The organism is Rhodococcus sp. DN22 (assembly GCF_036669995.1).
GTDB classification, from domain to species: domain Bacteria; phylum Actinomycetota; class Actinomycetes; order Mycobacteriales; family Mycobacteriaceae; genus Rhodococcus_F; species Rhodococcus_F erythropolis.
In genome coordinates this window covers 173,015-230,685 of sequence record NZ_CP133327.1, presented here as the reverse complement: position 1 = coordinate 230,685, position 57,671 = coordinate 173,015, and the positions used below count along the sequence as shown (strand labels likewise).

The window sequence follows — 57,671 nt, the reverse complement described above, 5'->3', positions numbered from 1 at the left end:
TGCATCAGCACCTGCGCGTCCGGATCACCGGACAGCCCCCACACGGACGCGGGGAGGGTGAGTTTGCCTCCAGTGTCCATGGGGTCGATCGTGTGGGAGAAGTGGAAGACCTCGGTGCCGTCGATCTGGGTCGTTTCGACGAAGTCGATCGGATACGTTTCGCGGGCCAACGTGTCGAAATATGGGTAGGACTGCTTCTGCAGGTGGAAGGGGAACTTGAAGTTGACGCCTTCCGCGACGACTTCCTCTCCCGGTTTGTCTGCGTATCTCTGGATGGTCGCCGGCGGATCCTGGACCGGCATTGCTGTTGCCCTGTCCACAGTGACGCGATAGACGTTTGCGCTGACAACAGCAGCGTCGCCTTCGCGGTCGTCACGAGTTACTTTCTGTGTCGACTGGATCGTCACGATGTCGGAATTCGAAGGTTCCTCGCCCGTGACGTATTGCTGGACTGTCACAGCCACGCCGGAGTTGATCACCACTTTCCCGGTGTCGATCGCGCCCATATCCAACAGGGTCGCGTTGTTGTCTGTGGCCACGGTGGGCGCATCGATCGACAGCGGCGTTTTCACGAGTTTCGGTGCAGCATAGGTCGGAATCAGCACGGCCACGGTAGTGAAACCAGCTCCCAATCCGATCAAACCAAGAGCAGCAGCACGCTTCGTTCTAACAGTTGCCATTTCACTTGCCTCCCCCAACGGATCTTGAGCGTCTCGATCGTCATGTGCAGATCCGCGCCGGGCAAGCCTATCGAGGCCACGATTCGCGAACATCTGCGACCTTCTCCCGCGCGGAACCTGCGATCGAATCCGCATTCCGATGCTGCGGCGGAGGACGATCACTCCGCCGCAGCATCGTGGCTAGCTGGCGAGCGGGAGAAGTTCCGTAACGCCCAATGGATTGCGATTCAGCTGGTGCACCGTTGTCGCATAGTCGAGAACCTCGTCGGTGTGCGAGATCAGGATTGGCGCTGCGAACAGATCGCTTATGGTTTCTACGATCGCCCGACGACCTTCGTCATCGAGATACTGGGTGATCTCGTCGCCGAATATCTGATCGGGCAACCCGCCGTCTGTGACCTGCATCGAGATTCCCAATCGGAAGGCAAGCCCGGCCCGCGCTTTTTCGCCTCCGGAGAGCAGTTTCGTCTTGCGGAGTCGGCCATCGGCAAGTTCCACGCAGGGAACAAAATCTGTACCGAGGTGGAAGGCGACGTGTTCTCCACCGAAACGTTGCAGCAGTTCTGTCGCGGCTTCCGAAATCTGTTGGGTGCATTCGGCGAGCAAGTCTGACCGCAGAGCGGTGAGAGCATCCGCAACTCCGCGTGCGACTTCGGCGACCCGTAGCGCTTCGCACTTGCGTGCCCACTGATCGCGGGCGATATCTGCTTCGTTCGCCACCTGCGCAAGTCCGGTGCGCGCGCTCGAGAGCACTGCCCATGCCTCGCTCACGGTCCTCTCTGCTTCGTCGAGCCGGGTCCGTGCATCGCTGGCTGCCGTTTCGGCCGCGTGAACGATCTGTGGATCCGGGGCGTCGACAATTGCGGATTCTGCGTTGTCGACTGCGCCGTTCGCTGCCTGAAGATCGTGGGCTGCTTTGTGCTCGTCGATGAGCAGCCGGTGTTCTGCCCGTAGCTCTGTCGATCGGCTGTCTACGGTGCCGTGGACGACCCGTGCGGCCTGTAGGCAGGATTGGACGTTCGTGCGGTCCGTCAGTTCCGGGGCTATGTCGTTGTCCAGGCTGGCAAGCAGTTCTACCAGTGCATCGAGCTTCTCGGTTTCGTTCTGGAAAGCTGCTTCGCCGCGTTCTCGAACCTGTTCGGCATGGTGTTCGGCTTGTTCAGCGCCGGTGAGTTCTTGTCGTGCTGAGGCAACCTGAGCGTCGATCTCCCTTCGCTTTCCGGCTAGTGCAGCAGCCTGTTCCACCGCTTTCGCTTCGGCCGACTGCGCGGCGGTTAGTTTCGCCTCCAAGTCGGTGATGAGCGCATCGAGATCGTTGATCGATTGACGGCACGTCGGGCAATGGGCTTGGCCAATCGACTGGCGCAACGTGTGCAGCGACTTCGTGAGCGTTACCGCATCCTTGCGGGCGGCGGCCTCGTCTCCATTTGCAGTGCGTATCGAATCGACAACTGCAGCTAGTTCAGTATCTGCCCGTTCCAGTCGTGATTGGGCGGCGACGACATCGAAACTGTCAGCTGCCTTCTGTGCCCGTGCAGTGTCAGTGATGGCTACAGCAACTGCCTCTGCTGCGCCAGCAAGACTCGCGCCTGCTTCCGTGATCCTGCGCAACGAAGTCTGTAGCCCGGTGATCCTGTGCTGCAGCTGATCCGGATCTACGCCAGTGAGGTTTCGATCCGTGACAGTTACGTGTAGTCGTTCCCATCGATCTCGAGCGTTGTCCGCGAGTGCTTTGGCTGCGACTACGGCGTCACGAGACTGTTGTGCGCTTCGCTCCGCGGTTCGCAACTCGTGTGCCCTTGCGTTGCATTCTTCCCAGTCTCTGCGCGCCCGCTTTGCCTTCGCGTCCGCTGCACCATGAGCAGCTTCGGCCTCACCGAACACCTTGCCGGCCTCCATCTCAAGCTCCTCGGCAGTGGTCACTGCCTCCGGCGATCCCACCGTGCCGTCGGCGACCGCCTGTTTGTCGTTCGCGGACTTGCGTGCCTGTTCACGGAGTTTGGTTACCTGCGATACACCGGTGTGTTCTTCGACGAGTGCGGTTACTTCGGTGGGCGTGGCCGTGGCCAGGGCGTCGACCTCGCCTTGCGCGATCATGTTCGCGCCGCGAAATGCACGGCCTGACATACCCAGAATCTTGGTGACCTCACTCGTCATCAATGTCGGACTCATGCCTTCGATCTCGACACCGTTGCGCCACATGCGGGCACTGGTCTTCTCCACTGGCTTGCCGCCACGATTACCTCTGCGCATCTCTCGCACGGTTCGGTAGGTGTCCTGTCCGTGGCGCCAGGTCACGTCTGCTCCGGCCAATTCCTTGTCGTCGGCTTTGTCATGCCGGAGGTCGATCAGGTCGATACCCGGACCGGGGTCTCCGTACAGTGCGAATCCGAGGGCTCCGAGGAAGGACGACTTTCCGGAGCCAGGAGGGCCAATCAGTGCGTGAATTCCGTTGGTATCGAAGTCGATCTGCAAGTCTTTAATCGATCGGTAGTTATAGATATGTCCGCTGGTGATCTGCATGGTCTACGTCCTCGTCTTGTCCGCGTGCGGGTGGAGCGAATTTGATAGACCGAACCTAAAAGTGGGCGGTCAGGCGTGCGGCACGCCTCGTGATCGGGGTTGGTTGACTCTTGTCAGGCTGATTCTTCGGCAGGGGCCAGCTCGGCCAGTGCACGATGCGCATGGGCGATGACGGGGGTTCGGATGTCTTCGGCCATTGCCCTGAGCATCGCGCCGAGCCTGCCTTCGTCGGTGCGGTCGGTAAAGGCTTGGGCTAGATCAACTGTTCGGCGCCGGTGGTCGCTGCCAGTTCGGGTTTCTGGTTCGGTTGCCAGGCGTAGACCACCGTCACCGGGTAGCGGGTGTTCCCACGCGAACGCCCAGTAGGCGGCGCGGCCGGCGGCTGCCGCCCACTCCCCTGCCAGTGCACGCAGGCCATGTCGCTGCCCGCAGGTTGTGTACGAAATCTTCTGCCGGAGAATGTATCCTCCGTCGCCACTGATCTCGGCGGATTCATCATCCCACCAGTCGCTTTCGGCGAGGCGTTCTCGAATGATCGTGTTGATCTGTTCGATCGTCTTTCCACGTGCGTCTATCGTGTCGAAATCGATCTGGGGACGACGCCACACGTACTGAGGGGTGACGGTGACCCTGCCGTCGGTGGTCAGTTCGAGCAACAGCCAACCTCGCGCGCATATCTCGTCAGAGAATCCTCGTCCGATGAGCGAACCCGTCATCCAGACTTGCCCGCGTTCGCGTCCGTCATCCGGTCCGAAACCGGGGATCGGACCCGGGGTGTGGTAGTCCGACAGGATGCTCTGATCCCAGCCTCGGTTGACCCATTCCTCCGGGATCACTCGCTCGGCGCCGTGGCGGTCATCTGCACCGAACAATCGCCCATCCGCAGAGAAAATACCGTGCGACACAAGGATGTTTACCCCACCTTCGATCGGTTGTGGGTCGACGATGATGCCGCGTTCTGGTAGTCGCGGATCCAGTCCGTTGTGTGAGACAACATGCAAGTAGAACGGCACATCGGGGATCGGTTGGTGCACTTCGTAGTAGCCGGGCTGCGGGCCGATCAGGTCGTCTACTGCTCGTCCCGGATCGGGAAAAACCGCCAAACGACCCAGGTCGGGTTGGTGCAGCAACGCGGCTGCCGAGACCGAAGTCCCGGCGCCGGCGTCATGGTTGCCGGTGTTGACGACAGCGGGGATACCTGCAGCGATTCGCAGGGCGTCGACGCGGCGTTCCTCGTTCACTGCCCGCACCGATGGGTGGTGCACATGGAATCCGTCGCCCCCGTTGATCTGGCAGTCCACCCCTTTGCTGATCATGTCGCGCTGTACCAGTTCGTAGGTGACGTATCCGTCAACTTCGCGGATGTTCGGGCCGGCGGGATGTTTTCGGGCCATTCCACGCATCCCGTATCCGGCATGTGCGCACCCGAAGAATCCAGCTTTCAGAATCACGTCGTTGGTCATGCGCACAGTCTCGCGGTGGGGTTGTATGTGTGCGGCACGCTCGTCGAGGGAGCAACCCGGCGGTGGCTCACGGTCCGTCTGCGCAGTTCGGGGCAGGATTTCGCTGGTCATCGTTGTCGCCGGACAGCGTTGTCACCCATTGGTGCGTCTCGGTGGGGCCGGGTAGTTACGCCCAGACTGGTTCTATCTACCGGTGACGTTCGCGTCTCGATTTATGAATCGGTTGGGGCAGAGGGCCCGATCGTCTGCCCCGTCGTGCTCGACCAGTTCGGGGCGCGTATTTCTGGCATTCTGCGGCTGCTGTTGATGGGATTGGGCTATCGGGGATCAGTTCTGGCCGCTGGTATGCCTGTTTCGTAGCCCACATCTCGTGGTGAAATCTCGGGCTTGATACCGCAACACACCCGCCGGACGTGCTATTTTTTCCTTATCGGAGATGTTGTACACGCTTGAACTCGTTTCGGGCACCATTTGGAGGGACCATGTCATCCACAGTTTTGCCTACCTCTACGCCAGGCCAGATCCGGCCGGCCGGCGTCAACGCGGGATCTTCCGCCCCTTCCTCTCAGCGGAACGTCGCCAGCGAGCTTGAGCGTCTGCGTGCTCGGCACGCATTGCAGGTCGCTCATCGCCGTCGCACTGGTCGACCCATCGCTTCTCCTGCTACCAACAGGGCTACGCAGGACGCGTGGAGACAGGCAGCGACTCGTGTGTCGAAAACTCTCCTGTGCCAAGATGATCCGGATTCCTTCATGCTTCCAGATCCCCCGAGTCTCGCTGCAAGCACCGAGGAACGGGTCCCCGCCGCCACCTTCGCGGAATTGGCTGCAGAACGTCGGTTTGTCAAAGCCCGTATCCGAGTGGCGAAGTCAGCGATCGCGGCCTGCCACGAATGCCCGCTTCTGCAGCAGTGCCGACGCGAGGTCCTTGAGGAGGTGAAGTTGGGTAGGCAACCGACGAACACCGTGGTCGCTGCCACCGCATGGAACTCGCGAGGCTTGCCCGACATGCACATCCATGATCCAGGAAGCAACGCTGAACTCGAACACCACACCCTCGATGTCCTCGCTGGAACCAAGCTGTACCGAAATATTCCCGACATCAGTTGGATTCCAGCGGATCTCGATCCGGTACCTACCATCGACGAACATCTCGTCAGTGATGTACTGCATCGCTACAAGTCCGAGGCAGCACTCAAAGAGCTTCCTAAGCGGTTCGTCACGCAGTCCCTTCTCGACCGGAAGCCAAAGGTTTCGGCTGACGGCCGAGCTGTGATCACTTACGGTGAGGAGCGCGAGATCGTTCGTCGCGCGGTCAAACAGCAGATGGTTCCGAATACGTTGGCTACGATCCTCGGTTGCGGATGGGATCGGGCTGCAGATCTGTTGTGCGCGTACGGCGGTGAAGTGCAGGACTACACCCCTGGCCCGCAGGCCGCTCGCCATCGCGATCTTTTCGCAGCCCGCGAGCGCGACACAGCGGCACGCAAGCAGCGGATCAGGGATGCGCAGGCCGCAATGAACTCTACTGGCAGTCACCGCATGTCTGCCTGATTTAGAACCGAAAAGCGGTCCACGCCATTGGCGTGGACCGCTTTTCGTCGATCAAAGGTCAAGACGGGAGAATTCCGCGCGCCTCGTCGATGATCGCCTGAGCGCTATCGAGCTGCTCGTCCGCCTCCTTGCGGGCCTCGCTCTGAGGGAGACTCGTCAGCAGCCCCTTCAATTCGGTGACCGCGGCGTCAGCAGCCTTGAGATCATCCTCGTTCGGTGATCCCTTGCTCATCGCGGCTAGCGACTTCGCGTGCTCTTTCAGCGACTCCTGGAGCGGTTTGACTGCGTTCTGCAGCAGTTTGCCCGTACTCGCATCCTTGAACACCTCCTTCTCGCTGTCGTCGAGCACCAGCAGTGTCTGCGTCCTTATTTGCGCCACAGCGCATCTCCTTAATGTGAGGCGGAACAACGTGTGCGGTCAGTGTAGAAAGCCCGGTTCCGGTGATCGTGGTGCCCGAGACAATCAGAACGGCGGGGGGTCGTCATCTAGGCGGTTCGTCCATGTACTTGTGGTGTTGTGGGCAAGAGAATTCCGGTCACGGCGTTGAGGCCGTCCTGCGAGCGCATCTGCCACTGAGGCGACACCGGTTGCGCTGGCGCGACCATCCACAACTGCTCGGCGCCGAGCGTGCACCTCCATCGCTGGATCGTCGTACCCTGGTCTCGACGGCAAGTGGGTGAGTCTGCCGCCCGTATCCCCAGCGGGGAGATGCTGGGAGAACTCGCGCCGAATCCTGGTTATCCACGCGTCATTCCAGTTCAGCCACGCCATCGGGTCGGTGACACTTTCCAAGAACACTGGGTTCGCGCCGAACGACAGACCTGTCACTGCGCCACCCACGCACATCCAGGTGTAGCGACCTGTCGCCTCTGGCGGTGGTGCGGCCCGGTACAGCGCCAGGTGGGAGTCGGAGACCCTGCCGGCCATGCGTTTGATGTCGGATTGGTCGTGAAGTCCGTATCCAACTAAGAGCACCGCGAGTTGGCGCCAAATGTCGTCGCGTAGGCCTGTCGCGGATTGCAGGATGAATGCGAATCCGATGCCGAACTTTCGCACATCACGGCAGTCGCCTGCGAACTGGTTCGAGAGCGACACCAATGCGTCTGGTTGCGTGCTATCGGCAGGTCCCGCGTATTGCCATGCTTCGTCGACGACGACCTGCACGTTCAAGCTTCCGCCAGCCGTGAACTGCTGTTGGCCTGCCAGTTTGAGCGTGTTGAGCAATTGCGACATGATGCGGGCTTTCACCTCCGCGGAGTCCAACAGCCGAGTCGCCGCCATTACGTCGCCCGTTGTATCGGCATCGTTGCCGTCGAGGTTCAGTTGTGACAGGTCGGCGGAAAGGTCAAGCACCAGCCAGGGCGCAGGTTGTCCTGCTTTCGGGGCCATGACCTGCCTCATCAATCCCCAGGCGTCACGCCGACGATCCGTGGCCCCGAGCGATTCTGGATCCGCGCCGGCCGCGATCTTCATGGCACCGGTGGGGGAGTACGGCGACCACAGAGAGTGCAGGGCGGAAAATACAGCCAGCAGTTGCTGAAACTTTTGATGCCCAGAGGGGTCGAGCGCTCCGGGCGGAAGTCGATCGAGGATGTGTTCGGCGATCGGTTCGCCCTCGGAGTCGGAAGTGGGTCGATAGATGGTGCGCGCCACGCGATTCTGTTGCTCGGTTCCCGCGTAGATTGTGCCGGCGGGAAGAATCCCGTGGAGGCTGTCGAGGAGGTATGTCATTACCGCCTCTGGTGCCGATTCGGTCCAATCATCAGTCCCGCAAGCTGCTTTGAGCGCTTTCTTGTCCTGCAGTGCCGCGTGCAGCATGTCGCGGGCTTGAGCGACGTTCTCGTCTGCACCTGCACCGAAGGCAAGGTTCCGAAACCATTTCGATTCCTCGAGGAGCCGTAAGAAGAGTGGCGCGTCCTTTCGGAGTCGCAACGATTGAGACAATCGGGCCACGAAAACGGAGCGGCCGCAGGCTGTTGCGAGGCCTTGCAGCGAAAACGGCAGTCCGTGTTCTGTTGCCCACTGCCCCTGCGGGTCCAGGATGATCTGTCCCATCCCTGGCCAGCGAAGTTGTGATGCGAGCACGTATTCGAAGCAGACGGACTTTCCGGATCCTGTTGCACCGAGAACGGCCAGATGCCGAGATCCGCGGGGACCGGAGAAGTCCGGCAATGTGAACGGGATTCGGACGGAAGAGCCGCGCAGAGTCCCGATGTATGCCGGCTGATCGGTATCTGCCATCAGTTCGTCTGCGGTCTGTTGGTCCAAGAGCGCGACTGGAGTGCCTGTCGCCGGCGAATTTGACAACACCGCAGCGTGTTTCCGCCACTTTCCATCCCAGTTCCGGAAGACCGCTTCGACCTTGATGGTGACAGCGCGGGTGTCTCCGCTGTCACCTGACTGGTGTTCGATGGCGCCGTTCGTCGCTACGTGCATAGCTTCTCGTGCGTTGGCGGTGTGCACAGGATTGATCGTTTCGACTTTCGTGACCGTCCCAAGCGCCAACTCCTCGGAGCCGTTGTCGAAGACGATCGTGAAGGCAAGCATCGATCCGAGTAGCGCGAGGTGGTAGGAGCGACTGCTCAGATTGAGGACCGCCGAATCGCATGTTGAGGGTGAGCCGATAACGGCAAGGCCACCAATGTCCACAGTTCCTCATTTCGGTTCGTTGGTGCGGTGAGAGCGACGGTATCTGCGGCGATTGCCCTGTGCGGCACCTGTCTTCTGTGTAGGCGGGGCCGCCGAAAGCCACTGGCGCTGTTGCCGGAAAGTGAGAAAACAACAGGTTATTGAGGTGTGGAGTGGTGTTTGACCCTGCACTCAGCAGGTGTGTCCGCGTCAAGGGGAGGAGCACCGGAACCGCCCAGTTTACGATTTCCATCGTCGGAGAAACTCACACATCCCGTAGGGGCTCAGGCCCATGCGTGAACGTAGTTGGACTGCACCAATGTCCTGCTACGCAGCAGAAAGGAGCAGGGCGCTACTGCGCCCGACGAAGCGAATGGGCAAATCAAAGGGAAACCACCGGCGGGTCACTAACCGCCAACGCACGATCGCCACGGCCGCGACAGTGAGCGTGCTTGCTCTCGCAGCTCTCCCCACCGGGGTGGCTTACGCGGCCCCCCAGGGTGGCGTGACCACTCCCGGTGCCGGCGGCGAGCAGGGAACCCAGACGCAGAACAACGGTGGTGGACAGGCCGGTGTTTCGACGCCGAAACCAAATCCGGCACCGACACCACCGGAAGAGCGCACCTATTGGGTTCCGCCGTCACAGCAGGCACAGCAGGCACCGTCACGCCCGATCCCGACGACCAGTCCTGATGCGGACTACTCACCCCCGTTGCAGCAGCAAACGTTCCGGCCGCCGACCGCAGTTCCCACAGTCGCACCAATCGAAGCCCCTGTCGACGAAAAGGGTGAGCAACTGCTCCGCGCCGGTGACCGCATTGCGAAGAAACCGAATTGGATGACCGATCAGGTCCTCGACACGACGAACTACACACTCGCGGGTTGGGAATCGGATGCGTCCGGGTTCTGGCGTTCCGTTGGTGTCGACGACAACCGCTCTGATCGAGTTGCCGCGTCGATGGTCTCCGGAGCAGCGGTCGGCGCCGTCGTCACTGCAGTGCCGTTCGCAATCGCAGGAGGCGCTCTCGGCGGCCCGGTGGGTGTTCCCTTCGGCGCCGCTGTTACACAGGCAATTCTGCCATTCGCCCCCGGTATCGCGGCCGTTCCGGGTGCCACAGTGGGCTACACAGCGGGCGCTGCAGGTGGTGCTGCATTGGGCGGTGCAATCGGCCTCGTAGTCGGCGGCGTCGGTGGGGCGATCACTGGCGGGCTCATCGGTGGTGGCGAGGCCACCGATGACGAACTCGTCCTTACCGAGCTTCCTCAGCTGCCGGATCCGGACCCTGTCCAGATCACGAAGGACGTGTCGAACTCGGCTCAAGGCCTTGCGAGCACCCCGGCCGGTGCGGGCGTCGTTCAGGCAATTGCCGATGCTCCGGCGAATTTCGAGCACGCCAACGAGCAGTTCCGGCAGACAGTCGTCAACGTCGCGGGACAGCCTGCGCTGGACGTGATCGACCAGGCGGCTACGGCGCATGCCGAGGCTGTTGCGCCGATCAACGCAATGCTGACGCCATTCACTGACCGCATCAATACTGCGGTCGGCGCTGCTCAGCAGGGCATTGATCAGGTCATCGCTCCGTAGTCGAACCACGATTTCATCACATCCTGCCGGGGAGGGCGCTGAGGCCCAGCACCCTCCCCGGCCCGATCGGTATCGGTAGGTAATCTGCATGAACGACTGGGACACTCGGGGATCAACAGACGACGACTATCTCGATCCGCAGCTCGGCAGCGACGTCGACGACAGTACGTCCGGTCCGCTCCCCTCTCCGCACACGGAGCCAGTGACATTCACCGCACCCACTCACGCTGAGCTTTTCGACTCCAACACCGCCGAGTCCGAATCATCAGGGCCATATGTTCCCCCGCCGAACAAATCCTTGTACCAGCGAGCTCCACGCAAGCCCCGTGTCGATCCGCCGGTATCCGCCGGTATCCGCCAGGGCACGCTGCCGTCCAAGCTCCGCGACCGCAAGACTGCAGTAATTGTGGGATCTCTGGTTGTTGCCGCGCTCGCTGTTGTGGGCGCTGGAACTTTCGCTCTCACAAATGCTTTTCCGCAAGACAGCACTCCCTTGGCGGAGGCCTTCCCCGAGACGAGCAGCGAGGTTGCCACCATCCCTCCAGCACCGTCCACGACGCCCCCACCCACCGCTGTCACACCGCCCTTCTGCACCGATCCGAGCCCGGGGGACATCGTTGCGGTGACTAATAGCGTCGGCGACAGAGCAACCGGACCAGGCACGATCGCCGCATTCGAATACCACTATTACGTGGATCGCGATGGGACGAAGGTGGCATCTACTTACGACCCTTCCTTGCAGATGGATCCGGCAGGCATTCAGCCCTACATCGACAAGATTGCCTCTGATACCTTGCACTGCACCACAATTGAGCCTACTGATTCACCGGACAAATATCGGGTGTCCGTCGCGTTGAAGCCTTCGAACTCGATGCGAATTGAGCAGGTCGACCCGATGCTGATTTCTGTGGCCCCCGGTCCGGGCGGATGGATGATCACCCAGATCGTGCCGGCCTGACAGGAGAATTGTCAGGTCCGGTAGTGCCGGATCCCGGCAGGATGCGTCTCACTGAATGTTCTCGATGCTGCGCCCATCAATTGTGTAATCAATGATGTCACTTCTCGTTTGGCGAAGGTGTCGGCCTGGTGTTGAGGGAACGGCTCGATCACTCGGGTTCCGATGATCGTCTCACTGACTTTGGCGCACAAGTCGGCCGCCACGGAGTCCGCGACATCGTCAATGTCGGCATCGTCGACGTCGGCCGAGAGCGTGTACTCGATCTTTACGGCTCGCAATGGCATTCCTCGGGGAAGAACGTAAGTAACGAAGACGGGTAGCTCTTCACGCCAGTGACCTAGTAATTCATCGATTACGTGTGCCCACTCTCGCACCGGTTTCGGGGCATCGGCCGTCGCCTTCGCTGTCACTCGCAGTGCTTCATCGGCTCGGCGAGGTCGTAGGTACTCCCCCGATTGCAATACTGAGGTGGCCGCGATGCGGTCGCGCTGCATGTTCAACCAAGCCCCACTGCCCTCACCGAGTTGCGCCGCCCACAACTTGCAATAGCCAGATGCTGTGTCTTGCTTAGGAAGCGCTCGCAGACGTCCTTGCAGTCCGTAGTGGACGTAGTCACCTATCAGGGTGTCGGTGTTGCAGTCGGCCAATGTTGCACAGACCAACTCCGCAGTCGTCGGATCGGAGGTCAAGAGCCCTGTGGCGATCGAAATCAGTGGGGTGGCCAGCGACCCGTCCATCCAAACGACGTGACTTCGATCGGCGGTGTCAAGGGCTGCGGCGAGCTCACACAATGCCATCAACATCGACCGCGCCCGATCGGTTTCCGACGAAACTGGCATGACCATCGTCGCGGGGACACTCGAACGGAGATCACTGCTGACTCCAACGGCGGCGATCCACGTCAGGGCATCAGTTTGCTCGTGCGCTACACCTCCGTCTACGCACACAAGATCGGGTTCGTTCGCAGGTCCACGCGTGGGTGCAATGCGAATGGCCTGCGTTCGTTGTAGGTGCGATAGCAAATCACTGTGCTGCTGTTGTGGGTCGATCGCTGCCAGTAGTTGGCTGGCTGTATCGAGCACCGTGTCGAATTGCATAGGCCTCCTCACTCAAGATGATCGTGCACAGCCAGCGTATGAGGCTCAACTACGCAGAGCGGCAGCATCGGACGCCATCCCGAAATGAACTCTGACGTGCGCTGATGCGCTGCGGAGGAACCACGAAGACCAGTGACCGCTCTGTTACCCTGCATGTATCGGAGAAGCAGCATGGGACAGCTATCGAATAATCAACTCCTGATTCAAGTCGGCTGGCCCGCCACAACAAGGGGAACTGATGAAGCGAAGCAGACGAATACTGGGCCTGGTCTCGGCCGGCACCGCCTTGTCGCTGGTGACAATCGGTGTCACGGCAACGGCGTCCGCTTCGGCGGATCCAACCACCACGACGGTCGCCGCTATAACTTCGGCGATTCCTGACCTGGGAGACCTAGCTGGAACCGTCGACTGGACGGCAGCGGCCACCGCTGCAGCCAACACCGCAGCCGCAGCGAGCGGGAACGGACAGGCTACCGCGTCGACGCCAAACGTGACGGGAGATGCGATCACGGACAAAGCCGTCACAGCGCCCGTCAGGGAGGGTGTGAATCTGATCGCCGGAGCACTACCGCCGGGCGCAATCATCCCTGGTTCCAAGGGAACTGACGGAATGCTGACCGGTTCCACCGCACCGCGGTGTGCAGCTACCGTGATCACAGCTGTGCCTGGCACATTCGAGACGGGTCCTACCGCTGATCCGAATGCTCCTGTCGGCCTTCTCGCTCAGGTGGTGGAACCTTTGACAGCTGCTCTGGGAAACCAGGTGTCAGCGACATTCATCCCGTACGCCTCTGATGCCTCGGTCAACGGCACCAGTTACCTCCGGAGCGTCTCGACTGGCGTTCAAGCGACGTTGGCAACGATGGAGGATGTGGCGAATCGCTGCCCAGAGGCACAGCAGATCTTGCTGGGATTCTCACAGGGTGCCGAAATCGGTGGCGACGTGGCCACGGCAATTGGACAGCGGCGCACGAGCATCAACCCGGACAGTGTGGTCGCTGTCGGATTGTTCTCAGATCCGAAGCGTCCAGAAACCTCGAATGTTTTGGCGGACACGACTCAGACCCAACCGGCGTTGCCCACGAGTCTTCAGGAGAAGATCAAAGAGATCGTCGAATCTCCGTCCTTCGCGCAGATGCAGTTGCAGCTCACCGACGGATTCCGGTCGCTGGTAAACCAAGTCGCGACACAGGTCAGCGACACTGGACGTGCTGTTGCTGATGCAACTGCACCCACGTCGTCGACGCAGAAGTCAACGACAACCACGACTACCCACGCTGCCGTCCCCGACTCGGATAGTCAGGCTGTCGCAACGACGACCGCCCCGGAGGAAACCGCCTCTGTTGCAGGTAGCAGCACCAACTCGGCAGAGACGACGACCAAGCGTCCAGCTGCCGGTCAGTCCGGATCCACGACCACCTCTCACAGCCCGACCACGACGTCGAGCAGTAAGAGTTCATCCGCTGAGTCCCCCGGCGCTGCTTCAACTCGCGCCCCGTCGGTCACCGATGATCCGCTGATGCAGCCCCTCGACGACGGAACTAATCGCGACGGAATCAACAATGCGCCGGCGGCGAAGCCGTCGACATCGCCAAAGGCACCCACGACGTCCAAAGCTGCACCTTCCTCGAGTAAGACTGCGGCGGCCGGTAGCGAGACGAACAACACGGCAGATGGTGGGCTCGCAAGCAACTTCGCCAAGTCGTTGGCGGGGGACGGAGTAAAGCCAGAAGCCCGAATTGCGGTCAACGTCAACGAGAACCGTAAAGTTGATGTCGCACCAGTGACCATGGGAGCGGTATCGGGTGGCGGCTTGTCAGGGCAACGCGATTCAGACTTCGGTGCTTTGTCCGGGGTCGTCGCAGAAATCTGCGTTCCCGGAGACGTTGTGTGCTCACTCCCTGAAAACTCAGAGCTGGCACGTCAGCTTGTCCAGGTGGGGAAGAACGTTTCCGGCAATCTAGGTGAGCTCGCGACTGTCGATGGCGCGAATCGTATGGTGGGCTTGCTCTCGCTGCAGGCGGTCAACACCGTTGCCGACATCACGGGTATGCCACGGTCGAAGTTGTCCGCGGAGACGCTGCAGTCGATGGTTGAAATGATTGCGGGTTCAGCCATGACAAGTATGGGCAATCCCGCTGGCGCGGCGTTGTTGGCGAAGGGTGTATCGGCTCTGCCGAACGCGCTACCTGAGGTTTTCGCTCAAATCGCGGATATTCCAGCGATTCTCGCTCAGCTCCCTAATGCAGGGGACACCGCGATGAAGAACCTCGGGTTGGACAAGGTCGTGGACAGGATCTCGCAGGCCTTCGCGGAAGCCGGTATGACCAGTCCCCTTCAATTCGACAAGTTGCCGATAGCGATCCCCCGGGTTCTCGAGGCGTTGGCTCAGGACAACCAAGGTTTGCTGCAGTTGGCAACCAATCCGGCCGTGCACTCGGGCAACAGCCTTCACGTAGCTTTCGACACCATTCAGATTGCCGGCAATCAGGATCCGTACCAGTGGGTAGATGATTGGTTCAAGCGAATCTCTGTCACTGCGTAGCTTTTACGACGACTGTGGCCCACTCTCTGGCAAAGAGGGTGGGCCACAGTCGTTTCGTTGAGCGTGCCTAACCGTCTGCAAGTGCCTTCTGCTCGATCATGGCCATGAGGGTTCTGACGGTCTTGGTCTTGAGTTCGCTATCGGCGACGGGTCGCAGTCCTCTCACGATTTCGAGGAGATCGACGTCGTCGAGGTCGGTCGTCTTGTCGAGGTCGAGGATGTGGACTTCGTCAGATGTGGCGGCCGTGTCTTCGGAGATCACCACCAATGGGATCGCGTTTGGAGGGGCTACGTCTTTGCGCGGTCGATTGTTGGTTCGCGTAGTTCTTTTGGTTCCTGACTTCACCTGCTGTGAGTCCTCTGGCGTGGGTGCGGGATCTCGCTTCCCCGGTTCAGGTGTACCCGGCTCTGACGTGGGACTCGGCTCAGGTGTGGAGACTGGCGATGGAAGGGGATCGTGCTTCACCGCCCCACAACCCCCCGACTCCGGCGTAGTGCCGGGCTCAGGCGTGGCTGCGTCCACCGAGGGATCCACTTTCGCCTCAGAGTCCACAGAGGCTGACGTTTCCGGCTCAGCCGAGGTCTCGGAGTCCGACGTCTCTTCAACCGCGCGAGATGCGTCCTGAGGCGGTATGTCCGTATCGTCCTTCGTATCTGTCGGTACCGTGGCCGCTCGGGGCTGAGCGACTGGCACCGGGCCTGAGCGGGGTCGCCCGAACTTACTGGCTGGCCGGGCAAATGCGTTGTTGGTCATGGTTGTGGGCCTCCCTCGCCTACTCACGTCGCAGGCCGGTATCTAGGTGTGTGGGTCCGATAGAAGAGGTTTAACAACCACTGCCGCGTTGCGCGGCACGGATCCAGCACCCAAAGTCGAGTCAGACGCGACGACGCAAGAGCTGGTTCACTCGCATCAGTTCCTGCAGGATCTCAGCCTCATCGTCACCGCCGGCCGTCAATCGCTGCTGCAGCTGAGTCTGTGCGTGCAGCAAGGTCCGTCTCTGCACCCGCGATGCAGTGTCGACAGCGCTGGCAGCGTCCATCACCTCGGTGAATGCGATCAGCCACAGCAGCCTGTGGTGTTTATGCTCGACCGCCTCGGTCATGACCTGCGACCACAACTCGGCGGCGTCTCCGGATACTGGCCTGCCGGCGGGGTACATCACCGTGGACATCTCGACAATCTCTGCGACTGGGCGTGAGAACAGCTGATAGAGATCGGTCTTGAGTTGCGCTAATACAGTTTCGGCTGTCTGCGGATAGGCGATGAAGTACGCCGCCAAACTGCAGTCTGCATCAGTTAACGGCTGATCTAGCGGCGCTGCGTCTGTCGCCGGGGACTGACTTGCACCTGACTGTGTCGGAGACACGTCACCGGTATCGACGCCGATCTCAGTTGCCGCCCACTGTTGGTACTCCCTGCGGAGCACAGCGGACTGCACAGCTGAAAGCCTGCGCCGCACTTGTTCGGTGGCGTTCACCTTTCCTTCCGGAGTGGTGAGATCGAAGTTGCCTATGTCGCCGGTTAGCAAGGCGCGCAGTGCGGGACGCCGTTTGTCGGTCGCTGCCACCAGTGCATCAGCGCCTCCGACGGTTCTCACGTCGCACGGATCTGATTTGTCGCCATAGGCAGTGAAATCGAGCACGGTGATGTTGGTCGTGAAGCCCTGGCATGCTTGGAACAGTGCCCAAGCGGCTTTTCGTCCAGCTGTGTCGTTGTCGAATCCCACGATGATTTCACCGCCGTCGCCGACGCGGGACGCCAGCAGCTCGGCTTGGGTTCTGCTGAAGGCGCTTCCGGATGCTGCGACGGTGTTGTCCAATCCGGAGGCGACCATTGCCATCACGTCCGTCTGACCTTCTACGACGAATACCTGACGACGTTGGAGCATTGAACGACGAGCCTTGTCGTAGCCGAACAGCAGATCACCTTTATGGAACAGGTCGGTGCCGCTGGTGTTGAGGTACTTCGCTGGCGCCGTTCCGGTGAGGTCGCGTCCGGTGAATCCGACTATGCGCCCTTGCGGGTCGTGGATCGGCCACATCAATCGGCCGCGGAACGCGTCGTAGTGCCCACGTTCCCCTTCCTTGGTGATCCCGGCATCTCGTTGGATCTCGAGCGGGTGTCCGGCAGCGGTGAGCGCAGCGCTGAGAGCATTGCCGCCGACAGGGTTGTACCCGAGACCCCATTCCTGCGCGTGCTCGCTGGTGAAGCCTCTCGCTCGAAGGAAGTCGCGGGCTGCTCGGCCTTCGGGGAGTGTGAGAAGCCATTCGCTGGTGAGCTGTTGCGCTTTTTCAAGGACGCTGCGAAGTTCATTTCGGGCGCGAAGATCGTTGTCTGCGAGGGAATCTGAACCTTGAGGCACTGCCAACCCGGCACGATTGGCCAGCTCTGAAACCGACTCTACGAAGCGGAGTCCGTCGACTTGCATCAGAAAGTCGATGGCGTCGCCGCTCGCGCCGCATCCGAAGCAGTGGAATCGGCCCCAGTCGATGTTGATCGTGAACGACGGTGTCCGCTCGGAATGGACGGGGCACAGCGCTTTCACACGGCCTACGCCTGCAGGTTTGAGGTCCAGATAGTCCGCGGCCACCAGTTCAAGGCTTGTGCGGGAACGCAGTTCATTCAAGAACTCCGTGGAGAATCGGGGCGTACGCGGATTCTGCAGGTCCACTCCACGCTCCTACCCTTGTCAGATTCGGTGTTGCCACCTCAGCGTAGAAGAGCTGGTTCAGGGCGTGGCACTGGCCAAATCAGTTCTATCGGTTCCGATCGCGTAGCGCTTGTTGATGCCGTTTGAACCAGGCCTTCTGCTTCGCTTGCCAGGCGTCTTCGGATTGCTGCCAGGCGCCGCGCGATGACGAGAGTCGTTCGTCGAGAGTTGCCATGTCGATCGGCCCGGCTTTGAGTACCTCGACAACGGCGTCTTTCGTGCCGCCGACTGATCGAACTTTCTTCAGGAATTCTTTCGGATGCCATGCCGGACAGCCATGCGCCCTTAACATGTTGCTGGCGGTCTGGCTGTCGTCGAACCAGGCGATGATGGGTTGCGCGGGTCCGTGCTCGTCCTGCCACGCCCACCATTGCCGGACTTTCACCTCGTCCTGAGGCCGCGACCCGTCTTTGATGAAGTGCCGAAACATGATCGGGCCCGGGGGGAACTTGTGGCTGAGCAACCAGTTCCAAGTAGCTCGGGCGAACTGTTCGGGGCGGGTCGTCGAGTATGCGATCTGTAGGCCTGCGGACTGCAACATCTCGACCAGTTTTCGCCCAGCCCGGATCACCTTTGCGCGGCTGTAGGACCGGTGGAAAGTATGCCAGTCCCGATCTTGCGATCGCTCCGTGTTCAGTAACGGCTCGAACTCCGCCATCGACGCGAGTACCCCGTCAATGTCGATCACTGCGAACGCGCCGGGAGTGGCCGGCTTGTTCTTCCAGGGTGTCGGCCGGAATCGTGATTCGGGCTGTCGCGGGGTCGGTGACATAGCATCTGACAGTATCCCGGACAGGAAGGATCGCCTGCTAGTTGGGGTGTGTGCGGCGTTTCTCGATTGGTTGCCTGAACGTCGCTGTGGCGCCCAGTCGGTTCGTCGTGGGCGCCACAGCCGGATCAGTTGAATAGCTATGCGACCAACTCGGTGCGCAACCGTGCGAGCTGAACACGTCCGAGTCCCTTTACTCGCTTCGCCTCGGAGATGTCGAGTCTGCCCATCAGGCTGATCGCGCCTTGGCGGCCGCGGCCGGGGAGTGATTCGATCAGGTGAAGGACTCTCATTTTGCCAACGACGGCGTCACTGTCTGCGCGCTCGAGTACTTCCTCGACCTTCACAGTGCCAGCTTTCAGTTTGGCTTTGAGATCTGCTCGTGCCTTGCGCATTTCTGCGGCTTTCTTCAAGCTCTCGGCACGCTGTTCAGGGGTGAGTACGGGTAGCGACATGGGCTTCTCCCTTTGCTGGGTTGGGCAGTCGATTCACTGCCGTGATCCTGGTTGGCTTTTCGTATAGCCGAGTAGTTCTGTTGTAGCAGTGACAGTTACGGCGTAGCGGCACTGTCGATCGCTGCTCAGAGTGGCTGCGGGATCCTACTGATCGTGACCGCTGTGACGTTCTTTCCCCTGAGGAACAGTTTCCCCATCGTCTCGTAAGGGGAATATCCGCGCAGCGTGACGGTTCCGCCGCCTGCGTTCATCGCGCTGGTGACGATCTGCCTCATCTGTGGCAGTGCGACGTCGACCTCGACGTCGTCCACGCTGGTGGTGTTGACGATGGGGATGCTCTGTCCGCGCAACAAATCCCCAGCCACGGCAAGGTTGCTGCCCGATCGGGCGACCAACTCGATCGGATGTTTCGCGCCGTGGGATTGTCCGGTGTTTCGGATCTGGATGAATGCTCCGTCTGCACTGAATACTCGGGGCAGTACCGAGAGGAATCGGTCGAAATCGGATAGGTCTGCGATATCGAGATCCCAGCACCGCAAGCCGTCTGGCTCAGCGAGTGCATCGTCGAAATCGGGCATACCCGCTGTTTGAGCGTTGTGGATGACCGTCGTCGTGCCGTCAGAAATCTCAGTCTGGCAGGTGGAGTCGGTGACCGCTGCCGTCAAGGTCCATTGGTCTGCGCTCGATTTCAGCAGTTTCGCTGACGCGGCCAGTACTCCGATCCCCGTATACCCGATCGCCGCTCGCCGGCTTGTGCCGCCAATTGCGTTTAGCGTGACGGTCCCTGCGGAGTAGTCGCCGGCGACTGCGACAGAGATGGAGCCGTCGGCCGCAGTGCCAATACGGACATTCACAGCAGGTTTGGATCCTGTGGTCGCTGCGTGTGGCGCGAGAACGGCCAAAGCTTGTTTTAGTTCCGTCGGAGAAACTGCTGCTGTTGGTTGAGTATTGAGCAACTTCTCGTCTGACGAGTCGTGTTTGTTGGCACGCACTTTGAATTGACTGCCGAACCTAAGGAACCCATCGCTGTAGGTCAGCGCACTTCGGTCCGAACGTGAGCTTGAAGTCTCTACGATGGTCCGAATTTGGTTGTCCACGACCCACACGGGGGCAATGCGTTCGCGAGGACTCTTGGTCTCGTCTTGAGGTAACGCGGTCAGGACGGTCACCGAAGATCCCCAGGCATCTCGACCGGCGATTGTCAGGGTGTCTCCGTCGACGGCGATGGTGACGCCTTCGACTCTCTCAGGCAGCGCGTGGATCACCTTGATGGCGCCGACGACGGCCTTCGTGGAAATGGTGTTGGCTATGGACACGAAAGTCCCCTCGTGTTTGTAGTGCATTCTCCGATGGACTCAGGATCGCATAATGGCTTCCGGTCATGCGGCATACCGGCCCGTGTTCTCTGCGACCTAGATGCGTACGTTTGTGAAGCTCGGGTGCTGACTGCTACCGGCGGCGTTCAGATGGTGGCTTTCCACCATCCGCCGAAGTGCTCGGATTCCTTCGATGGCGCCAGGTCAGGTGCAATCACAACGAATCGTTCTATCGTTGGATACGTGGGTCCTCGTTGGCGTAGGTAGACCCTAGTGATGTTGTCGTCGACGACGGTTTCAGCGCTGGTTACGTTGGTGTCCAGCTGAGCCTCCCTGATCAGAGCTCGTGGATTCGACGATCTGCGGGAAGTGTTTCAAGGAAAGCCTTTTCGTTGGACAGCAACGCTGATTTCTACGTGCAGTCCATTCGAGTGCGCCAGGCTCGAATGGACTGCGCTCAATGGCACCGACTTGATCGGCCGGCGCAGGCCTGCGATATAGCCGATGCTTTGGCCGTGGGTCAGAGAGTCGTGATCCAGCACTCGACTGCGAGGCGGGCTGCTTCCTCCAAGTCTGAGAGCGGGACGATGACCTGGGCGTCAAGGTGTTCGGTGCGGTCGAAGCCGCCATCGGTCCGGCGAACACTCACTGCGGATCGGATTTCGGCAGTTGCCGAATCACCGCCGTCGGAGCTCAACTGCAGGTAAGGGCAGAATCCGGGATGGTCGTTCGATAGGTACAGCTCACGTCGATCTTCGGAGACGCTGAGGTCCAGGTCATCTGCGTCGCCATTGCTGTCGTTGGCGTACGCGATGAATGCCTTGGCGAAGGCCTCCGGGATTTCGGTCACTGTCATGGTCACTCCTGGTGTCATCGTGGGGTTAGGTGAGTGCCTGCGCACCGCATTCGGCGATGCGGGCAAGGCGATGTTGCTGGTCTCCGATACCTCGAGTTCCAGCCAAAGGGGTGCGGGCATTCGGCCAAACGGATTGCGCGATACGGGTGTAGCTGCGGCCACCGAGGACGACGACGTTGCGATGATCGAAGAGCCCTTGATCGATTGCCTGAGCTCTGCGGTGATCGATCCGGGGCTACCCATCCGCAAGTCGTACGGCTCCACCATCCTGTCGAGGGCGAGAAGACCGTGGAGCGCTGAGAGGATTCTGATCGACTCTGGGCTGGTCAGCGCCCGTGCAGCTTTGAGCCCGAGCCGGTGGTATCCGCTTCGATACATTTCGCCTGCAGGTGATGCGACGGCGGACTTTACGGCGCCGCAGGGAACCACCACCAGTGGTGATCCGTCGGCGACGACTGGGGTGATGTCGGCTGAACCGGCTCGTTCCGTTGTCTCGACTTCGAGGTCGTGCGCGATATGTTCCGCGATGGTCCAGTTCAGCCAGTGCCAGCCTTCGCGCTTGGCCAGTGCACCCTGATATCCGGCACGAAACGCTGCCGTCTCGAATGGTGCGGTCCACAAAAGCAATTGGGTGTTCGGCAGAGTCATTTCGATACGGTCATGGGGCCGGAAGATTCTGGTGTGAACAGGTCCAATTGCCAATGGGATCCCTGCATGTCGGCCTCCGGTCTTCGGACCGATACCGGGCACTGACACGACGAGTCCGACGTCGTTGATCAGCGCTGCTCCTGGTGTTGGCGCTGTGAGTGTGGGGTCGTCGTATCTATATTTCGCAGTAAAGAGTGCCATCGGTGCGTCCGCCCGTGATATTGGTTCGTGCAATGTGCTTGCACCTGTCCTCAACACGCTATGAACGGAGTGGAAGTGTTGCGGCACGGATGGATTCGCTCGCGCGGCATTGAATCTGAGGAGCAGGTTCGGGTTCAGTCGAGCTGATGTCTTTACGTGCCGCACCTCCCACCCAGCCCGGTCAGTCTGGGGTCACTCGATCGACTCGGATCGAGTCAGGACCTCGACGACCGAGGCGCCCCCTCTGAAGAATTGGATGATTGCGATGCCTAACGCCTCCCACACGCCGACAGCAGGGCACTTCGCTTGGCTACCTGAGCAGGTCCAGTCAAGTCGATCCGACCCCTTCTCTGCGGCTCAGGCATTTCACGAAGAGATTGACGGGCTACCTGAACCTCGCGACTGGTCGGATCGACGGTTCTGGGGCGGTGGGCTCGCCCTCGTGGTTGTTGGAGTGCTCGGCCGCCTGGACATGATCCGTTGGGAGTGGCCAGCATTGCACTAGCGCAGGGTGCCTGCCCGGTGTGGGTTACTGGGCTGCACGCCGGATTCCTGCTGCATGCCGCCAGACTCTGGGCGAATCCCGCAGGCCCAGTGTTCATGGCCGGTTTCGAGGGCAGACATCGCCTGAGAATGCCCAGCGGTTGAGGTCTACCTGCGACTCGTACTGCTTGCGCGGTGTATCCCTTGTCTCGTGCTCACGGCGTGTGTGATGACGCTACTGGGGCGATGTCGGAAGTCCTCGAGTTTCGCGAATCAGGCATGATGTTGGGAAGGTCTTTGGGGCAGGAAAGGCCTTGTTCGCACCACCGGACAGCGTCGCGGTAGGCGCGGATGGATCTGGTCCTTCAGAGGAAACCGACGCAGGGGGTCGTGATGGGTAAGGCGAAGAGTAAGAGGAAAGTTGTTGTGCGGGAGGCACCTCCGAAGCACACTCCGGGAGCTCAGCTGCGACATGGACTCGCGGTTCGGCAGCGAGCAGAAATGGCGTTGTCGACGGGGCAGCTGAAGCCAGCGCAGATGCCGTTGTTGTTGGATGCGTTCGACGAGGCAGCTACGCCGGTCATGAAGCATCTGGAACCATTTGCTTTCTCGGTGTGGGAGTTGCGTAGTTTCCGCGCGTCGGGAGTTGTCGGCCCGACGTTGAATGGGTTGAGCAAATTCTATGGACAGCCAGTGGAGGTGCTCTCTGCGAACCCTGAGCGATATCTCGGGTTCAAGGGCGCTCTGGCCTTGTCTGACGAAGCAGTGGACGAGCAGGAGATAATCGTCATCTATTGCGGGTATCGGTGCACAAGCGGAGCAACATTGGACCGGCACGCTTACTTTGCCTCCGAGGAAATGACGGCGCTGATCCTGGCGGGAAGTGAGGGCTCAGCGGAAGTCGGTGTCACGATCGCTGATCTGCCCTCACCTTCTGGTGTCGCCTATCTGACGCAATCGGAGGGCGATCTGGTGTTGCTGTGGAACACCGTCGATGATCTGCTTTCGGTTCAGTTGGTGCCGACTACCGGGGCTCAGGACTTCATTGTGAATCAAGGTGAGATTCGGGAGGGCTGGGGATACAGGTTCGGCGATTACAAGTATCTGCCTATCCCAACTGCCGAGGCGGAATTGAGTTCTCCTGAAAGTGATTCCCCGCCGTCGCTTCAGAATATCGGCGGGTACACCCCAGGGATGCCCGATGACGCTCCGGATTGGTCCCGAAAGGGCATCTATCAGGGCTGGAGTTCTGAGCAGATATTGGCCGTATTTCTCTCGTTCACGCACATGCTTCGACAGGGAGCGTTGGTGGACTCGTCCACGATTCGCACCGCGAAGTCGTCATTGAGTGGGCGGCGTCGTCAGCCGGGGTTGGTGACGTATTTGTCGTATCGATCTCGCAGTGGCGCCCGCGCAACCGGTGACGATGGAGCACCGTCGCGGGTGTATTCGCACCGGTGGACAGTTCGGGGCCATTGGAAGCGGCAGTGGTACCCGAGTGAGCAGCGGCATCACCCGATCTGGATCTCGACGTACATCGCGGGACCGGAAGGTGCGCCGATCAAAACGTCCGACAAGGTGACTCTCCTTTGACGGGCGGTGCTGCCTACATAGCCGTGCTCATCGTGGTTGAACGGGCCAAGGAGTCGGAGGAGAACTATGCGTCTCAAGGATGAGCATCCGAAGTTGTTTCGTCAGCTGCATCCCACTCGCAATGCAGGGATTGATCTTGGTTCAGTAACGAACTCGTCGAACGACATGGTGTGGTGGATCTGCCCGGCCGGCCACGAATGGCGAGAGACCCCGTTGCAACGTCGTTCGGACATGGTGTGGAAGCAGGGCGACATTTACGCGTGCTTGTACTGCGTAGCCCCTGGTTGCACAGTGAACAGTTGCGGGCATCGCCGGTTTCAATCCGGCAAGGACTCCATCTTTCGGGTACTCGGGCATCCCTGTGACAAGTGTGAGATCACCGAGCATGCCCGCCGGATCCTTGACGCTCACGCTGACGATGTGCCGACTGCGATCGGTGTTCTCGAGAACAGCGCGTTGTACGCGTTGTTCTGTAGCCGGGGCTCCGAGGTCGTTGAATGGTGGGAGCACATTTTCCCGCTGGTAGAAGGGTATTTCGTTCGGATGCTCTGTTTGTACGTCGCGATCGACAAGGTGCAGTTCCGACAGCAGCGAAAGTGGACGGAATCAGCGGTGCTCGGTGCGTGCATGCTCCGAATCATCAAGGTACTACCGCAGAGTTGTCAGAAGGCGATGTATTCGGCCGTACCGGCGGATACTGGACACTTCCGTCAGAACTATATGCCTGACGTCTATCCGCACGAGATCGAGTGGGCGTTGAAGAAGGCAGGGTTCGATATCCTGGACACGCCATTGGGTAGCGATATCAAGGATAGGGTGCAATTCCTTGAGCAACAGCGCTTTTCCGCGAACGGTGAGATGCCGCCTGTGTATCTCAAGGACAGGCACTACCCCACGTTCGACCACGTTTCCTTCGACCGAGAAAAGGGCGCGTCCGCGACGCTGCAACATTTCCGGCCGATGGAGTTTTCGCCGCGAATTACGGCGGTGCGACTGACGCTGGGCGAATCCACACCTGCCGCCATGGACGATCCTCTCGGACGGAGCTACATCGGGTATGCGCCGGACCTCGCACCGGAAGAGCTGTGGGAGCGGGCGCGCGGGCTGTGGAAGCTGCGCGCTGACTACGTCGCGGCGTCATCGACCGCCTTGGTTGTCTTCGACCGAAAGGTCGTATTGGTCGCTTCGATCTCCGGTGCGTCTTTTCATCGTGACGCTCTGGCCATTGTCGGTGCCCCGAAATCGGATCACCCGCTGATCGGGCGTCCGGATCCGCTACACACGCCGAACCCTTTGGCTCACGGCACGTTCGATCAAGGCCAGGTCTCGTGACGAGAAGTAGTCATACTCGACGTCTCGATGGCGGCGCGTTTTCGGACGTACGCCGAACAGGTGACGTTGGGTCTTTGTTGCAGTTTCTGCTCGCGACCCAACCCATCGGTGAGGTGCAGGTCGTTGACGGATGTAGCGAGATGCGTCAGCATGTTCGATCGCATCCGTTGCCGGCGAGCCGTGGCGACGATGCGATGTGGGCGCAGTCGGCGGCAGCTGCGATGGAGAAGCCGCAGCGGGCGAGATCAGGCTTGAAGTCGTCACCGCGTGGACCGAAGTCGCCGGTGCAGTCGTGGACGGCTGTTCTCAATGTCTCGGCGGACGCTTTTGTGGGAGCGGGCGGTGACGTGTCGGTGCTATCGACTGCCGTGATGAGCCGGCTCGGTATCGCCTCTGATGATGGTTCGTGGAGGTGGATCGCGTTGTCCTTCCCTGTTGTCGGAAGGTTTATGCGGCGGGTTCAGCTGGCAGCGACACCACTCGATAGTCGTGATCCGACGTGGAGTCTGCTCGGCCACGAGAGTTGGGCACCGCGTGTAGCTGCGGCCGTCGTGGCGGATGCTCAGCGAGGGTTTCTGCTCTGATGTTCCTGCACAATGGATCCGAGCAGTCTTAACTGCACAAGCAGCGAACAGGACGATCCGTCTTGCGTTCGACTGTCAAAGTAGCGGCTTGTCGATCTGTTCGCGGAGGATATCGCCGTGACCTGCGTGCCTGGCGAACTCTTGGATCATCAGAAGCAGCGTCCATCGCATGCTGACGGTCCCTTCTCGGGGAGTGTCCATGGTGTCGTCGAGGTCGAAGCGGGAGGCGATCGCACGTGACCGTTGGCTAGCGCGCTCGAACTCGGCGATGACATCTGCCAGCGACTCGTCGCCAGCTACAGCGAAGGTACCTTCGTCTCGTCGGGAGTAACCATCGCATTCAGATTCGCTGAGTCCTGCCCAAAACCGTTGGAACCATATCCGTTCCGCGGCTGCCGCATGTTTGATCAAGGAGATCGGTGTCGTCAGCGATACGACGAGTCGTTGCCGGGCATCGCTTTCAGAGAGTCCGCGCACGGTCTCGATCAGCGCTTCGCGGTTCCGGTCGAGCGTGTTCTCGATGATCGATCGCTCCGTTCCGGCAGTAATTATGTTGTTAAACATGGTCTTTCACTCGATTCAGTAAGATGGCCGGCCAAGGATCTGTCGCTCGGCATCAGGCGAGGAGGGTTACGCAAAACGGCAATTCGCTGGGCGGGAGAAGCGAAAGGCCCGGGCGGGCTGGGCGGATTCCTGGGATCGCCGCAACACGATGAATGTCCAGCGTACTGGAGTGCGCAATGGGGTGGGGGCGATCAGTAGATGGTGCCCATCGCAGTTCGGACTTCATCGAGGGTCTGTTGGGCGATTTCGTTCGCGCGTTGGCTTCCGGCACGCAGTACGTCGGCGACATGGCGGTGGTCTTGGGTGAGGTCGTTTCTGCGTTGCCGGTGAGGAGCGAGGAAGTCGTTCACGGTTGTGGTGGTGAGCTCTTTGAGAGCGCCAGCGCCGGCGTCTCCGATCTGGGCGGCGAGGTCATGCTCGCTGCGGCCCGAGCACAATGCTGCCGTGGTCAGCAGTGCGGATACCCCGGGGCGGTTGATCGGGTCGAAGGTGATGCGGCGTTGTGAGTCGGTCGGTGTCTTACGGATTGCCGCTGCGGTGTCGTCGGCGGTCATCGACAGTGTGATGGCGTTTCCGTAGCTCTTGGACATCTTTCTGCCGTCGAGTCCAGGTACTTCGGGGCTCGAGGTAAGCAGCGCTTGAGGTTCGGGGAAGACCGGGCCGTAGCGGTCGTTGAAGCGTCGCGCGATGACACGGGTCATTTCGACGTGTGGGAGGTTGTCTTTCCCGACTGGGACGAGGTTGCCTTTGCAGAAGAGTATGTCCGCGGCCTGATGGACCGGGTAGGTGAGCAGGAGACCGCTGAGGGCACGCCCGGAGGCGGCGTGTTCGGCCTTGACTGTCGGATTGCGGTGCAACTCGGCCTCGGTGACCAGGCTCAGGAATGGCAACACGAGTTGGTTCAGTGCGGGTATCGCGGAGTGGGTGAAGATCGTCGCTCGTTGCGGGTCGATGCCTGCGGCAAGGTAGTCCAGCACTGCGCTGTACACGTTGTCGCGGACTTCGCCGATGGCGTCGCGGTCGGTGATGACCTGGTAGTCCGCGAGGATGATGAAGGTGTCGACGCCGCGCTGGTGCAGGCGAACCCTTTCTGCGAGGGTGCCGAAGTAGTGTCCGAGATGCAGTGGGCCGGTGGGGCGTTCACCGGTCAGGACTCGGTATCGGCTCGGGTTTTCGGCGATGTCGTCGCGTAGACGGTCGCTGCGTGCGGTGGTGGTTTCGAGGGATGTCACTGTAGGGCTCCTGAATGGTCAGGGGCTGTACGGAACCTCGGGCTCGGCCGGAATTCGACTTGCGCGTGGGCTGCATACAGCCCACGACATGGTTAGACGGGCTGCGAGAGCAGCCGCCACCATGCCTGTCGGATCACGAACACCTGGTCAGGCTAGCAGTTCATCCGGTGTCGAACGATGGTGCAATTCGGTCGCGATGGCTATGGAGACAAGTTATCGAGCAAACCGCGGAGGCGATTTTCGGGTGTACTCCGACCGAGCATGTTGCGGGGCCGGTTGTTGAGCTCGGCGGCGACTGCATCGAGATGCTCGCGACCGTATGCCATATCCGCGCTTCCCGCCGACTACCCCTCGGCTCACCGAAGGCGCTCGGGCCGTATGTAGTTCATGAATCGCGGACAGCCTGCAGCGGTGAGGGAACGGAACGAGAAAGAATCGCCCGCAAAACTGCCACCTTACCTGGGCTTCTGCTTTGAGGCTTCTAGTGTGACCTCTGCCAACTTTCAGCGCAGAGCAACTCTCTCCGGAACTATTTCCACACGGTTGACGACAGCAATTGCGTTCGGTCGATCGGGAGTAGACCGTCGTCGTTCTTACGAAGCTTGGTGTAGATCTCTCGCATACTTCCCTTGTCAGGAAGATGGATGCCTCCAGCGGCTTTCTCGAGGATCGTGACCGTATTCACTAGTGCGATCCCTCCAACGGGCTTTCCCATTTGACGAAGTCGGCTCAAACGCCGGATCTCCGTTGTCGCCAAAGCGGCGCCGCCTTGATCGTCGATGATCACTGTGACTTGGTGCCCGGCTTCGGCGTGGACCACCGCGTGCGCGATAACCATGGTTTCACCGAGATCTTTTGCTGTCGCCAACCGTTGTTTCCACGGTTGCTGGCTGATGCGGCCCAGGACGGCGATCAGTTCGGGCGTCGGATCATCGGGAAGCACGTCCAGCAGTCGTGAGGGGATCTTGTTCCAGACTCTCTCCACCTGGGCGAAGCGGCGGTCCTTCGCTGACTTGCTGAGCACCTCGTTGCGGACCGTTTCCGGAGTGCTGATCGGGCCCGTCGTCGCGAGCAGCAGGCGTTCTTTGTTGATGGCGAGAAAGTTCAGTGCCGGTCCGGCGTCGATGATCGGCCGTACTGTCATCCGGCAGGATCCTCGTCACTGTCGTCGTCCTCCCAGTCGGTGAAGTCGACATCGACTGTGGGCAGCGCAGCGGCGGAGGCCCACTCCGTCTGATGTTCGATGGGAGTGATTCCGTCTTCGTTGAGGCTCTCGACGACATCGCCGACGGGGATTCCACGGAGTGTGGCCAAAGTTTGTGCGGGCACGACGTTCTCGATGTATCCATCGATCGCCCGAGCCAACAGTTTTTGCGGCGCTCGACGTGTGTCGGACTGTGTTTGAAGTGATTCGTACTGGTCAGCCCACCCAAACCGTGCTGCTATCTGCGGTGTGGTCATCGCCATCCATTGGTCTTTGATGGGTGAGTCGATGCAGCCTGCGTGGTGCATCGCGATAGCCGCCACCGCCGGAGACACGCCGAAAAGCTGAACGCAGGTCGAGAGTGTCCTGAGGTCAGCTGATGCGCCACCGACAATTTGCTTCACACCGGCGACCGGGATCAGCAGATGTCGAGCGAAGGCATCCGCCCGGATCTCATGGGGTGGGCGGTTGTCACCGGTGTCCTCGATGGCCCAGTCGCCGAACACGACGTGCGCTAGCTCGTGAGCCAATGTGGTGCGTTGACGCATAGGGTTTTTGGTTCGAGCTACGGCAATGAACACTGCGTCGCGCGTGCTGTCACGCATTGTGAGTCCGTGTTCGTCCCGGCCACCGTCGAGTACTGCGACGTCATTGCCTGTCGTCTGCTCGATGAGCGCGACGAGGTCGGCGAGTGGCTGGTTGCCGAGCCCATGCTCGCGGCGAAACTCCGCCGCTGCATCGCGGCCTTCGATTTCTGGGTTCACAGGCAAACGCCGATGCCCTGGTCTTCGAGGTAGGCGTCGAGTTCGAGGAAACGGATCAGCTGCTCGCGCATCTGCTCCATGTTCGCACCGTTGGTGGCCCTGGCCGCGTACTGGACGCGGTCGGCAACCGTAGAAGTGCCTGTCAGCTCCGCCAAGGTGCAGCCGGTGGCCATGGAGATGGCGAGTAGTTCGTTCGCTTTTGCTGGCCGGGCGTCGGTGATGATTCGCGAGAGGGTCGACTGCGAGATGCCGGCCTCCTCGGCTAGCTTGCGCTGGCTCGGGATGTTGGCGGCGAGCCTCGCCTTCTCGATCCGTGTGCCGGTCGAGGGTGTGGTCATGACAGATACCCTCCTGAATCAGTTTGTCGATGTTTGATTCAGTGTAGATGTGTCGAGGTCATCCGGGCAATAGTGACCTTCGACAACTTGTGGACGAACCCCCAATAACGAGTGCCAAACACTCGCGCTCAGCACCCGTTCGGCCGTTCACAAGCCGCCGGACAGTGCCCACAGAAACTCCGAAATTGAACGCCTCGGAGGTTGGACCAGCCACTCGCCCTGCGTTCAACGGCAGGGGTCAGCGTTCGATCAACTCGATCGGATGGTCGAGATCGTATTCACCGATATAAGCAAATACGCGATCATCTTCGGGGCCACTGCCTTCAACGTCGATGAAACCGATATCGGCGTCAATGCCCTCGGCATCTGCCCTACGAATGATGACGTGGAGACCGGCGTCATTGGCATCCAATCCGATCTGCCGAACTTCGACCTCCATTTCCCGCTTGTCCCCCATCGTCGACCGGAGCCGGATGAGGGAACCAATCATTCGGCCACTGAGGTCAGCGATCTGCAAGGCCTTCACAGATTGTTCGATCTTCTTACGTGCCATGCCTTTGGCCTCCTTCGCTTGCACTGCGGCTTCCGCCGCCCAGGCATCACTATCACGCGCTCACGGCGCGAGTGCGGCACTCAACCAGCGCCCGACCGTCGAGAATCGATGACGAGAGTTCACCGAAACATGCTGGAGAATAGTGAATCTCAGATCTCGACCTCAGCGATCTGAGATTCGAAATGATCGAGCACCACAATCCGCGCCGATGTGCCGTTGTCGATCAAGCGCTCCGCAATCGCCGCAGCAAACGCGGTGGCGCAGCCGGCTGCTGCCCCAGCCACAGTGCCCGACACATCGACGACGTGCGCAACGTCGAGCAACCCGAGGGCCGGAACCTCGCCAAGCAATCGCAGCTCGCGCGTGAATTCGTCGTCGGGTCCGGCCCCAATCACGGCTCGCACCGTATGCGTGGACAACACATCCCCTCCGTCGGAAGTCTCGGTGACGGTGACCTGGGCTTCGTCCGCCAAGTGGAGGGACAAAGGAGTTCGGCGGATCGGCAAATCAGCGCACAGACTGTCCGGCCGCGGGCTGTCCCTGCGTGTACCAGCCAACTTCGATTGAACGATGATCTGCATGTTGAACCTCCAACGAATCGTGCGGGTTCACGATGAGCCCGCGACGACTCGACAGTGCGCGTACGGCTCGCGTTGTGCGGCACCACCTTCTGCGTGCTGGCCGAAACATTGATGGTGCAACGTCGGGATCGTCTTGCCAGTGCCTCGGACAGGTTGTAGTTCGTCGCAGGCTCCCCACTGTTGGTCCTTTTGTTGGAGACAGCCTGGTCCACGCTGCCTGCGGCGACGATCAGATAATCAAGCACGCACTAAGCCTGAATCCACCGATAGAACTTCCATTGACCGGAGTGTCTAACTGAAGAAAGTGCCCCCTGAACTGGGATGATTTGAGTTCTCACGCAACAAATCCACCAGCTCAGGAAAGGCACTTCCAGTGAAAGTGTCCCACAAGTTCGTCGAAGATTCCGCAGTGTTCAACGAGAACCACATCGTCTCGTGCGCGGGACTGGTCCCGGTGATGACGTTGGCCGAGCAGACCAGGCTCACGGACCTCCTCGCCGAGAAGATCTCGATCACCGCCACGAAAATCGCATCCGGGGCAGCGAATCCGGCACCAAAATTGGTGACACTGATCGCCGGGATGTGCGCGGGCGCGGACAGCATCGACGACATCGACGTCCTTCGCTCCGGCGGCATGAAGGAGCTGTTCGGCAACGTCTACGCACCCTCCACTATCGGAACACTGCTGCGTGAGTTCACTTTCGGGCACAATCGCCAACTCGAATCAGTGCTGCGTGAACACCTCATCTCACTCGCCTCCCGCACCGATATTCTCCCCGGACTCGTCGATCACGCGTTCATTGACATCGATTCGCTGCTGCGCCCCGTTTACGGCCACGCCAAAGAAGGCGCCTCCTACGGACATGCAAAAATCGCCGGAAAGCAGGTCCTCCGCAAAGGACTCTCACCGCTCGCAACGATACTCAGCACCGCCGATTCCGCACCGGTCATCACCGGGATGCGGCTACGAGCAGGCAAAGCCGCATCGGGTAAAGGCGCAGGCCGGATGGTCACCCAAGCCATCGTCACCGCCCGAAAAGCGGGTGCGGTCGGCACGATCCTCGTTCGTGGCGATTCTGCCTACGGCACCCGCTCCGTCGTGACCGCTTGCTTGCGCTCAAAGGTCGAATTCTCGGTCGTGATGGCCAAGAACACCGCCGTCGCGCGGGCAATCGATTCGATTGCCGAAGACGCCTGGACACCCGTGAAGTATCCCGGCGCGGTACGAGACCCCGAGACCGGTGACTGGATTTCCGATGCCGAAGTCGCCGAAACCACTTACACCGCTTTCACTTCCACCAAGACCCCGGTCGCCGCCCGGCTGATTGTGCGCCGCGTCAAAGACGCACGATTCCCGGATACGTTGTTTCCCGTCTGGCGGTATCACCCCTTTTTCACCAACACCACCCGGCTCACCGCCGACGCAGATGTCACACACCGCCGGCACGCGATTATCGAAACCGTGTTCGCTGATCTCATCGACGGGCCACTTGCACACATGCCATCGGGGAAGTTCGGGGCAAACTCCGCCTGGGTGTTGTGCGCGGCGATCGCCCACAATCTGCTTCGGGCAACCGGCGTTCTTGCCGGCGACCGGCATTCACATTCCCGCGGGGCCACGCTCCGACGCAAGATCGTCAACATCCCCGCTCGATTGACTCGACCGCAACGAAAACCGATCCTGCGACTGCCCACTCACTGGCCGTGGACCGCTGTGTGGCTTCGACTGTGGGCCAACACTATCGGGTACAGCCCGCCACCCATCACTTGAAATCTGACCGAATCGCCGACAGCGGCCCGACACTCGTCAATCGTGGAAAAGCTGGGTAGACCAGCGGTCACGCCCTGCCTGGAAACAGTTCTTGCTCGTGTCGTCGATTCGGATCAACTTTCACAAGCTCATCGGTGGATTCAGGCTAAACCTTCGATCGAACGCACCGCATCGGAGCAACGGAGTATGGCCGCCGAACAGGTACACCCGACTCGTCAGGAGAGTTCGATACTCGCCGCCCGCACGAAACAGCGATTCGAGGCGGTCACAACTCTCAAGAACGAAGGCATAGGAATCGATGCGATCGCACGGCAACTCGGACTGGCACGGGAGACCGTCCGCCGTTTCTACTACGCAAGCAGTGTCGATGAATTGTTGGGGGCGCCGCGGGCCGGCCGGCCAACTATGTTGGACGAGTTCGCCGAATACCTTCACGAGCGTTTCAATGACGGCCATGCCTCCGCTGCTGTACTTTACGAAGAACTTCGAGCATTGGGATATCGCGGCAGCTACAGCTCCGTCCGGGATTACCTTCGTCCGTTTCGCAGAATAGGGGCAGCACCACCGTCCACACCGAAAGTGCCGAAGGTGCGGCGGATCACGTCGTGGATGCTGCGTCACCCCGACAACCTCACCGACGACGAGCAGATCAGGCTCAAGCAGGTTCTCGCCAGCTGTCCACATCTCGAAGCAACTGCAGGCCATGTCAAGTCGTTTGCGGAGATGCTCATCGAACGCCTTGGCAAACAATTGAACTCGTGGATGTCTGCCGTCTCGGCAGATGATCTGCCGCACTTGCATCGCTTCGTCCGAGGTCTCGACACCGACCATGCAGCCGTCCGAAACGGGCTGACCCTGCCGCATAGTTCCGGCGCCGTCGAAGGCCACGTGAACCGAATCAAGATGCTCAAACGACAAATGTATGGGCGCGCTGGATTCGACTTGCTTCGCAAACGAATACTCCTCAGCGGCTGAAACTTTCAAAATCGATCACGGAAAGTGGGCCAGAACCACTTTTCAACCGTCGTCAACACTATTGAAACACGATGCGTGAAATCGTTGCGGCGATCAGCGCTGGCCGCTTGGCACCTTCGATTTCGAGGGTATGCTCCAGCTGGATCTGAAGTGCCCCGCCGTGTACTTCCTCGACAGAAGCCAATGTTGAACGTAGACGAACCTGCGCACCGACTAGTACAGGGTTGACGAATCTTACTTTGTTCGATCCATAGTTGACGATCAGCTTGGCACCTTCGATCGTGTAAATCTGTGCTGCAAGTGTAGGCAACAGGGCCAAACTCAGGTATCCGTGCGCTATCGGACCGCCGAAAGGACTTTCCGCGGTGGCGCGTTCGACATCGATGTGAATCCACTGGTGGTCGCCTGTAGCTTCTGCGAATTGGTCGACCATGTTCTGGGTGATGGCCTTCCAGTCGCTCGTACCCAGATCGTCACGGACGGCGGCGTGTAGTTCCTCGGGTGTCCTAAATGTTCGCATGCTTATCGAGTTCCTCTATCAGTGTCAGTGGATGTTTTCAAACACCGCAGCAAGTCCCTGTCCACCGCCGATACACATAGTCTCCAAGCCGTACCTCACATCTCGCCGCCGCATCTCACGAAGCAACGTCGCGAGTATCCGGCCGCCCGTTGCCCCCACCGGGTGTCCCAGCGAAATACCCGAACCATGCGGGTTCAGTCGCTGATCGTCGGGTTCAACTCCCCAGGTACGCAGCACCGCCAGCGTCTGCGCTGCGAACGCTTCGTTCAACTCGATCACATCCATGTCGGCCAACGTCAAGCCCGCACGACTAAGCGCTTTCTCGGATGCCGGCACGGGTCCGATGCCCATGGTCCGGGGAGGCACACCGGCCAGTCCCCAACTCACCAACCGTGCCAGGGGCCGGAGACCGAGTTCGGCTGCCCGACCCGGAGTGGTCACGATGGCAAGGGCGGCTCCGTCGTTCTGTCCACTTGCGTTGCCCGCGGTGACAGTCGAGTCCGGATCGATCTTCGACCTTATCGGACGGAGCTTGGCCAGACCCTCGACAGAGGTGTCGGCACGCGGGTGCTCGTCGGTGTCGACCAGAAGTGGCTCGCCGCGCCGCTGCGGAATCGGCACTACCGCGATCTCTTCGGCGAACACGCCGTTCTTCTGTGCTGTAACCGCACGCTGGTGCGATTGCACCGCGAGTGCGTCCTGATCTGCACGGCTGATGGAGAACTCTGCACGTAGGTGCTCGGCGGTTTCGATCATCCCGCCGAGCACCGGGAAGTTCGTCCCGCCTGCGGTGACACGGGCCCGTGCCAATCGATCGCTCAACACTACCGATTCGGCCTTAACGCCCCACCGCATGCCGGTGGCATAGAACTCGGCCTGACTCATGCTTTCGACTCCCCCGGCGAGGACCAGATCGCTGCCACCCGACTGCACTTGCATGCACGCTTGCAGAACAGCCTGTAGGCCGGAGCCGCATCGTCGGTCGACCTGCTGACCGGGTACCTCGATCCCGAGGCCGGTGTCGAGTGCTGCGACGCGTCCGATGGCCGGTGACTCTCCGTTCGGTGACGCTTGTCCGAGAATGACGTCGTCGATCACGGTCCCGTCCAGTCCGGTGCGGGCGCACAGTTCCTTGATCACGATGGCAGCGAGTTCCTGCGGTGCGACGTCGCGGAATACTCCCCCGAAGCGTCCGACTGGTGTGCGCAGCGGTTCGCAGATGACGGCGTTTGGCATGAATTTCCTTCTTGGATGCGTGGATCGAGCAATTGAGACCGGCGGCGGTCGCTACATGTAGCGTCCGCCGGTGACCTCGGAGACCGTTCCGGTCATGTACGAGGACAGGTCAGAGGCATAGAACAGGGCGACCGACGCCACCTCACGGGGGTCACCGGCACGCTGCATCGGGATTTCCGACATCTTTTGATCCCATGCCTTCTGCGGCATCGCTTCGGTCATCGCCGTCTTGATCAAACCCGGCTGAATCACATTCACTCGGACACCGAGGTGCGCAACTTCTTTCGCTGCTGCCTTGGACAGGCCGACGATTCCGGCTTTCGCGGCCGAGTAGTTGCTCTGGCCGATAAAGCCCACCTTCGCTGAAATCGAGGACAGATTGATGATTGATCCCCCGCCGTTTTCGCGCATGACGCCGGCCGCGATCCGCGTGCCGTTCCAACACCCTTTCAGGTGCACGTCGATGACCTGATCGAACTGATCCTCGGTCATCTTCCGCATGGTTGCATCACGGGTGATCCCCGCATTGTTGACCATGATGTCAATCGACCCGAACGAAGAAGCGGCACTGTCCACCAAGGCTTGCACGTCTTCGGCGGAGGTCACGTTGCAACGCACCCCGACGGCGTCCGTAGGTAGAGCGGCGGCGGCTTCTTTCGCTTTCGTTTCGTCGAGATCGCCGATCACGATGTTCGCCCCGTTTTCGGCGAACAGTGTCGCGATCGCGAGACCGATGCCCTGGGCACCGCCGGTGATGACGGCTGTACGCCCTGAAATCATGAATTGTCCTGTTCTGAAGTGTGATTGGGATAGTCGTATCACCGAACGAGGTCGGTGTCGAAAGCAGGGTCCTGCACGGCGACGCCTTCACGCAGCATGGTGTCCACCGTGTCCGGATCCTGCCCGGATTCGATCAACAACGAGCGTGTGTGCTGCCCCAGTGCGGGAACGTCGCCCATGCGTGCCTCGAAGTCAGCGAACGTCGCCGGTGGCAGCAAAGCCCGTGCGGTCGAGTGTTCGGTGCCGACGGTCCGCCAACGGTCGCGTTCGACGATCTGCGGATGCTCGATGACTTGCCTCATCTGTTTCACCTGGGCCGCAGGGATGCCGGCGGCAGCCAACTTCGTGTCGAGATCTGTTGTCGTGAACAACGATGTGCGTGCGGCGACGACGGCATCGCATTCAGCGCGGTTCTGGACGCGTAAAACATTAGTGGCGAAGCGCAGGTCTTCGGCCATCTCCGGAATTCCTAGTACGTCAGTGACGAGGGTCTGCCAACCGCGATCGTTCTGGACGCCGATCAGTATCTGTCCGTCCTGGGTCGGATATGCATCGTACGGGGCGATGGAGCTGTGACTGACACCCATCCGCGGAGGCTGCGCGCCGGTGTACATCTGTGTGTACATCGCGTGCCCCAACCACTCCACCGTCGAGTCGAGCATCGAGATGTCGATCGTCGCACCAGCACCCGTGCGCCCACGCCTGAGCAATGCCGCAAGCACTGCTTGAGCGCAATACATGCCAGTAGCGATGTCGGCCGTAGGTACTCCCGTCTTGGCGGGTTCGTCCGGTGTTCCGGTAATGGAAATCAAGCCCGCTTCGGCCTGGATCAGCATGTCGTAGGACTTGCGATCCTGCATCGGCCCACCCTTACCGAATCCAGACATGTTGACGACGACCAGACTCGGCTTCGTCGCGCGTAATTCGTTCGCGCCGAATCCGAGTCGCTCTGAAGCACCAGGGGCAAGATTTTGTACGAAAACGTCCGCGTTCTCGATCAGCCGGTGGACGATACTGCGACCTCGGTTTGATTTGAGATCAATGGCGAGGGATTCCTTGCCTCGGTTGAGCCACACGAAGTGCGCACCCGTTCCATGCACTGCATGGTCGTAGCCACGTGCCAGATCACCTCCGTCGGTCCGTTCGATCTTGATCACTCGGGCACCAAGATCGGCGAGGTTTCTGGTTGCAAGGGGTGCTGCGACGGCCTGTTCGATCGCCACGACGGTGAACCCCTCGAGTGGTGCGTTCACTTGCTGCGCTTCTGCTGCGCGCGAATCAATCCGCCTCCGACGATCAGGCGCTGAATTTCGCTCGTGCCCTCGTACAAGCGAAGTAGCCGAACGTCACGATAGATCCGCTCGACCGGAACCTCCCGCATATACCCTGCCCCGCCATGGATTTGGACAGCCAGATCAGCGACCTTGCCGACCATTTCGGTGCAGAACAGTTTCACGGCCGATGGAGCTATCCACCGATCGGTGTCCTCGACCCAGGCCCTCGCTGCCTCACGGACCATGGCCCGGCCCGCCATGACCCCAATCTGTTGGTCGGCGATCATCGCCTGAACTAGCTGGAAGTTTCCGATTGGTTCGCCACCCTGAGTCGATGCTGCTGCGTGCGCGACGGACTCGTCGAGCGCACGTTGCGCCTGGCCGACAGCGAGTGCCGCGATGTGCACACGTCCGCGTGCCAGCGAGGTCATCGCCGCCTTGTATCCGATGTCTCCCTTTCCGCCGACCAGTGACTCGGCGTCGACCTTCACGTCGGTGAACGTCACGTCCGCAGTGCCCGACCCTTGCTGGCCCATCTTGGCGTCCTTGACCCCGATCTCGATCCCGGCAGTATCTGCCGGGACAAGGAAGACTGCGATACCGTTTCCGCTCTCCGGCTTCGGATCCAGCTTGGCGAAGACGACAAACATGTCGGCGATGGGCGCATTGGTGATGTATCGCTTGTTGCCGTTGATCATCCAGCCCGAGCCGTCTGCCTTGGCGGTCGTCCTGAGCCCTGCGGGGTTCGATCCTGCCCCGTCCTCGGTCAGCGCAAACGAGGCGACGATGTCACCGGCGGCCATGCCCGGTAGCCACTGCGCTTTCTGATCCTCGGTTCCGAACCCGACGAGGACCTGCCCGGCGATACCGTTGTTGGTTCCGAACATCGAGCGGAGTGCCAGCGAGGTGTAGCCGAGTTCCATGGCAAGCTCGACATCCTGAATGAGGTTGAGGCCCAAGCCGCCCCACTTCTGGGGTATCGAAAAACCGAACAAGCCCATCTCTGCAGACTGTGTCCGTATATCGGCAGGTATTGCGTCGGTGTTCATGATCTCGAGTTCCCGCGGAACCACCCACGACCGCACGAAGTGTGAAATCTGCTTCAGCACGTCGGAGAAGACATCGTCGGGTACTTCGGGGTTCAGCGTTTCCATACGAGAACTATCAACCCCACCATTACTGTCAGTCCAATACTTAATTGATACTTGTGTATTACCGTAGATGCAATAAAGGAGTCCCTGGATGGATGTCGAACAACTTCGCGCGTTCCTCGCCGTCGCCGAGGAGCTTCACTTCGGTCGCGCCGCGGCCCGACTGCATGTGGCGCAGCCGCCCCTCAGTCGCACCATCAAACAACTCGAAAAGCATCTGGGTGCAAGACTGTTCGATCGAAATACCCGTTCCGTGAAATTGACGGCCAGCGGTCAGGCATTGATCGAACCTGCACGCGCAGTCCTCGAAGGTTTGCGTAGCGCGGAAGACGCAGTCAAGTCGGCCGCCGGCGGCGAGAGTGGTTTGGTGCGAATCGCGTTCGCCGGCGTCTCGACGCATCGCATGGTCGCGCGGCTTGCCCGCATCGTGCGCTCTGAGCATCCAGGTATCGAGTTGGAACTTTCCAGCCAGAACTTCGCTCAGCCAGCCATGAAGAGGCTGCTCAGCGGGGACACCGACATAGCGTTGGGTAGGTGGGATGTCATTCCTGCGAGCGTGGAGTCCGAGGTGGTACTAGTCGACCATCTGGTCGTGGCAGTGGCCGACACACACACGTTGGCCGGTGCGACTCGGGTCGATATCGACCGACTCGCGAACGAGCAGTTCATCTCACTGCCGTTCCACGAAGGATCTGTCCTTCCTGATCGGCTGCGCCGACTCGCCGTCGCCCGCGGGTTCGTCGCCGATGTCGTTCAGATCGCACCGGACACCCAGACCGCTCTGGCTCTGGTGGCGGCCGAGGTCGGCTGTCACCTGACGTTGTCGTCGGTGGCGGACAACGTCACCGACCCTCATGTGGTTTTCGTGCCGCTATGTGATTCGACGGCAGACGTGGACATGCGGGCAGCGTGGCGGAGAGACAGTACTAACCCAGCGCTGCGAGTGGTCCTGCAATACGTCATCGGTCTCCGGCAGCACTGAGACTAGATGCCGAGTTTTCAGTCTCAGGAGCGCGGCGAGCGCCATCGCTTCCGGACACGGTCAGCTGGCCACTGTTCCAGAGCTCTTGCCGCCAGGTTCCTCGCTGATAGAGGTATCGTCGCGCGGAAATCGCGCATTCTGCGGATCGTCGATACCGAACAATGACGTTCCGAGGGGTCAGCTACGAATCTTCAACGCCCGCATCTTCCTGTACAGGGTGGTACGGCCGATCCCTAACAGTCCCGCCGCCAACGACTTGTTCCCATTCGTTTCCGACAATGCCCGGTTGATTGCATCACGCTCCGCTTCTTCGTAGCGGCTCAGGGACGGCGTTGACGATCCGCGGGCATGAGTGGACGTCGCCGTGAAATTGCCCGTTGATCCGTGGTCGCGGTCGGGTAACGGATCAGGCGACGCCGAGGGTGCATCGTCGCGTCGTCGCCAATCCAGACCCATCACTGCATCCTCGGACGCAGACTCTGCATCGCTCGGATCAGTGAATTCGAGCGCGAAGATCGCGTCCTGCCCTGCTCGCCCTAATCGGCGGACGGTTGCCTCGGTGCCGAGAGTCGGTAGCTCGAGACGCATGCTGTCCTCATCCCACCGATACCGGCGCAAGGTGTCCCACAACCCTGCGTGTGCTTCCGCGTCGAAGTGCGCGAGAGCCGGGAGGTCGGTCATCACGGTTCCTGAGTTCATCACCAGTACCGGATTCTTGGAGGTGCGCAAGTTGCGATATGTGCGCGCCAGCTCGAGATCTCGCGAATCGGCCATGAGTTCGAGGGCTTCGGAAATCTCGTACCCGGCTTGCCGGACCATCGACACCATCAGGGGACTGGCCGAATCGACATGAGATGCGATGGACAGCGATCCGACGATTCTGCCCGTGATCGGATGCTTGATAGGCGTTCCGGCACATGCCAGGGATGCAAGCGCGTCGTTGAAGTGTTCTGTTCCGCGGACGAACACTACTCCGCGTGCTTCGATCGGCGTGCCCAAACCGTTGGTGCCCAGGGCTTGCTCGGAGAAGTCGAAACCTTCGACAGCGTTGGCGCGGTCCAGGGAGGGCTCGTCCTGCGGGTCGACGATGCGGCGTGAGACTATGCGACCTGCCTCGTCGGCCAAAAACAGGGTCATACGCGAATCGGTCAGGTTGGTCTGCCACTGGTCGAGAATGCGACCAGCAGCGCGCAGGATGGCTGTGTCGGGATCTATTTCGCCGACTATGTGAGGACCTGCTGCCGGGTCCACGCTCAGCGAGACCGAACGGCGCCAACTCTGCTCGATTTCGTGCGCGACAAGCGATGCAGGCAGCGAAGCCCGCACGAGCCCCTGAGTGATCAGTTGCTCGCGCGCGCGTCGTACGGCGTCGTCGCGGTGTGCGCGGTCGCTCACTTTTCTAGTGTGGAGCAGTAAGGACGATGCGTCCAGCAACGCCACCTGCCGTGAGCTCATCCAATGCGCGGGTGACCTCCGCTGCCGACAGGGCACGCTCGGCTATCGGAATGGTGGGGATCTGCCCCGTTTGGGCGATCCGAACGAGGTCTCGCAGTTGGTCGAGCGTTCCGACGAAACTGCCTTCGAGGCGAATCATGCGCAAAGCGAGTAGTGCCGTGGGGACGGTGAATTCGCCGCCGAAGAGTCCGACCTGCACCATGATTCCTGCCTTGGCCAACACCTCGAACGCCAGTGTTGCGGTGGCTCCATTGTTGACGAAGTCGATGACCGCCCCGGCCGGCCCTCCCACAGCGCGTCGAACGTCGCGCGCTGTTGTATCCGAACCCGAGAGCACGGTGGCCGATGCGCCCATGTCGCGAGCGAGGGACAGGTTCTGATCTGCGCGGTCGACCGCGCAGATCGCCCGATGTCCTCGCGCACGCAGGATCGCGATAGCTGTCAGCCCTAGCCCGCCCGCACCGAAAACGACGACCGGCTCGTCCGGTTCGAGCGGAAGGATCCTGTCGACCGCACTGTGGGCCGTCAATCCTGAACAGGCAAGCGTCGCAGCCCAACTCGGATCCAGTCCGTCGATGTCGACGAGGTATTTCGCGTCGGGAACGAGGACGTATTCGGCGTACCCGCCGTGACGGGCAACACCGAGGTTTCTTCCTGTGGCGCAACTGTTGTCATGGCCTGATCGGCACTGGCGGCATTCGCCGCATCCGATCCACGGATAGATCAAGCGGACATCACCAGGGCGTACAGTGTCCACGGCTTCGCCTACCTGCTCTACGATGCCGACGACTTCGTGGCCGAGCACCATGGGGTATTCGACGCCACGGTCTTTCATGTTCATCATCCCTTTGCTGCCGAGGTCATAGCCACCCTCGCGTAGGTGTGTGTCGGTGTGACACACACCGGCTCTCAGCACCCGCAGAAGAACGCTGCTCCCTTCAGGCGCCGGCACGGGGACCTCCACTTCGTGGATCGTCGTATCGTCGGGAAACACTGCATATGCGCGCATGAACAAGCACCTCTTCGGGTGGAAGGAATGTGGCGGTGTCCTCATCATGACCACGCATCCTGACTGCCGACTGTTTCATAACGGAACACAGGTGTCGTGCATTGTGCTCCTACGTTGGTTCTAGAAGGGAGTGCTGCCCGTCACAAAACTTCCAGTGTGTGGCACGCCCGACATATCAGACCGCGGCCGATTTCCTTTTCGCCGTGACGAGCCCAGGAGAACCCATGAGCACCGCCGTTGCCAGCGATTCGAACGCCACACATGATGACAGCACCGATGACGTACTGCGAGAACTCTATGCCGATTGGTCTGAGATCATGTCGAGCACACCGGATCTGACGATCCGTCTACTGCGTTCGATCTTCGACGAGTGGCACCAACCGACCGTAGAACCCGAAGGGGTGACTTACCGCGAAGACACTGTCGGCGGCGTCCCCGGCATCTGGTGCTTGCCCGAAGGAGCAGATCGGTCGAAAGTTCTGCTCTACACCCACGGTGGAGGTTTCGCCGTCGGCTCCGCATCGAGCCACCGCAAACTTGCTGGCCACGTCGCTAAAGCGCTCGGATCGGCCAGTCTCGTGCTCGACTACCGGCGCGCCCCGGAACACACACATCCCGCGCAGATCGAGGACGGTGTCGCAGCGTTCGACGCGCTCGTGGCTTCCGGCATCACCGCTCGTGATATCACCACCATCGGTGATTCGGCAGGCGGGAACCTGGCTATCGCCATCGCTCTGGCCCTCGCCGACCAAGGCAAAAGTGGCCCTGGCAGTGTCATTGCCTTCTCCCCCTGGCTGGACATGGAGAACAAAGGCCAGACTCTGGTCACCAACAACGACACCGATGCGCTGATCACACCAGAGTTGTTGGAAGGCATGATCTCCGGCGTTCTCGGAGGCACCGTCGACCCGACCACTCCACTCGCGAACCCGCTGCACGCCGACTTCGCAGGCTTCCCACGGCTGTATCTCACGGCTGGCAGCGTTGAATCACTCCTCGACAATGCCACCCGAGTGGCCGAACGCGCCGAAGCTGCCGGTGTCGATGTCACCCTTTCGATCGGGGAAGGGCAGCAGCATGTCTACCCGTTTCTGGCCGGCCGTTCCCCGCTTGTTGCCGAGGAATTTGCGCAGCTATCCGCCTGGTACCACGCCTGAACTTTCATTCCTCGTAACGACCAAGGACTTCAAACCATGACTACACAAAAGGCCCTGACCACTGTCGATGCCATCGTCATCGGCGCCGGATTCGGCGGGATCTACGCCGTCCACAAACTGGCCAACGAGCTCGGCCTCACGACGGTCGGCTTCGACAAGGCAGACGGCCCGGGCGGCACGTGGTACTGGAACCGCTACCCGGGTGCACTGTCCGACACCGAAAGCCACGTCTACCGGTTCTCATTCGACCGTGACCTGCTTCAGGACGGTACCTGGAAGCACACCTACACCACTCAACCCGAGATTCTCGAATACCTTGAGGATGTCGTTTCCCGGTTCGACCTACGCCGGCACTTCCACTTCGGCACTGCCGTCGAATCTGCGGTGTATCTCGAAGACGAACAACTGTGGGAAGTCACCACCGACACAGGCGAGATCTACCGCGCTACCTACGTCGTCAATGCTGTCGGGCTCCTCTCCGCCATCAATCGACCGGATCTGCCCGGTCTCGAGACATTCGAAGGCGAGACCATCCACACCGCAGCGTGGCCCGAGGGCAAGGATCTCACCGGCCGCCGCGTCGGCGTGATCGGTACCGGATCTACTGGGCAACAGGTCATCACGGCCCTGGCGCCAACGGTCGAACACCTCACTGTATTCGTGCGAACTCCCCAGTACTCGGTGCCGGTCGGCAAGCGCGCGGTGACCGACGAGCAGATCGACGCAGTCAAAGCCGACTACGAGAACATCTGGACTCAGGTCAAAAGATCCTCGGTGGCATTCGGCTTCGAGGAATCTACTGTTCCGGCCATGAGCGTGTCCGCGGAAGAACGCCTCAGGGTCTACGAAGAGGCATGGGAGCAGGGCGGCGGTTTCCGATTCATGTTCGGAACCTTCGGTGACATCGCTACCGACGAAGAAGCCAACGAAACTGCAGCATCGTTCATTCGCTCGAAGATCACCGCCATGATCGAAGACCCGGAGACTGCCCGCAAACTGACGCCCACCGGACTATTCGCGAGACGACCGTTGTGCGACGACGGGTACTTCCAGGTCTTCAACCGCCCGAACGTCGAGGCGGTCGCCATCAAGGAAAACCCCATTCGTGAGATCACAGCCAAGGGCGTGGTGACCGAGGACGGCGTCCTGCACAAATTGGACGTCCTGGTCCTCGCCACCGGCTTCGACGCCGTCGACGGGAACTACCGCCGCATGACCATTTCCGGTCGCGGTGGCCTGAACATCAACGACCATTGGGACGGCCAACCCACCAGCTACCTGGGGATTGCCACCGCGAACTTCCCCAACTGGTTCATGGTGCTCGGCCCCAACGGACCGTTCACGAACCTTCCTCCAAGCATCGAAACTCAGGTCGAGTGGATCAGCGACACCATAGGTTACGTCGAGCGGACAGGTGTGCGGGCGATCGAACCCACACCGGAGGCGGAATCCGCATGGACCGCGACCTGCACGGACATCGCGAACATGACCGTCTTCACCAAGGTTGATTCATGGATCTTCGGGGCCAATGTTCCAGGAAAGAAGCCCAGCGTGCTGTTCTACCTTGGCGGGCTCGGCAACTACCGCGCCGTCCTGGCAGACGTCACCGAGGGGGGCTATCAGGGCTTTGCTCTGAAGACGGCCGACACCGTCGACGCCTGACTCCCGATCGATACGAAAACAGGAGACGACCATGGGTGTGTACACCACCATCGACCCTGCCAACGGTCAGGAATTCGCGCGGTATCCGGAAATATCGGACGACGAGTTGGACGTCCTCATCGGCAGCAGCGCAAACGCCTACAGGACTTGGCGCGCAACAGATCTCGAACAAAGAAGCCTTGCGCTTGGCAGGGTCGCCGAACTCTATCGAGAACAATCCCACGAACTGGCCAAGCTGCTCACTTTGGAGATGGGCAAACCGATCGCACAAGCACAAGGCGAGGTGGAGCTGGTTGCCTCGATCTATCAGTATTACGCAGACCACGCCGCAGAATTCATGCAGGATGAGACCCTCGACATCGCCGGTAGCGGGACGGCGGTCGTGCGGACCGAGCCGATCGGACCGCTCGTCGGAGTCATGCCGTGGAACTACCCCTATTACCAGGTGGCACGCTTCGCTGCTCCCAACATCGCACTGGGCAACACGATCATCCTCAAACATGCGCGCAACTGCCCGCAGTCCGCCCTGGCCATCGAGCGAGTCTTCCTCGAAGCCGGGCTGCCGACCGACGTATATCGCAATGCCTTCGTCTCCTCAGCCCAGGTCGCTGCGGCTGTAGCGGATCAGCGAGTCCAAGGTGTGTCACTGACCGGATCGGAGAAGGCAGGGTCGGCCGTCGCTGAGGTAGCGGGCCGGCACCTGAAGAAATGCGTACTTGAACTGGGCGGTTCGGACCCCTTCATCGTATTGGAAGATGCCGACATAGATATCGCTGCTGCCGCCGCCGTCGTCGGTCGGCTCGGAAACGGCGGACAGGCGTGCACTGCGTCGAAGCGGTTTCTCGTCGACGACAGCGTGTACGACGAATTCGTAACGAAGTTCGTCGACGGGATGGCTGGCTGGCTACCCGACGACCCGACCAGCCCCGAGACAAAGCTCGGGCCACTCGCGTCGCACGCGGGAGTCGAGGAAGTCGACGAGCTTGTCCAGGACGCACTCTCCCGCGGGGCCGAGGCTCTCTTGGGTGGCAACCGACCGGAAGGGGTCGGCGCCTACTACCCGCCCACCGTGCTGGCTGGAGTTACACGCGAGATGCGTGCATTCCGCGAAGAGCTGTTCGGCCCGGTAGCGGTCCTCTACCGCACCCGGTCTCTAGATGAGGCGATCGACCTGGCCAACGACTCCCCGTTCGGCCTCTCATCCAGTGTGTTCACCTCGGATCCGGACAAGGCCGGCCGAGTGGCCGAGGAACTCGAAACCGGAATGGTCTGGATCAACGGCACCAGCAAGACGGCCCCGGACCTACCGTTCGGCGGTGTCAAGGGATCGGGGTTCGGTCGCGAGCTCGCCAAGTTCGGCTTGAACGAATTCGCCAACAAAAAGTTGGTGCGAAATCCGAAGGGAATGAAATGACCAAGCGTGTTGAAGGCAAAATTGCCGTCGTGACCGGTGGCGCCACAGGTATGGGGCGCGCGCACGCCCAGCTGTTAGCGGAAGAGGGTGCCGCCGTTGTCGTCACCGATATCGACGTCGAAGGCGGCAAGGAGACCGTCAAGCTGATCGAGAAGGACGGCGGTACTGCGTCTTTCGTGCAGCACGACGTCTCGAGTTCGGCAGGTTGGAAGGTTGTCGTCGACCATGCCGTCCAGTCCCACGGCCGCGTCGACATCCTGGTGAACAATGCGGGCATCCTCGCTTTCACGTCACTGCAGGACACGGAGGAAGACGTGTGGGACCGCATCTTCGCGGTCAATGCCAAGGGCACGTACCTGGGCTGCAAGACGATCATCCCTGCGATGAAGGAGTCGAAGGCGCCGTCGATCGTCAACATCTCGTCCATGTACGGGATCATCGGCGCCCCAAATGCAGCCGCCTACGAGGCATCGAAGGGTGCAGTGCGGACTCTGACGAAAGCCGCTGCAGTGGACCTGCAAGAGTTCGGGATTCGAGTGAACTCGGTGCACCCAGGAGTGATTGCGACGGCGATGACAAACGATATCCTGGCCGATCCCGAAGGGAAGAAGGCTCTCTTGGGCACCACCATCCTGGGTCGTGCGGCCCAGCCGGAGGAGGTATCCACGGTGGTACTGTTTCTTGCCTCGGATGAGTCCTCGTTCATGACCGGGTCCGAAGTCGTAGTCGACGGCGGCTACATCGCTCAATAGGGCAGCTTCAGCTTAATTCAGTGCACCGCGCCTCGGGTGGCATCAGCCGAGGCGCGGGGCACTGTAAGGACAAGCGGCCAGCCAACTACCAGTGCATCCTGCAACTCGAAACACACCACATACCAGGCAATTTCGACTTCGGCCACCGCACGATATCGACGGAAAGGCGATGCCCGTCCGGCTGTTGAAACACATGAGGGACCGCATGGTGCCGACGACCTGCTCACCTCATCCAGCCAGTCAAAAACGACCTGCCAAACCGCTGTAGTTCCTGCCGCCCCGCCGAGTGCAGTGGCGGGGGTGCGGACACGCGTCAAACCCGTTACGCCCCAAGGAGAAACCAACCACGGGGACATGCCACTACCGCAGTTCAAGCCCAATATGCGGCCGTGCTCCAGCAGACCATCGACGGCCGCTGACTCAGGACCCCTCGCCCGACTCCGGCCCGCCGGCACCCTTAGCCTGAATCCACCGATAGAACTTCCATTGACCGGAGTGTCTAACTGAAGAAAGTGCCCCCTGAACTGGGATGATTTGAGTTCTCACGCAACAAATCCACCAGCTCAGGAAAGGCACTTCCAGTGAAAGTGTCCCACAAGTTCGTCGAAGATTCCGCAGTGTTCAACGAGAACCACATCGTCTCGTGCGCGGGACTGGTCCCGGTGATGACGTTGGCCGAGCAGACCAGGCTCACGGACCTCCTCGCCGAGAAGATCTCGATCACCGCCACGAAAATCGCATCCGGGGCAGCGAATCCGGCACCAAAATTGGTGACACTGATCGCCGGGATGTGCGCGGGCGCGGACAGCATCGACGACATCGACGTCCTTCGCTCCGGCGGCATGAAGGAGCTGTTCGGCAACGTCTACGCACCCTCCACTATCGGAACACTGCTGCGTGAGTTCACTTTCGGGCACAATCGCCAACTCGAATCAGTGCTGCGTGAACACCTCATCTCACTCGCCTCCCGCACCGATATTCTCCCCGGACTCGTCGATCACGCGTTCATTGACATCGATTCGCTGCTGCGCCCCGTTTACGGCCACGCCAAAGAAGGCGCCTCCTACGGACATGCAAAAATCGCCGGAAAGCAGGTCCTCCGCAAAGGACTCTCACCGCTCGCAACGATACTCAGCACCGCCGATTCCGCACCGGTCATCACCGGGATGCGGCTACGAGCAGGCAAAGCCGCATCGGGTAAAGGCGCAGGCCGGATGGTCACCCAAGCCATCGTCACCGCCCGAAAAGCGGGTGCGGTCGGCACGATCCTCGTTCGTGGCGATTCTGCCTACGGCACCCGCTCCGTCGTGACCGCTTGCTTGCGCTCAAAGGTCGAATTCTCGGTCGTGATGGCCAAGAACACCGCCGTCGCGCGGGCAATCGATTCGATTGCCGAAGACGCCTGGACACCCGTGAAGTATCCCGGCGCGGTACGAGACCCCGAGACCGGTGACTGGATTTCCGATGCCGAAGTCGCCGAAACCACTTACACCGCTTTCACTTCCACCAAGACCCCGGTCGCCGCCCGGCTGATTGTGCGCCGCGTCAAAGACGCACGATTCCCGGATACGTTGTTTCCCGTCTGGCGGTATCACCCCTTTTTCACCAACACCACCCGGCTCACCGCCGACGCAGATGTCACACACCGCCGGCACGCGATTATCGAAACCGTGTTCGCTGATCTCATCGACGGGCCACTTGCACACATGCCATCGGGGAAGTTCGGGGCAAACTCCGCCTGGGTGTTGTGCGCGGCGATCGCCCACAATCTGCTTCGGGCAACCGGCGTTCTTGCCGGCGACCGGCATTCACATTCCCGCGGGGCCACGCTCCGACGCAAGATCGTCAACATCCCCGCTCGATTGACTCGACCGCAACGAAAACCGATCCTGCGACTGCCCACTCACTGGCCGTGGACCGCTGTGTGGCTTCGACTGTGGGCCAACACTATCGGGTACAGCCCGCCACCCATCACTTGAAATCTGACCGAATCGCCGACAGCGGCCCGACACTCGTCAATCGTGGAAAAGCTGGGTAGACCAGCGGTCACGCCCTGCCTGGAAACAGTTCTTGCTCGTGTCGTCGATTCGGATCAACTTTCACAAGCTCATCGGTGGATTCAGGCTAAGCTGATGGTTCTGACCATGGAACGGAGAGAGCTCATGTCCTCACGGGTTTCCCTCGCCGAGCGACTGCAGGTCTTGTTTCGGGTATGGCACCCAGCTAACGAGAGCGAAGAAACGTCGACGGACGCTGCTGCAGCGATCAGCGCTGCTGGACACCAGGTATCAGCTGAACAGATCGACGCCCTGCGATCTGGTGCTCAGACCGAAGCGGATCCAGATTTGCTTACAGCGATCGCCGTGCACTTCCGGACGCCCGCGAAGTATCTGCTCGATGACGATATTCAAGATCTGCACGAACAACTGCTGCTCCTCGAGCAGTTCCGGATGCGGAAGGTGCAGAGCATTCAGCTTCGCGGAGAACGCACTGATGCCGACCGCAGGGCGTTGCTGCGGGTGCTCGGAGAGGGTTCGGATAGCCCCTCAGCGGCCAGCTGAGGTTCCTTGTCAGGGGATATGCGCGTGTTCCTGTTCGCTGATGCTCGATTGTCGGAGGCGGCCGGCTAGGGACCAGTGCTGGGCGATGAGCATCATGGCTGCGATCGCAGATTCGGTGTCGTCAGGGGCGACCGGTGCAGTGGCAATCGGAGCCTTTTCATCGAGTGGGCTGAGACCGCGTTTACGTCGTTCAATGGCGTTCTGCAGCTGAGCTGCCTGATAGACCGCAATCGCTTGTGTCGGTGTGAGTCCTAGCTGGGCGAGTTGATCGTCCCAACGTCCATCGTTGATGGGTTCTGCGTAGTGGTTGAGTCGTTGGACAACGTCGAAAACCTCGCTGGTCACCCTCAGCTGACGTTGACTGTCAGTGAGTGTCCGCCGGTCTCGGATTGTTCCGAATACGAGATCGGGTTCCGTCCGTGTGATCGTCTTCCACAGTCGGTGGATTCTGAACTGGTCCCACAGTTCCCGACGCATGTCCGAGCGAAAAAATGGGAGCCCTGACAAGGTGACGGCGACGAGCATCATTACGGCGAATAGCCACCCGTTGGAGTTCGATTTCGCTTCGACAAGTCGTTCTCCTTTGCCGCTTCCAGTCAGGATGGCGACTGCCAGCATCTGCAACGATTCGACCAGCATGGACACGAAGAACACGATTACGCCGATCACGGTTACTTTCGTGGATGCGGTTCGGATCCGTTTCCAGCTTCGGAGATAGTCCAGGGTTACCCGGCCTAGTCCGTACGCGGTGAATGCGGCGTAGATCGCGAAGTAGGCCACTGCTTGCCAACCGCCGGTGAGTTCGACTGTTGTTTCTGCGGCGCGTGCTGGCGCCGAGAGGACGAGCAGGAGCACCCCGAGTGTGGTCGCGATGCAATAGAGCGTCGGCTGTTTCCAGTGGGGTTCGGTGGGATCCCAGGAGTTGTAGACACCGACGAGGGCTGCCACCGACCACAGGATCAGGATGTGTACGAGTGTCCGGGTGAGCGTCGGCCCGAGTATCGGGTTGAGAACTGACGCGACGGTGGGGTCTTTCAGGGTGAGCGCGATGCACGCGAAGGTCAGTGCGTGGGTTAGTCGAACGTCGTAGTTGTTGAACCTCAGCAGTGTTGACCGCGCTGCCAGCACCGACCACACGAATAGAAGGATGAGCGCGTGCAGGGGGGCGGGGATTGTGTTGGTCATCCGTCTTCACCTCGGACGAATGTGTTGAGCATTCGTGTGTGGCGGGTGTCTTGGATATCCCCGACTGCGCGATCGATGAGCAGTGTCGCGAGGTATTCAGCTTCGTATTCACTGCGAGCGGAGAAGCCGCTGCGTCCGAGTATCCCGCGGACCGCGTCGGGATCCAGGCCTGGTAGCCATGCGGACAGCCCTTCGATGTCGATCGACGTGGTTGGTGGCCCTGACTTGGCGGGAACTGGTATCTCGAGGTCGTGGTCGAGCAGCATGTGGCCGAGTTCGTGGCAGATGACGATATCGATGTGCCAGGACGGGGAGTCCTCTGGGTAAAGCAGGTAATCGGTTTCGTCAGAGCTGACCCACAGGCCGCATACTTTGCCTTCCATCACGTGTTGTGGCACTGGGGAGAGCACTATCGGGTGTCCGCGATCGTGTGCGATCTGTTCGACCAGTTTCCGGCTGTCCCAGGGATCGGGCAAGGTCAGGTTGTCGAGCGCTTTCCGCACTTTGCGTTTGGATGCCGTTCGAAACATGCTGCCACCATCGCCTTTCGAAGAACTGTGCGTTCCGTTCAGTGCTTTCCCGAACCTGCGAGGGTGCGGGCGACTCGGTTTCGGATCGCGGCGTAGTCGAGGTCGGTTGCCATCTGGTGCACTGCGGACCGATCGTCAGGGTAGTGCCCCCACAACGCAGACCGGCCGTCGGCACTGTGTACTTGTGCGGTAGCCGAAACGCTGGACAGGATCACCGTGGGATCGAGCATGACGGACGTGGCGACACTGTCGTGGGAGGTGTAGATCGGCTGCTCAGCGCCGTATGTGTTCGTGCAGTAAACGTGATAGTCCTCGGTGATGGTCTGAATGAAACGCGCAATATTCGATGTCGACGTGAGGGTTTGCAGATCTGCCCACCTCAGTCGTAGTCGGCCTGTGACGTCCATGCCTACCCAGGTCACTGGACCGGGTGTCGCAGCCACTGTCGCGGCGGCGGCTGGGTCGTGGTTGGTGTTGGTATCGCCTTTGGCGAGGAATTTCGGTTGCGCGGCGGCGACGATTTCGCGGCGATCGGCCGTGCCCATTCCGCCCATGATGGTCACTGATCTGAACTGCCGAAGGATCGTCGGATCGCGAGTGATAGCGGCTGCAATGTTGGTAAGCGGTGCAAGACACAGCAGGTCGACCTGGCCGGGTCGTTCGCGTCCTGTCCGGAGGATCTGGTCGACGGCGGTTTCGTCGCTCAGTCGAACAGAGGGTGGCGGCTGGAGTCCGCGACCGCCGAGCCCGTCGCTTCCGTGTGGGGATGGTGTCGTCGGTGCTGGCCCGGGCCGGGGGCTCCCTACGCATACCGGGATGTCGGTGCGGTTGACCGCAGCGAGGACTGTCAGCACGTTCTGAGCGGCCTGGTGTTCGGTGCAATTGCCGAAGACGGTGCCGATGCCTATGACGGACGTGTCTGGTGCGTTGAGGGCTGTCAGTATTGCGAGCGCGTCGTCGACTCCGGTGTCGGTATCGACGAGTACATGCCGTTCCGGGGTGTTCATTTCGGCGGTCACGCGGCCCCTCCCATGTCTGTGCGTTGGCGTCACGAATAGTAGTGACTTCGCTGATCAGATCATTGACGGCCGTCTGGTGATCGTCGGACAGCGTCGTCGCGGCGAAAGCGTCCACCGATCTGACACCCGCCGTAGGTGCCAGATCAGTGGAGGTGTCTAGCTGATCAAGAAGCAGTCCGGCACGATCCGGTCGGCCTCTGCCCACTCGTCTCGGACGTACATCCTTGCGCTTCGCAGGGCGCTCACGACTTCCTCGAAACCGTCGCTGTCTGCGAGTGCCAGCAGGATGTTCGCTATCGCGTCCGAAGCGGCCTCCGTCTCGCTCCTCGAATCCCCGAAAGAGCGTTCGGTGTCGAGAAGTTTGCGGCCCGTCCAGATCGCCCGTGTGAGGCACGTTTCGGAGCGTTCACCGATCTCGACGCTGATCCGTACCGGGCTGGTGACCGCGACCGCGCGGGCGGTCTGCTCGACCCACCCGGCTACTGCATCGCTTCCTTGTGCGATCACATCGTCGGGTACGAGGTATTCGACCCTGGTCGCGACCGCAGTTGCGGCGCGGCTCTCTCCGCCGACCACCATGCGGTGCGCATTCGACGTGAACTGTTCCGTCGACGGGAGCGTGACTAGCTCGCCCGCATCGACGCCGACCGTTGTATCCAGCATGTCGCCGTCGTTGACGACGAACCGGATCGACTGTCCTTGCGGTGCGTCGACACCGACCAGCAGTGTTCCGGGAGTGACGTTCGAGCGGTGGGCATAGATCTTTGCGTCGACGCCTTCGACTCGAGTTTCGATCAGCCCGTCGGTGTCGGTGTCGGTGTGGTCGGCACCCGTGCCCGGGGCCGAGTCGTGGCCGGGTGTGTCCTGCTCTGCGCTTCCGTGCGAGCCGGGGTTGTTGTCGTAGCCCATTTCGTTGTCTCCTAGATCGTCGGGAATCTGACGCTTTCGATTCCATCTCGTCGATCTGATCTGTGCGGCAACGGGTTTGAATATCCAATGCCCCGGAAGTGCACTCGATGAGGATCTGCCCACATCTAAATTTCCGGGCAGCGAAACAGCTTTCACTACTTGCCCGACACAGGATGTCCTGTCGGGCAAGTAGTCGAAGTCAGGCGACGATCCGGGGTTCTTTGCCGCTGTAGACGACCTTCAACTCAGTCCCTGATCCGAGACCGTCGGTGTGCGAGGTGAGTTCGTCCGCGTACTCCTCCAAGAACGTTTTGGGGAGGGTGATCTCATCGGAATCGCCGTCGCAGTAGTCGACTTCCACCTCATCGGAGAAGAAATATCCGTTTTCCCATAACTCCGTGGTGAACCTAACTCTCCGAAGGCCCTTTCGCTCTCCCTGCTCGCCCACAGCGACCTCGAGTTCATCGAACAACGACCGTGGGTCATCCACGCCCAAATCGAGTGCCAGAACCGGCGCGAGGAGCACTCCGATCTCCGCGAGGACCGCCCGGTCGCGGACGGATTCCCTGAGAAGGTCCCCCAAAGTGGCCATAGCCGCGCCGCCCAATGCCTGTGTGTCACCCATGTCGATTCCTCCTGGACTGTTTCGTTGACAGACCCAGGATCAGGGTGCCGGCGCGAATGTGCGGCACCTTGAGTGTCTCGCCGCACCATCTTGCTTGTGCCCGGTTCCGTCGGACGGCTTCGGACAGGCTGCGCAATTGAGGCGTTGCCCGTCCCCTCTCCCCGGCGGGCAACACCTCAACTGTCCTGATCAGTGGTTCTGCGCACCAACCTGGTACACCTCCCACTTCACTCCCCCGGCATCGGCCCACTGCTCGAGTACGATGGCATCGTCTGCGGTCACATCGACAGCGCGCTCACCGAGCGCACCAGCATCGACCAGATTCTTGGCAGCCGCACGTGCCCATTCCGCAAGGATCGGGGTCGCTTCCGCCTCCGAACCCACCACCGCGACCTGGTCAAACATATTGTCATCATGGCCTTGCATCTGGACGACCCATGCTGCGGCGAGTGCATCATCGCCGTACACGATCTCGCCGGATTCTTTGCGAACCTGACCGCCAACTACGCGCAGTCGCCACCGATCGTAATCTTCGCTTTCGCAGGTGATTTCACCGTTAACATCGCTCTCCGCGAGAGCTGAAAGCACCGCGTCGATTTCGCCGGGATCGGAGTGAACCCCTTCCCCAGATACAGATACGATGTATCGACCACCGATCAGCGCATTCCACACCTCTGTGAAGTCGTCCGGATCTTCGGCCAAACCAAGGACTTTGGCCAACGCCCCAGCTATGACCGCACCCGCGTCTTCGTCTCCGTCGGGGGTCAGCCCGAGCGCGGAGATGTCTTGCAACTTGCCGACCGCGTAGGCCAGAGCGGCGCGCCCTTGATCGTTGTCCTGCACAGAAAAGTTCGCAGACGAATAGATGCCAGATCCCATGTCGTTCCTTCGCTTTCATTGACTACGAGTTGAGGTTCTGACGATTCCGTGTCGCTCACGAGTGCGCGTCACGGCATAGGTCGTCGGGTGGGCGGGCCTCGAAGTTGATCTGCACCAATCCGCCTGCCCACATTGCCTTCGAACTACGCGCATTGAGGACAGGGTCAGCCGCGTTGTCCACAGCTGAGCAATCTCCACCTAGGACAGCAGATGGGCGGTTACGACCGACCGAGAACACACGTTCGGCGGACCGAAGGCGAAACACCCTGTCCCACCGCCGATAGCGGCGGTGGGACAACCACTTCGGATCGCGATCAGTCTGGTACGACGATTCCGAGTTCCGCCAGAATCTGACGCGACGGCGCGAGTGCTTCCTCGAATTTCGTGGGGTGAATCTGCATATCGAGTGCGTACGCCACCATCAGGGCAAGAGAATGCTTGGGTGCTTCCCGCTGAGCTTCCTCGAGCGCCATACGCAACAGCGCTCCGTCGCATGCGAAGTAGGCGAGAACTGCGACAATCGTCGCAGCTTCGGCCCGTGCCGGTCCACAGACCCGACGCGTTACGTCCGCAAAGACAGCGCGTGCAGCCTCACGGCGCCCGGTCAGACCGATAGCCACTACCGCGTCGCGAACACGTTTGTTGAGCAAGCCGCCCGCCAGCTTCGCCACATCGGCGTCAGAGAGTGGGTGGCCGTTCATATGGCGGTCCATCGCGGCGAGAACAGCACGCACGGCCCGCGCCGCTCCTGCATTGGATGGGGCCTTACCTGCAACGATATTGGCGCCTGTGGCAGTTACTTCGATTCGCAGTTCTTCACGGTCGCTGGCTACACCTCGACCTCGTTCGATCAACGAGTCCAGCGCGGCGGGACATGTAGTTGGGTCGTCGATAAGGCCCTCAGTCTTGCTGCTGTGGTCGATCCATCGCTCACCAAACGCGATCCGATCTACCTTGATCGTTGCCGTCACGTACATTCCGTCGGCCAGGCATGCCGCTGCGACAGCGTTCAAGGCGTCGTCTCGCCGAGAATTCACGCCGATTCCGATCAGTGCCACCATGTCTGCACGGTCGTCCTCGTGGCCCACCAGACTCGAAATATCGTGCTCAGCAGCGCGTATTGCTGCGTCGAAATCGATCCGCACAGCTGCCGCGAGAGCGCCCTTTGCGAGTCTGACCACGACCAGGCATTCGTCCGGGGTGAAACCGAAGAATGCCGGTACAGCGGTGACAAGTGCTCCCGCACCTCGGATCGCCGCATTGTTCTTGGCCACAGTCGCCATCTCGCTACCCCGTTTCTACGAACTCGCTGGTTGATTACGTTCAGAGCTTGTTCGCACCAGCCCGGCAGTGCGGCACGCGCACGAACGCCGGCGAACGCTGTTGCTGCAGTTCGCACCGTCTTTCGCCGCATTCGATGAGCGGACAGGATGCTCGTAGCCACTCGACCTGCCATGCAGGCAGCGGACAGGCTCGGTTACGGCGGATTCGGTGTGCAACTGCCATCGCAACTGCACACCGAATCGATCAGGATGCGGCCCAGCCGTAGAACAGCCAGCCGGCCTGCTTAGTGCCGAGGAATCCGTCGCACGTCTTCCGTTGCAATGACACCGATGCTTTCGCGTTCACGTCCTTCGCGGTCAGCGTCGCTTTCACCAGCGGTTGACCATCTACACGGCGGGTGATCGAGATGACGTCCAGATCAACAGTTTCGGCCAACGAGGTGGCCCCGATCCCCTTCATCGCTTCCCTCGCAGCCGCCTGGGTTCGGTGGCCGAGCGCCCACGCTGGTAGCTGGTTCTGGTTCGAACTCACCACGAAGTGGCGAGTCTCCCGCTGTCCGGTGGTCGTGGTGATCTTCGCACGTCTCGTGACGTTGGTTTCCCGAGCTATCAGGAACCAATCCGCAACCTCGTCTTCCGACCGCCCCAGCTTCTTTCCCAGTGCGGAGCGCAGTGCATCGTGGTCTGAGTACACCGACCACGGCACCTGGAGGCTCACTGTTACCCGTCCGTCGTTTTCATACACCGGTTGTCGTTCTTCAAGAAGTGGAATCGCTTCGCATGCACTCCATTTGTCGAGTCCGTCCACGCGGTCGCTCGCTAGAGTGAATGCGGCGGCCAAGCTCATTGGGGGAACACGAACGGGATTCACTCCCCGGGTCGTGCTGATGGTGCCGTTGTAGCCGTTGTTTCCGTACTCGAGTACCGCCTCGGCACACAAATCTTCGTAGACCGCCTCAACGTCACTGTTCGTGTACACCACTTCATGGAAATCGTGACCGCCCATGCTTACTCCTGTTGCTCGCGTGGATATTTCGTCTCCACACTCACTCCAGCGGCCAAGCGGCGCGGCACCCCTGATCACCCCGGACAGCTCGCCGACGCGGCGTCTGTGCATGGACAGCGCTGGTTCCGGAGGCTGCGCGGACAACCTCTGGATCGGTACGCCTGCAATCCGCCCGTGTTCGCATCCGGACTCCGCCGCTCAGGCATCCGTCAGCGAGGAATGCACTCGTCAGAGAAGCATGCCCTCCAGGGGAGGTGTCAGGCCCGGGATCACCTCGGGATGAGCGTGACGAGCACTGATCAGATCTACGACTCGTTGG

Annotated in this window: 51 protein-coding genes (2 of these 51 running past the window's edge); 16 read left to right on the top strand and 35 right to left on the bottom strand. The window is 60.6% G+C overall.

What is annotated here, in order from left to right:
- The 3 genes from RA302_RS31125 to RA302_RS31115 all read right to left on the bottom strand — a co-directional run.
- Window positions 1–680, bottom strand: partial view of a DUF3068 domain-containing protein gene (locus RA302_RS31125; RefSeq protein WP_064112197.1) — the 5' portion only. It extends 376 nt beyond the left edge of the window; 680 of the gene's 1,056 nt are visible here — the first part of the coding sequence; its start codon is at window positions 678–680; its stop codon lies beyond the left edge, outside the window.
- A gap of 180 nt (window positions 681–860) precedes the next feature.
- Window positions 861–3,203 carry an SMC family ATPase gene (locus RA302_RS31120; RefSeq protein WP_064112196.1) on the bottom strand — a complete coding sequence of 781 codons (2,343 nt, stop codon included), beginning with the start codon at window positions 3,201–3,203 and terminating at the stop codon, window positions 861–863.
- Window positions 3,204–3,316: 113 nt separating this feature from the next.
- On the bottom strand, window positions 3,317–4,666 hold the full coding sequence (locus RA302_RS31115) for a hypothetical protein (protein WP_198174643.1): 1,350 nt from the start codon (window positions 4,664–4,666) through the stop codon (window positions 3,317–3,319).
- A gap of 752 nt (window positions 4,667–5,418) precedes the next feature.
- On the opposite strand from RA302_RS31115, the gene RA302_RS31110 reads away from it, so the two are divergent.
- Entirely contained in the window at window positions 5,419–6,219 is an 801-nt protein-coding gene (locus tag RA302_RS31110) for a hypothetical protein (RefSeq protein WP_047269099.1), read from the top strand.
- 58 nt (window positions 6,220–6,277) lie between these two features.
- On the opposite strand, the gene RA302_RS31105 is transcribed toward RA302_RS31110, so the two are convergent.
- Both RA302_RS31105 and RA302_RS31100 read right to left on the bottom strand, forming a co-directional pair.
- A complete protein-coding gene (locus RA302_RS31105; RefSeq protein ID WP_047269100.1) occupies window positions 6,278–6,598 on the bottom strand; it encodes a hypothetical protein in 321 nt (106 codons plus the stop codon).
- An 84-nt stretch (window positions 6,599–6,682) separates the two neighbouring features.
- On the bottom strand, window positions 6,683–8,869 hold the full coding sequence (locus tag RA302_RS31100; protein WP_075835708.1) for a DUF87 domain-containing protein: 2,187 nt from the start codon (window positions 8,867–8,869) through the stop codon (window positions 6,683–6,685).
- A 352-nt stretch (window positions 8,870–9,221) separates the two neighbouring features.
- Between RA302_RS31100 and RA302_RS31095 the strand changes: the two genes are divergently transcribed.
- Both RA302_RS31095 and RA302_RS31090 read left to right on the top strand, forming a co-directional pair.
- Window positions 9,222–10,433: a hypothetical protein gene (locus RA302_RS31095; protein WP_052959771.1), complete on the top strand. Its 1,212-nt coding sequence runs from the start codon at window positions 9,222–9,224 to the stop codon at window positions 10,431–10,433.
- Between the two features lie 88 nt (window positions 10,434–10,521).
- Window positions 10,522–11,391 (top strand): hypothetical protein, encoded by an 870-nt coding sequence (locus tag RA302_RS31090; RefSeq protein ID WP_064112193.1) that lies wholly within the window; start codon window positions 10,522–10,524, stop codon window positions 11,389–11,391.
- 11 nt (window positions 11,392–11,402) lie between these two features.
- Here the strand turns inward: RA302_RS31090 and RA302_RS31085 are convergent, their stop codons facing one another.
- Entirely contained in the window at window positions 11,403–12,488 is a 1,086-nt protein-coding gene (locus tag RA302_RS31085; RefSeq protein ID WP_047269103.1) for a hypothetical protein, read from the bottom strand.
- 238 nt (window positions 12,489–12,726) lie between these two features.
- Here RA302_RS31085 and RA302_RS31080 point away from each other — a divergent pair, with 238 nt between their 5' ends.
- On the top strand, window positions 12,727–15,033 hold the full coding sequence (locus RA302_RS31080; RefSeq protein ID WP_047269104.1) for a cutinase family protein: 2,307 nt from the start codon (window positions 12,727–12,729) through the stop codon (window positions 15,031–15,033).
- 67 nt (window positions 15,034–15,100) lie between these two features.
- Here the strand turns inward: RA302_RS31080 and RA302_RS31075 are convergent, their stop codons facing one another.
- From RA302_RS31075 to RA302_RS31050, 6 genes are all read right to left on the bottom strand, one after another.
- A complete protein-coding gene (locus RA302_RS31075) occupies window positions 15,101–15,298 on the bottom strand; it encodes a hypothetical protein (protein ID WP_338481183.1) in 198 nt (65 codons plus the stop codon).
- A gap of 610 nt (window positions 15,299–15,908) precedes the next feature.
- Window positions 15,909–17,705: a DNA primase gene (dnaG, locus tag RA302_RS31070; RefSeq protein ID WP_064112191.1), complete on the bottom strand. Its 1,797-nt coding sequence runs from the start codon at window positions 17,703–17,705 to the stop codon at window positions 15,909–15,911.
- Between the two features lie 85 nt (window positions 17,706–17,790).
- Entirely contained in the window at window positions 17,791–18,516 is a 726-nt protein-coding gene (locus RA302_RS31065; protein ID WP_052959772.1) for a hypothetical protein, read from the bottom strand.
- 137 nt (window positions 18,517–18,653) lie between these two features.
- Entirely contained in the window at window positions 18,654–18,968 is a 315-nt protein-coding gene (gene mihF, locus RA302_RS31060) for an integration host factor, actinobacterial type (protein WP_047269107.1), read from the bottom strand.
- Between the two features lie 125 nt (window positions 18,969–19,093).
- Window positions 19,094–20,284: a hypothetical protein gene (locus RA302_RS31055; RefSeq protein ID WP_125053040.1), complete on the bottom strand. Its 1,191-nt coding sequence runs from the start codon at window positions 20,282–20,284 to the stop codon at window positions 19,094–19,096.
- A gap of 520 nt (window positions 20,285–20,804) precedes the next feature.
- A complete protein-coding gene (locus RA302_RS31050) occupies window positions 20,805–21,788 on the bottom strand; it encodes a DUF6884 domain-containing protein (RefSeq protein ID WP_232354265.1) in 984 nt (327 codons plus the stop codon).
- Window positions 21,789–22,973: 1,185 nt separating this feature from the next.
- Between RA302_RS31050 and RA302_RS31045 the strand changes: the two genes are divergently transcribed.
- The 3 genes from RA302_RS31045 to RA302_RS31035 all read left to right on the top strand — a co-directional run bounded on the left by RA302_RS31045 (window position 22,974) and on the right by RA302_RS31035 (window position 25,981).
- Window positions 22,974–24,065, top strand: coding sequence for a hypothetical protein (locus RA302_RS31045; protein WP_047269110.1), 1,092 nt, complete (start codon window positions 22,974–22,976; stop codon window positions 24,063–24,065).
- A 66-nt stretch (window positions 24,066–24,131) separates the two neighbouring features.
- Window positions 24,132–25,397, top strand: coding sequence for a zinc-ribbon domain-containing protein (locus RA302_RS31040; protein WP_075835706.1), 1,266 nt, complete (start codon window positions 24,132–24,134; stop codon window positions 25,395–25,397).
- Between the two features lie 140 nt (window positions 25,398–25,537).
- Window positions 25,538–25,981, top strand: a complete 444-nt coding sequence (locus tag RA302_RS31035; RefSeq protein WP_143542642.1) for a hypothetical protein — start codon at window positions 25,538–25,540, stop codon at window positions 25,979–25,981.
- 75 nt (window positions 25,982–26,056) lie between these two features.
- On the opposite strand, the gene RA302_RS31030 is transcribed toward RA302_RS31035, so the two are convergent.
- From RA302_RS31030 to RA302_RS31000, 7 genes are all read right to left on the bottom strand, one after another.
- Window positions 26,057–26,545, bottom strand: coding sequence for a DinB family protein (locus RA302_RS31030; protein WP_064112179.1), 489 nt, complete (start codon window positions 26,543–26,545; stop codon window positions 26,057–26,059).
- A 191-nt stretch (window positions 26,546–26,736) separates the two neighbouring features.
- A complete protein-coding gene (gene trpS / locus RA302_RS31025) occupies window positions 26,737–27,777 on the bottom strand; it encodes a tryptophan--tRNA ligase (RefSeq protein ID WP_064112177.1) in 1,041 nt (346 codons plus the stop codon).
- 529 nt (window positions 27,778–28,306) lie between these two features.
- Window positions 28,307–28,921: a PIN domain-containing protein gene (locus RA302_RS31020; RefSeq protein WP_075835704.1), complete on the bottom strand. Its 615-nt coding sequence runs from the start codon at window positions 28,919–28,921 to the stop codon at window positions 28,307–28,309.
- The gene (locus RA302_RS31015; RefSeq protein WP_064112289.1) at window positions 28,918–29,745 is read right to left on the bottom strand and encodes an ImmA/IrrE family metallo-endopeptidase; all 828 of its coding nucleotides are present in this window, start codon (window positions 29,743–29,745) and stop codon (window positions 28,918–28,920) included. The genes RA302_RS31020 and RA302_RS31015 overlap by 4 nt, the downstream gene beginning before the upstream one ends.
- Window positions 29,742–30,083, bottom strand: coding sequence for a helix-turn-helix transcriptional regulator (locus tag RA302_RS31010; RefSeq protein ID WP_064112288.1), 342 nt, complete (start codon window positions 30,081–30,083; stop codon window positions 29,742–29,744). The genes RA302_RS31015 and RA302_RS31010 overlap by 4 nt, the downstream gene beginning before the upstream one ends.
- Window positions 30,084–30,321: 238 nt before the next feature.
- Window positions 30,322–30,636, bottom strand: coding sequence for a hypothetical protein (locus tag RA302_RS31005; RefSeq protein WP_047269115.1), 315 nt, complete (start codon window positions 30,634–30,636; stop codon window positions 30,322–30,324).
- Window positions 30,637–30,785: 149 nt separating this feature from the next.
- On the bottom strand, window positions 30,786–31,217 hold the full coding sequence (locus RA302_RS31000) for a hypothetical protein (protein WP_047269116.1): 432 nt from the start codon (window positions 31,215–31,217) through the stop codon (window positions 30,786–30,788).
- A gap of 373 nt (window positions 31,218–31,590) precedes the next feature.
- Between RA302_RS31000 and RA302_RS30995 the strand changes: the two genes are divergently transcribed.
- Together RA302_RS30995 and RA302_RS30990 are read left to right on the top strand one after the other, a co-directional pair.
- Window positions 31,591–32,988, top strand: a complete 1,398-nt coding sequence (locus RA302_RS30995; RefSeq protein ID WP_075835702.1) for an IS1380 family transposase — start codon at window positions 31,591–31,593, stop codon at window positions 32,986–32,988.
- Window positions 32,989–33,174: 186 nt separating this feature from the next.
- Window positions 33,175–33,963: a transposase gene (locus RA302_RS30990; protein ID WP_338481182.1), complete on the top strand. Its 789-nt coding sequence runs from the start codon at window positions 33,175–33,177 to the stop codon at window positions 33,961–33,963.
- Window positions 33,964–34,021: 58 nt separating this feature from the next.
- Here the strand turns inward: RA302_RS30990 and RA302_RS30985 are convergent, their stop codons facing one another.
- From RA302_RS30985 to RA302_RS30965, 5 genes are read right to left on the bottom strand one after another with little or no spacing between them, the layout of a single operon-like run.
- Window positions 34,022–34,483: a MaoC family dehydratase gene (locus tag RA302_RS30985; RefSeq protein ID WP_075836538.1), complete on the bottom strand. Its 462-nt coding sequence runs from the start codon at window positions 34,481–34,483 to the stop codon at window positions 34,022–34,024.
- A 24-nt stretch (window positions 34,484–34,507) separates the two neighbouring features.
- Window positions 34,508–35,719 (bottom strand): acetyl-CoA C-acetyltransferase, encoded by a 1,212-nt coding sequence (locus tag RA302_RS30980; protein WP_075836536.1) that lies wholly within the window; start codon window positions 35,717–35,719, stop codon window positions 34,508–34,510.
- Window positions 35,720–35,770: 51 nt separating this feature from the next.
- Complete coding sequence (gene fabG, locus RA302_RS30975; protein WP_075836534.1) at window positions 35,771–36,499, bottom strand: 3-oxoacyl-ACP reductase FabG; 729 nt, start codon at window positions 36,497–36,499, stop codon at window positions 35,771–35,773.
- A 38-nt stretch (window positions 36,500–36,537) separates the two neighbouring features.
- Window positions 36,538–37,752 carry a CaiB/BaiF CoA-transferase family protein gene (locus tag RA302_RS30970; protein WP_075836532.1) on the bottom strand — a complete coding sequence of 405 codons (1,215 nt, stop codon included), beginning with the start codon at window positions 37,750–37,752 and terminating at the stop codon, window positions 36,538–36,540.
- Window positions 37,749–38,927: an acyl-CoA dehydrogenase family protein gene (locus RA302_RS30965; RefSeq protein WP_230074794.1), complete on the bottom strand. Its 1,179-nt coding sequence runs from the start codon at window positions 38,925–38,927 to the stop codon at window positions 37,749–37,751. Before RA302_RS30965 ends, RA302_RS30970 begins: the two co-directional genes overlap by 4 nt.
- An 88-nt stretch (window positions 38,928–39,015) precedes the next feature.
- Between RA302_RS30965 and RA302_RS30960 the strand changes: the two genes are divergently transcribed.
- Window positions 39,016–39,906 carry a LysR substrate-binding domain-containing protein gene (locus RA302_RS30960; RefSeq protein WP_075836528.1) on the top strand — a complete coding sequence of 297 codons (891 nt, stop codon included), beginning with the start codon at window positions 39,016–39,018 and terminating at the stop codon, window positions 39,904–39,906.
- Window positions 39,907–40,083: 177 nt separating this feature from the next.
- On the opposite strand, the gene RA302_RS30955 is transcribed toward RA302_RS30960, so the two are convergent.
- Entirely contained in the window at window positions 40,084–41,301 is a 1,218-nt protein-coding gene (locus RA302_RS30955; RefSeq protein WP_075836526.1) for a helix-turn-helix domain-containing protein, read from the bottom strand.
- Between the two features lie 4 nt (window positions 41,302–41,305).
- Window positions 41,306–42,370, bottom strand: a complete 1,065-nt coding sequence (locus tag RA302_RS30950; protein ID WP_338481181.1) for an alcohol dehydrogenase — start codon at window positions 42,368–42,370, stop codon at window positions 41,306–41,308.
- A 224-nt stretch (window positions 42,371–42,594) separates the two neighbouring features.
- Here RA302_RS30950 and RA302_RS30945 point away from each other — a divergent pair, with 224 nt between their 5' ends.
- The 6 genes from RA302_RS30945 to RA302_RS30920 all read left to right on the top strand — a co-directional run bounded on the left by RA302_RS30945 (window position 42,595) and on the right by RA302_RS30920 (window position 49,916).
- A complete protein-coding gene (locus tag RA302_RS30945; RefSeq protein ID WP_075836524.1) occupies window positions 42,595–43,527 on the top strand; it encodes an alpha/beta hydrolase fold domain-containing protein in 933 nt (310 codons plus the stop codon).
- A gap of 36 nt (window positions 43,528–43,563) precedes the next feature.
- Complete coding sequence (locus RA302_RS30940) at window positions 43,564–45,189, top strand: NAD(P)/FAD-dependent oxidoreductase (protein ID WP_338481179.1); 1,626 nt, start codon at window positions 43,564–43,566, stop codon at window positions 45,187–45,189.
- 31 nt (window positions 45,190–45,220) lie between these two features.
- Window positions 45,221–46,603: an NAD-dependent succinate-semialdehyde dehydrogenase gene (locus RA302_RS30935; RefSeq protein WP_338481177.1), complete on the top strand. Its 1,383-nt coding sequence runs from the start codon at window positions 45,221–45,223 to the stop codon at window positions 46,601–46,603.
- Window positions 46,600–47,355: a glucose 1-dehydrogenase gene (locus RA302_RS30930; RefSeq protein ID WP_075836521.1), complete on the top strand. Its 756-nt coding sequence runs from the start codon at window positions 46,600–46,602 to the stop codon at window positions 47,353–47,355. Before RA302_RS30935 ends, RA302_RS30930 begins: the two co-directional genes overlap by 4 nt.
- A gap of 581 nt (window positions 47,356–47,936) precedes the next feature.
- Complete coding sequence (locus tag RA302_RS30925) at window positions 47,937–49,334, top strand: IS1380 family transposase (RefSeq protein WP_075835702.1); 1,398 nt, start codon at window positions 47,937–47,939, stop codon at window positions 49,332–49,334.
- Window positions 49,335–49,517: 183 nt separating this feature from the next.
- Entirely contained in the window at window positions 49,518–49,916 is a 399-nt protein-coding gene (locus RA302_RS30920) for a hypothetical protein (protein ID WP_125053049.1), read from the top strand.
- Window positions 49,917–49,925: 9 nt separating this feature from the next.
- On the opposite strand, the gene RA302_RS30915 is transcribed toward RA302_RS30920, so the two are convergent.
- The 9 genes from RA302_RS30915 to RA302_RS30875 all read right to left on the bottom strand — a co-directional run.
- On the bottom strand, window positions 49,926–51,101 hold the full coding sequence (locus RA302_RS30915; protein ID WP_075835698.1) for a DUF6545 domain-containing protein: 1,176 nt from the start codon (window positions 51,099–51,101) through the stop codon (window positions 49,926–49,928).
- Window positions 51,098–51,631: a hypothetical protein gene (locus RA302_RS30910; RefSeq protein ID WP_052959773.1), complete on the bottom strand. Its 534-nt coding sequence runs from the start codon at window positions 51,629–51,631 to the stop codon at window positions 51,098–51,100. Before RA302_RS30910 ends, RA302_RS30915 begins: the two co-directional genes overlap by 4 nt.
- A gap of 38 nt (window positions 51,632–51,669) precedes the next feature.
- Entirely contained in the window at window positions 51,670–52,650 is a 981-nt protein-coding gene (locus RA302_RS30905) for a nucleoside hydrolase (RefSeq protein ID WP_317629226.1), read from the bottom strand.
- Between the two features lie 156 nt (window positions 52,651–52,806).
- Window positions 52,807–53,559, bottom strand: a complete 753-nt coding sequence (locus RA302_RS30900; RefSeq protein WP_047269119.1) for a hypothetical protein — start codon at window positions 53,557–53,559, stop codon at window positions 52,807–52,809.
- A 199-nt stretch (window positions 53,560–53,758) separates the two neighbouring features.
- Complete coding sequence (locus RA302_RS30895) at window positions 53,759–54,184, bottom strand: hypothetical protein (protein WP_075835694.1); 426 nt, start codon at window positions 54,182–54,184, stop codon at window positions 53,759–53,761.
- A gap of 189 nt (window positions 54,185–54,373) precedes the next feature.
- Window positions 54,374–55,063: a hypothetical protein gene (locus RA302_RS30890; RefSeq protein ID WP_047269121.1), complete on the bottom strand. Its 690-nt coding sequence runs from the start codon at window positions 55,061–55,063 to the stop codon at window positions 54,374–54,376.
- Window positions 55,064–55,377: 314 nt separating this feature from the next.
- Window positions 55,378–56,346, bottom strand: coding sequence for a DUF4192 domain-containing protein (locus tag RA302_RS30885; RefSeq protein WP_047269122.1), 969 nt, complete (start codon window positions 56,344–56,346; stop codon window positions 55,378–55,380).
- Between the two features lie 244 nt (window positions 56,347–56,590).
- Window positions 56,591–57,352 carry a hypothetical protein gene (locus RA302_RS30880; protein ID WP_047269123.1) on the bottom strand — a complete coding sequence of 254 codons (762 nt, stop codon included), beginning with the start codon at window positions 57,350–57,352 and terminating at the stop codon, window positions 56,591–56,593.
- A gap of 228 nt (window positions 57,353–57,580) precedes the next feature.
- A protein-coding gene (locus RA302_RS30875; RefSeq protein ID WP_075835692.1) for an exonuclease domain-containing protein crosses the window boundary here: on the bottom strand, window positions 57,581–57,671 show its 3' end. The gene runs 2,174 nt beyond the window's last position; only the last 91 of its 2,265 coding nucleotides appear in the window; its start codon lies beyond the right edge, outside the window; the stop codon is at window positions 57,581–57,583.

What these genes read in the sequence shown, in the direction of transcription:
- RA302_RS31120 (WP_064112196.1), bottom strand. Translation starts at nt 3,203, where the DNA reads ATGCAGATCACCAGCGGACATATCTATAACTACCGATCGATTAAAGAC.
- RA302_RS31115 (WP_198174643.1), bottom strand. Translation starts at nt 4,666, where the DNA reads ATGACCAACGACGTGATTCTGAAAGCTGGATTCTTCGGGTGCGCACAT.
- RA302_RS31110 (WP_047269099.1), top strand. Translation starts at nt 5,419, where the DNA reads ATGCTTCCAGATCCCCCGAGTCTCGCTGCAAGCACCGAGGAACGGGTC.
- RA302_RS31095 (WP_052959771.1), top strand. Translation starts at nt 9,222, where the DNA reads ATGGGCAAATCAAAGGGAAACCACCGGCGGGTCACTAACCGCCAACGC.
- RA302_RS31090 (WP_064112193.1), top strand. Translation starts at nt 10,522, where the DNA reads ATGAACGACTGGGACACTCGGGGATCAACAGACGACGACTATCTCGAT.
- RA302_RS31085 (WP_047269103.1), bottom strand. Translation starts at nt 12,488, where the DNA reads ATGCAATTCGACACGGTGCTCGATACAGCCAGCCAACTACTGGCAGCG.
- RA302_RS31080 (WP_047269104.1), top strand. Translation starts at nt 12,727, where the DNA reads ATGAAGCGAAGCAGACGAATACTGGGCCTGGTCTCGGCCGGCACCGCC.
- RA302_RS31065 (WP_052959772.1), bottom strand. Translation starts at nt 18,516, where the DNA reads ATGTCACCGACCCCGCGACAGCCCGAATCACGATTCCGGCCGACACCC.
- mihF (WP_047269107.1), bottom strand. Translation starts at nt 18,968, where the DNA reads ATGTCGCTACCCGTACTCACCCCTGAACAGCGTGCCGAGAGCTTGAAG.
- RA302_RS31050 (WP_232354265.1), bottom strand. Translation starts at nt 21,788, where the DNA reads ATGACTCTGCCGAACACCCAATTGCTTTTGTGGACCGCACCATTCGAG.
- RA302_RS31045 (WP_047269110.1), top strand. Translation starts at nt 22,974, where the DNA reads ATGGCGTTGTCGACGGGGCAGCTGAAGCCAGCGCAGATGCCGTTGTTG.
- RA302_RS31040 (WP_075835706.1), top strand. Translation starts at nt 24,132, where the DNA reads ATGCGTCTCAAGGATGAGCATCCGAAGTTGTTTCGTCAGCTGCATCCC.
- RA302_RS31035 (WP_143542642.1), top strand. Translation starts at nt 25,538, where the DNA reads ATGCGTCAGCATGTTCGATCGCATCCGTTGCCGGCGAGCCGTGGCGAC.
- RA302_RS31030 (WP_064112179.1), bottom strand. Translation starts at nt 26,545, where the DNA reads ATGTTTAACAACATAATTACTGCCGGAACGGAGCGATCGATCATCGAG.
- RA302_RS31020 (WP_075835704.1), bottom strand. Translation starts at nt 28,921, where the DNA reads ATGACAGTACGGCCGATCATCGACGCCGGACCGGCACTGAACTTTCTC.
- RA302_RS31010 (WP_064112288.1), bottom strand. Translation starts at nt 30,083, where the DNA reads ATGACCACACCCTCGACCGGCACACGGATCGAGAAGGCGAGGCTCGCC.
- RA302_RS31005 (WP_047269115.1), bottom strand. Translation starts at nt 30,636, where the DNA reads ATGGCACGTAAGAAGATCGAACAATCTGTGAAGGCCTTGCAGATCGCT.
- RA302_RS31000 (WP_047269116.1), bottom strand. Translation starts at nt 31,217, where the DNA reads ATGCAGATCATCGTTCAATCGAAGTTGGCTGGTACACGCAGGGACAGC.
- RA302_RS30990 (WP_338481182.1), top strand. Translation starts at nt 33,175, where the DNA reads ATGGCCGCCGAACAGGTACACCCGACTCGTCAGGAGAGTTCGATACTC.
- RA302_RS30985 (WP_075836538.1), bottom strand. Translation starts at nt 34,483, where the DNA reads ATGCGAACATTTAGGACACCCGAGGAACTACACGCCGCCGTCCGTGAC.
- RA302_RS30980 (WP_075836536.1), bottom strand. Translation starts at nt 35,719, where the DNA reads ATGCCAAACGCCGTCATCTGCGAACCGCTGCGCACACCAGTCGGACGC.
- fabG (WP_075836534.1), bottom strand. Translation starts at nt 36,499, where the DNA reads ATGATTTCAGGGCGTACAGCCGTCATCACCGGCGGTGCCCAGGGCATC.
- RA302_RS30965 (WP_230074794.1), bottom strand. Translation starts at nt 38,927, where the DNA reads ATGGAAACGCTGAACCCCGAAGTACCCGACGATGTCTTCTCCGACGTG.
- RA302_RS30960 (WP_075836528.1), top strand. Translation starts at nt 39,016, where the DNA reads ATGGATGTCGAACAACTTCGCGCGTTCCTCGCCGTCGCCGAGGAGCTT.
- RA302_RS30950 (WP_338481181.1), bottom strand. Translation starts at nt 42,370, where the DNA reads ATGCGCGCATATGCAGTGTTTCCCGACGATACGACGATCCACGAAGTG.
- RA302_RS30945 (WP_075836524.1), top strand. Translation starts at nt 42,595, where the DNA reads ATGAGCACCGCCGTTGCCAGCGATTCGAACGCCACACATGATGACAGC.
- RA302_RS30940 (WP_338481179.1), top strand. Translation starts at nt 43,564, where the DNA reads ATGACTACACAAAAGGCCCTGACCACTGTCGATGCCATCGTCATCGGC.
- RA302_RS30935 (WP_338481177.1), top strand. Translation starts at nt 45,221, where the DNA reads ATGGGTGTGTACACCACCATCGACCCTGCCAACGGTCAGGAATTCGCG.
- RA302_RS30930 (WP_075836521.1), top strand. Translation starts at nt 46,600, where the DNA reads ATGACCAAGCGTGTTGAAGGCAAAATTGCCGTCGTGACCGGTGGCGCC.
- RA302_RS30920 (WP_125053049.1), top strand. Translation starts at nt 49,518, where the DNA reads ATGTCCTCACGGGTTTCCCTCGCCGAGCGACTGCAGGTCTTGTTTCGG.
- RA302_RS30915 (WP_075835698.1), bottom strand. Translation starts at nt 51,101, where the DNA reads ATGACCAACACAATCCCCGCCCCCCTGCACGCGCTCATCCTTCTATTC.
- RA302_RS30910 (WP_052959773.1), bottom strand. Translation starts at nt 51,631, where the DNA reads ATGTTTCGAACGGCATCCAAACGCAAAGTGCGGAAAGCGCTCGACAAC.
- RA302_RS30900 (WP_047269119.1), bottom strand. Translation starts at nt 53,559, where the DNA reads ATGGGCTACGACAACAACCCCGGCTCGCACGGAAGCGCAGAGCAGGAC.
- RA302_RS30895 (WP_075835694.1), bottom strand. Translation starts at nt 54,184, where the DNA reads ATGGGTGACACACAGGCATTGGGCGGCGCGGCTATGGCCACTTTGGGG.
- RA302_RS30890 (WP_047269121.1), bottom strand. Translation starts at nt 55,063, where the DNA reads ATGGGATCTGGCATCTATTCGTCTGCGAACTTTTCTGTGCAGGACAAC.
- RA302_RS30885 (WP_047269122.1), bottom strand. Translation starts at nt 56,346, where the DNA reads ATGGCGACTGTGGCCAAGAACAATGCGGCGATCCGAGGTGCGGGAGCA.
- RA302_RS30880 (WP_047269123.1), bottom strand. Translation starts at nt 57,352, where the DNA reads ATGGGCGGTCACGATTTCCATGAAGTGGTGTACACGAACAGTGACGTT.